This is a genomic window from uncultured Eudoraea sp., assembly GCF_947258525.1.
Classification (GTDB): Bacteria; Bacteroidota; Bacteroidia; order Flavobacteriales; family Flavobacteriaceae; genus Eudoraea.
The window spans coordinates 1-57,671 of record NZ_CAMYIP010000011.1 but is presented as its reverse complement, the minus strand read 5'-3'; the positions used below and the strand labels follow the sequence as shown (position 1 = coordinate 57,671).

The following is a 57,671-nucleotide window of genomic DNA, read 5'->3' as shown; positions in this document are numbered from 1 at the left end:
GGTATTTCACTGGAGATTACCCAACCCCCGGGGGAAATAAAGTTGTAAACAGGGCTTTTATAAACTTTTATGAGGGTAAAAACGTAAGGGCATATTAACATTTTTATCGATGAAATACACAAATATGTGCATTTCATCGATAATTTATGCTATTCATCGGCTTTTTAACCATAGCGAACGAAAGGCGGTTACTTTAGACTTGCCATAGCATAAGTAGGTTAAGTTCATGGTAAGATTTGGGGCAAAAAAGGTGGAGACTTCTCCACCTTTTTTATTTAACATCCCTTTTTTTTTAAATTTACTTCACATTTAATACGACTTTTCCTCACCTATTATAGTATAATAGCCAGACAAAGGTATTTCAACCAATTAAAAAGAAGTTTAGCCAAAATTTTAATCGACTCCGAAGCATTAGTATATATTTGAAGAACCATAGCATAAGTAGGTTAAGTTCATGGTAAGATTTGGGGAAAAAGGCAGGTGAAAACCTGCCTTTTTATTTTAGTATATTTTCCCCTAACAACAAATTTCTTTAATATTTCTTTTTCCCACATCTAACGATATCCTACCAGTACGCATTTCATCCAATTAAAAAGGAGTTTGTCCAAAACCTTTTTTCACAACTTCTTATTCACTTACATTTGGAAGACCATAGCATAAGTAGGTTAAGTTCATGGTAAGATTTGGGGAAAAAGGCAGGTGAAAACCTGCCTTTTTTATTTCTGATTATCAGTAAATTATACTTTTTATAGTGAAAACTTTTCTTCCCGATTCCGCTTTCAGCATAAGTACAAAGCCTAAAAATTTCCCTTTGTTATTTCTCACAATACCAGTAATTTAGTAATGCCATAGCATAAGTAGGTTAAGTTTATGGTAAGATTTGGGACGAAAAGGGTGGAGGCTTCTCCACCCTTTTCTATACAATAAAAAAAACCTCCCTAATTAATTAGGGAGGTTTTTTTCAAATCACTTCCGGACTAAAGTCTAATCGTAATTTACTTATTGGAACTGTATAATTCAGCAACTTTATCCCAGTTGATAATATTGAAAAAAGCTTTAACGTAATCCGGCCTTCTGTTTTGATAATTTAAATAATAAGCATGTTCCCAAACATCCAATCCTAATATTGGATGACCTCCGCATCCTGTGCCGGGCATTAATGAATTATCTTGATTTGGTGTAGAACAAACTTCTACCTTGCCCCCTTTATGCACACAAAGCCAGGCCCAGCCAGAACCAAATTGTGTCGCTGCCGCATTACTAAAAGTCTCCTTAAAGGCATCAAATGAACCATAGGCATCATTAATTGCCGACGCAAGTTCTCCTGTTGGTTCACCTCCACCATCCGGAGACATAATTTCCCAAAATAAGGCATGATTGTAATACCCTCCTCCATTATTTCGGACGGCGCCATTAGACATATCTAAGTTTTCTAATATCTCTTCTATAGATTTAGTTGCGAGATCTGTGTTTTCAATAGCTGCGTTAAGCTTCGTAGTATAACCATTGTGATGCTTTGTATGGTGTATCTCCATAGTTCTTGCGTCAATATGAGGTTCTAATGCATCATATGCATAGGGTAGTTTTGGTAATTCAAATGCCATTTCTAAACGTTTTAAGTTAATAATTAGAGTGAATCAAAGTTACTCTATTTAACATTTATATTGGCCTAATTATTTGTTAAGAACTCTTTAAGATTGTGTAATTTGCAATAAAAAATAAGTGCAGAACAGCTCATTTATTATCTACAACGCTTCAGCCGGATCGGGGAAAACCTTTAAGCTGGTACAAGAATATTTAAAAATTGCACTTTCCACAGAAAATTCAACTGTTTTTAATCAAATACTAGCCATAACCTTTACAAATAAGGCCGCTAATGAGATGAAAAGTCGCATTCTCGATAGCCTGTTTGAATTTAGTCACCCTAAAAAGCCTTCCACCTTATTTTTATTATTAGCCAAAGATCTGAATATTGAGCACCATCAATTACAAAAAAGGGCAAATATTACATTAAGGCAAATCCTTCATAATTACGCCTTTTTTGATATTTCAACCATTGACAAGTTCACGCACAGGCTAATTAGAACCTTTGCTAAAGACCTTAAAATTCCGCAGAATTTTGAAGTTGTATTGGACACAGACCTTTTATTGGGTGAAGGAATTGATCGGCTAATAAATAAAGCCGGGACGGATAAGGTCTTAACAAAAGTGCTGATTGATTTTGCTTTGGAAAAAATTCAGGACGATAAAAGCTGGGATATTGCTTTCGACCTTACAAAAATGGGTAAATTATCATTTGAAGAAAACCAATCTTACCACCTTGAACAGCTGAAAAACAAAAGCCCTAAGGATTTTTTAACGCTCAAAAAATTAATTCAACAAAAGATCCTTCTTATTGAGGGTGAAGTCAGAGACATTGCAAAACAAGCTCTGGATACTATTACGCATTCAGGTTTGGAATTAGAAGTATTTCCAAGGAAAACACTTCCAAACCATTTTGCAAAAATTTGTGATAGCGAATTTAATCCAACTAAGCTTTACAATAATCAGTTAGAAAATAATTTACGGGAAGGTAAAATTTTTAAATCCGGGATTGAGTCTCCCGGTCCGGAATTTGTCTCCGAATTGAACCGCTGTTTTTTAGAAATTAAAAAGAGAATTTATGACAGGGCTTTTTTAAGGAATTCCTATTTAAATATAGTGCCTCTAACGGTTTTAAACGCAATCCAGCAAGAAATTAAAACAATTGAATTAGAACGGGATCAGATTCCAATATCCTCATTCAATAAGATTATATCGAAAGAAATTCGGAACCAGCCTGCTCCGTATATTTATGAAAGGCTTGGAGAAAAATATCGTCATTATTTTATTGATGAATTTCAGGATACTTCACAAATGCAATGGAAGAATCTTATTCCTTTGATTAGTAATGCCCTGGAAAGTCAGGATGAGCAGGGTAATATGGGAACACTCCTATTGGTAGGAGATGTTAAACAAGCTATTTACAGGTGGCGCGGTGGGCGAGCCGAACAATTTTTAAATCTCATTAATAATGAAGCAAATCCTTTTGTGGTAGAACCCCAAATTAAATCACTTGAAACAAATTATAGAAGCAGGCAGGAACTAATAAAATTTAACAACGCCTTTTTTACCGCAACATGCCCATTCCTGGGTAGTCCAAAGTATAATTCACTTTTTATGGATGGCAACAAACAAAGTTTTAATGAAAAATTAGGCGGATCGGTAGATTTGAATTTTATCAAAATGCCCCAGGAAAATACAGATTTAGCATATTGTGAAGAGGTATTAAATGCAATAAAAAAAGCACGAACAGATAAATTTAATTATGCCGATATCTGTATTCTTACAAGAAAACGTAAACATGGTATTGTTTTGGCCGATTTTCTTGTAGAGCAAAATATTCCTATTATTTCTTCCGAAACACTTTTGTTAAAGAATAATCCAAAAGTCAACTTTCTTGTCAATTTATTAAAGCATATCAATGCACCGGAGGATTCAGAAATTTGCTATGAGATACTGTATTTTCTTGCTCCAAACAGAGAAAAGAAACATCAATTTATTCAAAAGTATTTGAACAATTTGCTTTCTGCTCTAGAAGACGTTTACAACTTTAATATTGACGAGCTAAAGTATAGTTCTCTGCCTGATGGCCTGGAATACGCCATAAAACAATTCAATTTAGTTGAACATTCAGATGCGTACATTACTTATTTTATGGATGAGGTCATTGATTTGGAACAAAGAGGGGATATCAGTATCGCCTCATTTATAGACCATTGGGAAAAGAAAAAGGAGAAACTTAGTATTGTAGCCCCCGAAAATTTAAATGCAGTGCAGATAATGACCATTCACAAAGCAAAGGGATTAGAGTTTCCAGTTGTTATTTACCCTTTTGCCAATACAGGAATCTATGATGAACTGGAACCTAAATTGTGGTTGCCTGTTGAGGATTTTGGAGAATTTAAAGAAGTACTCATAAATAAGAAATCTGAAGTAGTGCATTATGGGGAAGCAGCCAAAACAATTTATGAGGAAGAACAGCACAGGCTCGAATTGGATGCATTTAATATATTATATGTGGCACTTACAAGAGCGGTTGACAGGCTGGTTATAATCACTGAAATGCTTCTTAATTCTAAGAACGAATATAGATCTGATAATTACTCCGGATTATTTATCCATTTTTTAAAAACTCAGGGGATTTGGGATGAAACTAAAACCAGGTATTCCTTTGGATCAACCGAAGAAAAAGAGTCAGATCAGCCTATCCCTGAAGCACAACCCAATATTCCTTTTATAGGTACTCAAAAGAATAATGCCAATTTCAATATCGTTACCAAATCCGATAGTCTTTGGGACAGTAAAAGAGAGGAAGCAATTAAAAAAGGTAATGTAATACATTATATAATGGGACTTATTACAACCGAGAGCGATATTGAACCGGCAATTACACATATGATCAGAAAAGGAGATCTTAAAACTGAAGAAGGTCCTGAAATTAAAGAAATAGTGGCTCAAATAATTTCGCATCCTAAACTAAAGTCGTTTTATACAGCAGAGAATACAGTTAAGAATGAAAATGAAATTATAACCGAAAATGGCCTAATTTTACGCCCAGATCGTATGGTCTTTAACAAAAAGAGAGTAACAATAATTGATTATAAAACTGGTAAAAAAGCGCAAAAATATTACGAACAATTATACACCTACGCCGATGCGCTGAAAACTATGGGATATTTAGTTGAAAATAAGATAATAGTTTATATTGATAAAAAAATTACACCAGAATTCATTAACTAACTATGTACGGAAAAATTAAAGAATATTTACAAGAAGAACTAAGAAACATAAAAGAAGCCGGTCTCTACAAAGAAGAACGCATAATTACTTCAAAGCAGGACGCTGTGATTAAAGTCTCTGGGGGACAGGAGGTGATTAATTTTTGCGCAAACAATTATTTAGGCTTATCTGCTCATCCCGAAGTAATAAAAGCTGCTAAAGAAACCCTGGATACTCATGGCTTTGGCATGTCGTCTGTTCGCTTTATTTGCGGCACACAGGATATTCATAAAGAATTGGAACATAGAATTGCAAAATTTTATGGAACTGAAGATACCATATTATATGCGGCAGCTTTTGATGCCAATGGTGGAGTATTTGAACCTTTATTCTCAGCTGAAGATGCCATTATTTCTGATGCTCTAAATCACGCCTCTATAATTGATGGTGTAAGACTGTGCAAGGCCAGGCGATATAGATATGCCAATAGTGATATGGTTGATCTGGAGACAAAATTAATTGAAGCCAATAAAGACAATGCCCGTTTTAAAATAATTGTTACCGATGGCGTATTTTCTATGGACGGATTATTGGCCCCTTTGGATAAAATATGTGATCTGGCAGATAAATATGATGCAATGGTCATGATAGATGAATGCCATGCTACCGGGTTTATAGGTGAAACCGGAAGAGGCACTTTGGAAGAAAAGGGCGTCATGAACAGGATAGATATAATCACAGGGACATTAGGAAAGGCGTTAGGCGGGGCCATGGGTGGCTATACTACGGGTAAGAAAGAGATTATTGATATGTTAAGGCAACGTTCGAGACCTTATTTATTTTCCAATTCTCTTGCCCCTACCATAGTTGGCGCTTCTATAAAGGTATTTGAAATGCTTGAAGCAGACACTTCTTTGAGAGATAAGCTGGAAAAGAACACAAAATATTTTAAAAAAGGCATGCAAAAAGCTGGCTTTGATATTATTGATGGGGATTCGGCAATAGTGCCTGTAATGCTCTATGATGCTAAATTATCACAAAAAATGGCAAATATGTTGTTAGATAATGGCATCTATGTCATTGGATTCTTTTACCCTGTGGTCCCAAAAGATAAGGCAAGAATACGGGTGCAATTATCTGCTGCTCATGAAATTGAGCATTTGGACAAAGCCATTAATGCATTTATAAAGGTTGGTAAAGAGTTAAAGGAAATTGATTTTGTTAATAATTTTTAACAACTTACATTTGCAGCTAAATAAACACTTAAACTTAAAATTTTGAACATGAAACAGCTTAGCAGATTATTAGTTGTTGGCCTACTAGTATTGGCGTCTAACAACATACAAGCTCAAGATGAAGATAATCCTTGGCAAATTGGTTTTGGGGTTAACGCAGTTGACTTCTATCCAACGGGTGACGTAAGTTCCTTCGGAAATGAGTTTTTCAATGCCAATGATCATTGGAACATTCTTCCTTCGATCTCTTATGTTGGACTTAGCCGATATCTAGGTGATGGTATCTCCCTTGGCGTTAGAGGTTCTTTAAACCGTATCCAAAAAGTTGGAGACTTAGAAGTTGACGACTGGTCTTACTACGGACTTGATGGAACCGTCAAATACAATTTCTTAAAAAACACAACTATTGATCCTTTCGTTGAAATTGGCGGGGGTTATACTTGGGTTAGAGATATTGGAGCAGGTACCCTTAATGGGGGTATTGGTGCAAATGTTTGGTTTAATGACAATATTGGTTTGACTCTTCAAACACAATACAAGCATTCATTTGAGGATTATCTGCTAAAGCATTTCCAGCATATGTTAGGTCTTTCCATAAAATTTGGTGGATCTGATACTGACGGCGATGGTATTTATGACAAAGATGATGCTTGCCCGGAGGTACCAGGTTTAGAAGCTTTCAATGGTTGTCCTGATTCTGATGGCGATGGTATTGAAGACAGCAAAGATGCTTGTCCTAACGAAGCTGGTCCTAAAGAATTGAATGGTTGCCCAGATGCTGATGGCGATGGTATTGCTGATAAAGATGATGCTTGTCCAAACGAAGCCGGATTAGCTGCTCTAGCAGGATGTCCAGATGCTGATGGCGATGGTATTGCTGATAAAGATGATCAGTGTCCTAACGAAGCAGGTCCTGCTGAGAATAATGGATGCCCATGGCCAGACAAAGATGGAGACGGTGTATTAGACAAAGACGATTTATGTCCAGACATACCAGGCGTAGTAGCTAATAAAGGTTGTCCAGAAGTTACTGAAGCCGTACGTAAGACATTAAACGACTACGCTAAGACTATCTTATTTGATACTGGTAAAGCAACTATCAAAGAACGTTCAGAAGAAGTATTGAAAAATATTGTAGCTATCCTTGAAGAATACTCTTATGCAAGATTTAGCATCGATGGTCATACTGATAGCGTTGGTAGCGCAGCATTAAACCAAAAGCTTTCTGAAGAAAGAGCTTATTCCGTAATGAATTACTTAATTGAGAACGGTATTGCCTCTAACAGATTAGAAGCTACAGGTTATGGTGAAGACAGACCATTAGCAGATAATGGTACAGCTTCCGGTAGAAAAACAAATCGTCGAGTTGAAATTAACTTGATTAGAGAATAAGGTTTTAAACTTAATATAATAGAAAAAAGCTCCGCAAATGCGGGGCTTTTTTTATTTTTAGATATGCAGAGTTTTTTAAATCAGATTATTGAAGAATTGTGGAAAAAGAATGCTTCATTTGATAATCTTGTTTTTATACTCCCCGGTAAACGCGCCGGAACTTTTCTCAAAAATGGCATTTCCAAAATAGTAGGTAAAACTATTTTTGCGCCCGAAATCTACAGTATAGAATCATTTATTGAAATGATTTCCGGACTTTCCTATGCAACCAGCACCCAACAATTATTTGAACTATATAATGCTTATTTATATAATGGCAGTGACGAAAAAGAAAGCTTTAATTCCTTTTCCAAATGGGGGCAGGTTCTATTGCAGGATTTCAACGAAATTGACCGATATTTAGTCCCTCCCGATAAACTTTTTTCATACTTATCGGTAATACAGGAAATGAACCAATGGTATCTGAAACCCAACAAAACCAAATTAATAGAAGATTATCTCAGCTTTTGGAATAATCTTGAAGAATTACACGCTGTCTTTAACAATGGGCTTTTAGAAAATGGTTTGGGTCATCAGGGATTGGTTTATAGAGAAGCATGCAACAACTTATCCAATTACATTAATACTACTAAAAACAAAAAGCACATTTTCATTGGTTTTAATGCTTTGAACAAGGCAGAAGTTTACATAATTAAAGAATTCTTAAAAGAAAGTGAAGCAGATATTTATTGGGATATAGATACCTGTTTTCTTGAAGATAAAATACATGATGCGGGGTTTTTTATCCGTCAGTACATAAAGGAATGGAACTACTTTAAAATTCATCCAATAAAAGGCCTTAGTGCTAATTATGGCACACCAAAAAATATCCAAGTTACCGGAGTGCCTAAAAAAATGTCGCAAGCAAAGTATGTTGGGGATTTAATTACAAAACTATATAAGAAAGATCCGAATCAAATTAAGAATACTGCAGTTGTGCTTGGGGATGAAACACTACTAAACCCCATATTAAACTCCCTGCCTGTTGAAATTAATAAGGTAAATATCACTATGGGATATCCCTTAGGTAAAACATCTTTCGCCGGCATGTTCAATCAGCTCTTCGATCTTTATATTCAGCGAGATTCAAGGGGTTGGTTTTATAAGACACTTATGTCATTTTTGGCACATCCTCATGTTCAGAAAATACTTTCCTCTGATGAGCTAAATGTAGTTGCCGCAATAAAAATGGAAATAAATAAAGGCAACTGGATTTATATAACTCCTGCCAAATTGAAATCGATCTTCCCTGAACATTCTGATGGATTAACACTCCTTTTTTCAGAAGAAAATTATGACCCTTCACAATTCCTTGAGAAGGTAATTGCAATTATTGAACTGCTAAAAGTGAAATTTCAATTAGATGAAAACCATATAGAACTGGAGTATTTATATCACTTTTATTCGGTATTCAATGAGTTAAAATTGCATTCTATTCAATATTCATTTTTAAAGGATTTAAAAGATTTACAAAGTGTATTTAAGGATTTAATATCCACTGAAAAAGTAAACTTTAGGGGAGAACCTCTTGAAGGCCTTCAGATCATGGGGATGTTGGAAAGTAGAAACCTCGATTTTGAAACTGTAATAATTACATCTGTAAATGAAGGCATCCTTCCTGCCGGAAAGACCAATAATTCATTTATACCCTTCGATGTAAAAAGAGAATTTGGTTTGCCTGCCTTTAAAGAGAAAGATGCGGTCTATACATACCATTTTTACAGATTGCTACAACGCGCTAAAAATATCTATCTAATCTACAATACTGAGCCCGATGTAATCGAGGGGGGTGAGAAAAGCAGATTTATTTCACAATTACTTACAGATGAAAATCATCGGGAAAATATAAATTCGAAAATTGCGGTTCCTCAAATTAACGCTGTCCCCCATACCCCGGTTGTTATTGAAAAGGATGATGACGTAATGAATAAAATAAGTGCTGTTTTAACCAAAGGCCTTTCCCCCTCTTCACTTACTAATTATATTAAAAATCCAATTAATTTCTACAAACAAAAAATTTTAAAATTAAAAGAAGTATTAGAAGTGGAAGAGACCATTGCTTCCAACACCTTTGGGACAGTATTGCACAAAGCAATGGAACTTCTGTATAACCCATTCCTTGGTTCTTTTCTTACAGAAGCAAAGTTAAAAGAACAACTCCCTAAAATAAGAGCCGTTGTTAAAAGTGAACTTCTAAATATTTATGCGGAAGAGGATATTATGAGGGGTAAAAACCTCATAGCCTTTAATGTTATTGTAGCTTATATTAATAACTTCATTTCAAAGGAAATTCAGGATATCAAGCATCATAGTATCAAAATAATAGCATTGGAAAGTGATCTATCAATCAAAATTGATGTTCCGGGGATAGAGATTCCTGTAACTTTAAAAGGAACATTAGACAGAATTGATGAAAAGGACGGTATACTTAGAATACTCGATTATAAGACTGGAAACGTTATAAAATCTAATGTAGAAATAGTTTTGTGGGATGAAATCATTGAAAATTATGACCGCAGTAAAGCATTTCAGTTACTGTGCTATTCCTTTATCTATAATAGTATTAATCCAATTGATAAAATGAACGCCGGAATTATTTCCTTTAAGAATTTGAGTTCCGGGCCATTTTATTTTTCGACCAAAAATAGCCGAAATAGCTCAAAGAAGGATCTTACCATAACTAAAGAAACACTGGAACTTTTTCAGGAACAGCTGGTAAAACTGATTCAGGAAATTGCAGATCCGGCAATTCCGTTTGTTGCCAAAGAAGATTAATCATTATTTCTTATCCGGTCTGCTGGGCCTTACTTCTATTTTGCTGGGCAATGTTCTGGGATTCATTTTTAGCAGATCGGTTACCAGCTCACCTATATCCTCAGGTTGTATTTTCCAGGCATCTTTGAGGGTTGGTTCGTTATTATTAAAATGTGTAGCTACTGATCCAGGCATAATAGTAGATACCTTAATATCATATTTTCGAAGGTCCAGCATCGCTGCTTGTGTAAAACCAACAACACCAAACTTTGTAGCATTGTAACCCGCCGCTGTAGGAAAAAAATTGGTGCCGGCTAAACTTGCAATAGTTATATAATAACCTTTTGATTTTTTTAATGCTTCCACGGATGCTTTTAAAGTATGAAAAACACCGTTAAGATTAGTGTCAATCATTTGATACCAACTACTTTCAGATAATTCATCAACCGGAGCAAAATGTCCGAGCCCCGCATTGGCCACAACAACGTCGACCTTTCCCCATTTTTGAATAATTTGTGCAACAGCATTGTGCTCATCCTCAAGTTTTGTAACATCACTCACAAGGGCCAAAACGTTTGAGCCAGCTCCTAATTGCTTTGCAGCGGCCTCCAAACTTGATTTGTTTCTGCCGCTTATAGCAACTTTCATACCGGTGTCGAGTAAATTCTTCGCCACACCTAATCCTATCCCTTTGGAGCCACCTGTGATATAGGCAACCTTGCCTGCTAAATCTGCCATACTAGTTGAATTTCAATAATTAATTTCACAATTGCCTTACTATTTAAAAGTGTCAGTTACTATAACAAAAAACCCTCTTACAATACTTTGAAGGAGGGTTTTGTGGAGAATACCGGAGTCGAACCGGTGACCTCTTGCATGCCATGCAAGCGCTCTAGCCAGCTGAGCTAATCCCCCGTCTTTTAAGGAGGGTCAAAGGAACTACTTTTTGAATAAGTTTCAAAATTCCTCTGAATAAAATTTATCCTCTAATCCTTTTTTACACTTAAGACCAGAACAGGTATACGTACAGAGAATTCAGATTTGAGAATCGCATTTTTCTCCCATAAATTTTTAAAAAATCCGCGTTTCCTTCTAAATACACAAAGTAAATCGGGATTTGTGGACTGAAAATGTTCTAAAACTCCTAAATAGGTAGTGGCATTCTCTGTAACCGTTAAACTGGAACACAAATCCATAAGCGACGTGTTTATTTTGAGATCTTCATCTGAATAACCCGGAGTCTTTACAAGAAGTAAATTTACTTTTGATTTAAATTTTTTCTTTATCAGTTTTAATGGCTCAAGGATCCTCCTTTGACTTAAAATCCCGGATTTAAATGCTGTTAGAATATTTTTGATTGGCTTAAAATTTGTGCCTCTGGGTACAATTAAAGCTGGAATGTCGGTTCTTTTAACAATTCTCCCGGTTGTATGCCCTAGATATAATTCTTCTTTAATATCATTGCACCTTGGGGCAATAATAATAAGATCTAAACCAAGTTCTTTGTCAATTTCCTTAAGTCCGTCTATTAGATCACCATTATATGTAACAATCTTCAAATCTATGTTCTTGGCATTTACTTTTTCAATAACTTCCTTAACATGCTTCTTACTGCTTTCCGCCACTTTCTCGGATATATTTATCAAATCTCCTGCACCTGCCTTGGCTGTAAATACTCCCATGACATATACCCTTGAAGAGAATTCCGACGCAAAGTCAACAGCATATTGTAATGTTTCATGTGCATTTGGGGAAGTTCCAATTGGTACCAATATGTTATTCATAAGGTTTGGTATTATTAAATTAAATTTACAACTTATTCAACAAAGTATTGATGATTAGATGTGCAAAGATACTGGAAATCCCTGACATTCTTGAGCTCACCAAAGCGTGCGCTAAACATATGGAAAAAACGGGAATATTTCAATGGAATGAGGTATACCCTTCTAGGCTAGCTTTTGAAAAAGATGTTTCCAGAAAAGAACTATTTGTCCTTGAATCAGAAAATAATATTATAGGCTGCATAACCATTACACCATTTATGGATGAGGAATATATTCCTGTAAAATGGCTCACACCCAACGAAAATAACATCTATATTCACAGGCTTGCCATAAAACCGGAATATCAGGGGAAGGGCCATGCACAACAGTTAATGCATTTTGCTGAAAATTATGCTCGTGATAAGGGGTATATCTCCATACGATTGGATACATTTAGTCAAAATAAAAGGAATCAAAAATTTTATCAACAACGAGGCTATCAAAAACTTGAAAATATCTATTTCCCCAAACAAAGTGATTATCCGTTCTACTGCTATGAACTTGTTTTGTAATCCATTCCATTTTTGAAAACAGTTGTAAGCCTCAAAACAATTAATAGTCTCGCTATTCCTGCAACAATCGCCGGGATAGCCGAACCCGTATTGTCCATAACTGATACTGCTATTGTTGGTAATATACAAACATACGGTCTGGAGTCACTTGCAGCAGTTGGGATTGTTGGTTCTTTTTTATCCATGCTGATTTGGATACTTGGTCAAACCAGAAGTGCAATATCAGCAATAATCTCTCAATATTTAGGAGCAGGAAAACTGGATGATGTTAAGAATTTACCTGCACAGGCAATATTTTTTAATGTTGCACTCAGTGTTTTAGTTTTGCTTTCTACAATATTCATTGTAGAGGAAATTTTTGAATTGTTGAATGCCTCCGGGAAGATATTAGAATTTTGTGTTACGTACTATTCTATCCGCGTTTGGGGGTTTCCTTTAACTCTTTTCGTTTTTGCTGTTATGGGAATATTCAGAGGCTTACAGAATACATTTTGGCCTATGCTTATAGCAATTACAGGGGCATTGTTAAACATTGTATTAGACTTTATTCTGGTTTATGGAATATCTGATATAATTCCCGCATTTAACCTGGAGGGCGCCGCATGGGCAAGCCTTATTTCACAAGGAGTTATGGCAATAATGGCTTTTGTTCTCCTACAGTTAAAAACCAGCATCAGTCTTATCCCCAGATTTCCGATAAACAAGGAAATGGGGCGCCTGGCGATAATGAGTTTTAATCTTTTCATCCGTGCGATCGCACTTAATATTGCGCTTATTCTTGCTGTCCGAGAAGCTGCAGCGTTGGGAGACAGATATATTGGAGCTCACACTATAGCTGTAAATCTGTGGCTATTTGCTGCCTTTTTTATAGATGGTTATGGTGCTGCCGGCAATATAATGGGTGGAAAATTACTTGGAGCTAAAGATTATAATACCTTATGGAAATTAGCCAAAAAAATAGCTCTTTATGGTGGAATTGTAAGTTTATTTTTAATGATTAATGGTTTTTTATTCTACAGACCATTGGGACGACTTTTTTCGAACGATGCTGCTGTTCTGGAGTCTTTTTATTCAATTTTCTTTATTCTTATCCTTGGATTACCCATGAATTCTATTGCCTTTGTTTTTGATGGTTTATTCAAGGGTTTGGGTGAGATGAAATTTCTCAGGAATGTTCTCCTGATAGCTACTTTTTTAGGTTTTATACCCTTCTTATACATGGGTAAAGTATTCGATTCCGGTCTGCTAGGAATTTGGATTGCACTAAGTATGTGGATGATTGTAAGAGGTGGTGCCCTTGTATGGAAGTTCCGTAGAAAATTTCGCCCACTATTACAAAAGGTTTAATTTTACAGAAAACAATTCAAATGGGCACGAACAGACCCACGGGGAGTCTTTATACCAAAATTGAAAACAGAACCGCTACAATAGAATTTGGCCATCCCGCCAGTAATTCGTTCGTTACAGAACTTTTAGTGAGATTAACTAATGAACTCAGAAAGGTTTCCTCCAATAAGGATGTCTCAATAGTGGTATTAAAATCTGAAGGAGAAAGGGCTTTTTGCGCAGGGGCCTCTTTTGATGAATTGCTTGCCATATCCAACCCGGACGAAGGAACAAATTTTTTTAGTGGTTTTGCTAATGTTATCAATGCCATGCGAGAATGTACACAACCAATAATTGGTAGAATTCAGGGGAAAGCAGTGGGAGGCGGAGTCGGCCTTATCGCTGCATGCGACTATGTATTTGCTTCCGAAGCGGCCGCTGTAAGGCTTTCCGAACTATCTATAGGGATAGCACCTCTGGTTATCGCACCTGCTGTTCAACGTAAAATTGGAATAGCCGGCTTTACAGAATTGGCAATGTCTCCTAAGGAATGGAAAAATGCATATTGGGCTAAGGAAAAAGGACTTTATTCTAAGGTTTTTAATTCCATAAAAGAAATGGACAAAGAGTTAGATTATTTTATTGCGGCTATGGCATCTTATAATCCGGAGGCCTTAAGAGCTATTAAAAAGATTCTTTGGGAAGGTACCACCTCCTGGAATGAATTATTAGTGAACAGAGCTGAGGTTTCCGGTAGATTAGCTCTTATGCCAGCCAGTAAGTCAATATTAAACAGCATAAAAAAGTAATATGATGAAATTTTTAGATTTGCTTAATAGTGACCTGCTTTTTCCGATGCTAGCCTTTTTGGTGGTAGTCATATATCTTTATAATAGAATTAGAAACAGGAGAAAATTTAAAAAATAAGCTCACGTACTGTACATTAATTACAATTAACCATTACCCCTCTTTAAAGATTTAATACATATTAAGCTGATAATGAAAGGCAAACATAGAATAAGAATCACCAAACAGTTTACTTTTGAAACCGGGCATGCATTATATGGTTACGATGGCAAATGCAGAAATGTTCATGGTCATAGTTACAAACTTTCAGTGACTGTAATTGGCGTACCTATTATTGATACCTCCAATGTGAAACTTGGAATGGTTATAGATTTTGGTGACTTAAAAAAAATAGTCAAAGAAGAAATCGTGGAACCTTTTGATCATGCTACGGTTTTTAATAAAAATACACCTCATTTGGAATTAGCTCATGAGTTAAAAGATCGCGGGCATAAAGTAATTTTGGCAGATTATCAGCCAACGAGTGAAAATATGGTCATAGATTTCGCTGCTAAAATCAAAGCTCGCTTGTCTGAGGAAATACAGTTACATTCAATAAAACTTCGCGAAACAGAAACTGCCTATGCCGAATGGCACGCAAGTGATAACTAGGTTCCTTTATGTATATTTACACTAAATGAAAAGCATCTCAGTCCCAAAAGGTAAAAAGGTATATTTTGCCAGCGATAACCATTTAGGTGCTCCAACACAGGAATTAAGTCTTCCCAGGGAAAAGAAATTTGTAGCGTGGCTGGATGCCGTAAAGAGTAATGCTGCGGCTATTTTCCTGCTGGGTGATTTATTCGATTTCTGGTTTGAGTATAAAACTGTTGTTCCCAAAGGATTTACACGGACTTTGGGTAAACTTGCGGAAATTTCAGACTCAGGTGTTCCTATATACTACTTTGTTGGCAATCATGATCTCTGGATGAATGGGTATTTTGAAAAAGAACTCAACATCCCGGTTTACCATAAACCTCAACAATTCAAAATCAATAATACTACCTTTTTTATAGGTCACGGAGACGGATTAGGCCCTGGTGATAAAGGATATAAGAGAATGAAAAAGCTTTTTACTAATCGGCTGGCTCAATGGTGCTTCCGTTGGTTACATCCCGATCTTGGAGTCAGGCTGGCGCAATATTTCTCCATTAATAACAAACTAATTTCTGGAGAAGAAGACATTCACTTTTTGGGTGAAGATAAAGAATGGCTGGTACAATATTCCAAGAGAAAATTAAAAGAAAAACATTGCGATTACTTCATATTTGGTCACAGGCATTTACCTCTTGAAATCTCATTGAGTGAATCATCTTCCTACATAAATCTCGGTGACTGGATTTCTTATTATACCTATGGTGAATTCGATGGTACAAACTTCTCCCTGGAAACTTTTGGGAAGTAAATTGCGTTATCTTAAATCCTTGATTTTTAACTGTAAGCTTACCATTCCATTCCAATGATTTTCTTCCAGAGAGAAAACAGCGCTAAAAAAGTTTCCATTTTGAACAACTGAAAGCTTACTTCCTAAATTAAATCCTATAGCGCCTACCTTGCCAGTATTATTTTGAGACACTGAAAGTTTAAGATGTTTATTACCCTCTCCAACTCCTTTGGCATATCCGGTATCCCTGAGATTTTCGGACATAAATACAGGTCTCATATTACCGGGCCCAAAAGGCGCAAATTGTTGTATTATACGCAAGAGTTTCGGACTTATCTGATCTAAATCGAGTTTTGCATCAATGAGAATCTCCGGCGTTAAGAGATTTGGATCTATTGTTTTCGCAACTACGCTTTCAAATTGTGCTTTAAATATTTCGTATTGGTCTTCAACCATCGTAAGCCCAGCCGCATATTTATGCCCGCCAAACTGCTCGATAGAATCTGCGCATTGTTCTAAGGCATTGTAAACATCAAAACCCTTGACAGACCTTGCTGAGGCTGCAAGTTTCTCGCCGCTTTTGGTGAAAACTAATGTAGGCCTGTGATACGTTTCAGTAAGTCTGGAAGCAACTATTCCAATAACCCCTTTATGCCAGGTATCTTTATAAACAACAGAAGTAAATCTATTTTCCTCCTTATTTCGGAGGATCATATCAAGTGCCTCATCCGTAATCTCCTTATCCAATCCCTTTCTGTCAGTATTGAATTCTTCAATGTCTAAAGCATATTTAAGTGCCTGCTCCATATTTTGTTCTGTTAATAAATTAACCGCATATTGGCCATGCCTCATTCGGCCTGCAGCATTTATTCTTGGAGCAATTATAAAAACAACATCGGTTATAGTGAGTTTTTTCTTCTGGAGGTTATTAATTATGGCTTTAAATCCAATTCTTGGTGCTGAATTAATTACCTCGAGCCCAAAATAAGCCAATACCCTGTTCTCTCCTGTAATTGGCACAATATCCGCCCCAATAGCAGTAGCTACAAGATCAAGATATGGAATGAGATTATCAAAGCTATCCTCTCTATTAAAGTTTAGAGCTTGTATCAGTTTAAAACCAATTCCACATCCGCATAATTCATCATAAGGATAGGAACAATCTTCTCTTTTCGGGTCCAGGACTGCCACTGCATCTGGAATTTTTTCTCCCGGCCTGTGGTGGTCACAGATAATGAAATCAATTCCCTTTTCACTAGCATAGGCTACCTTTTCAATCGCTTTTATGCCGCAATCTAATGCAATAATTAGTGTAAAACCATTATCATCCGCAAAGTCAATCCCTGCATATGAAATGCCATAACCTTCTTTGTATCTGTCCGGAATGTAAGTTGCTACATTTGGGTATAGCGTCAGTAAATATGATGATAGTAAGGCTACTGCCGTAGTTACATCCACATCATACTCTCCATAAACAAGTATGTTTTCATTTGTTTGTATCGCATTTTCTATGCGCTTCACGGCAAGTTCCATATCCTTCATTAGAAATGGGTCATGGAGATCGGAGAGTTGTGGTCTAAAGAATTTTTTTGCTTCTTCGTAAGAAGTAATACCGCGTTGCAATAATAATTGTGCTATTAACCTGTTTACATTAAGTATTTTGGCCAAAGCCATTATTTGATCATCATCATGTTTTGGTTTTAATGTCCAGCGCATTATTCTAACTAATCAGTCAACTGTAAGATAAGATGAATTCATGCATTTTAAATGCAGGAATTGTTATTTTAATTTTATTATGATCAGAATAAGATCCCCATAGAACGGGCATCAATTATTATGGAATAATGTTTCAATTTTTAACGTTGCAAATTTCCTGAACATTTCCATTACTCCACAGTACTTTTCAACCGAAAGATCCACAGCTCGCTGTAATTTTTTTTCGTCGAGGTTATTTCCCCTAAAATGATACTCAATAGTAACAGCGTCATAATATTTAGGATGTTCGTCTGTAAGGTTGGCAGAAGTGTCTATACTGAATTCATCCACATCGAGCTTCATTTTTTTAATTAGCATCGCAACATCAAGACCAGAACACCCGGCCAAAGCCGATAGCATAAGTGCTTTAGGCCTTAGGCCTTTTCCTTCTCCACCTGCATCAGGACCTGCATCTATTGTTAAATTTAATCCGGAAGGATTACTACTCTCAAAGGCCATATTACCCAACCATTTCGTTGTAATTAGATTTGTTGTGCTCATAATTTTTCGTTTCTTGTGGAATACAAAAATACTATCGCTATGCCACTTGTACAACCTCTGGACCCCAATCATGATCCGCAGACCAAAAAATTGGCAGAATTTTTCAACGAAACCCTTGGTTTTTGCCCAAATTCTGTACTCACAATGCAACACAGACCGGCAATTTCTAAGGCCTTCATCAACCTAAACAAGGCGGTTATGGCCAATGAAGGAGGGGTAACTTCTGCTCTTAAACGAATGATTGCGTGGGTTAGCAGCAATGCCACAGGTTGTCGGTATTGCCAGGCCCATGCCATACGTGCCGCGGAACGCTACGGTGCAGAACAGGAACAACTGGATAATATTTGGGAGTACAGAACCCATGCTGCTTTTTCGGAAGCTGAACGCGCTGCTCTGGATTTTTCCCTGGCCGCTTCACAGGTACCCAACGCTGTTGATGAAAAAATCAAAGAACAATTATACAAATTTTGGAATGAAGGTGAAATCGTTGAAATGTTAGGGGTAATTTCCCTTTTTGGTTATCTAAACCGCTGGAACGATTCTATGGGAACAACCATAGAGGATGGAGCTGTAGAAAGTGGTGAACTCTATTTAGGTAAGTATGGATGGGAAAAGGGAAAACATAAATAAGCTTTCATGCGAAAATCAAATTTGATTTTATCCTGAGGATTTCCCAGAAGGTTTTGGTTATTTTTTTCCTGCCACGACAATTACAAATTCTCCTTTAGGAGGAATGCTTTCAAAATGCGCTAAGACTTCCGATGTTGTACCTCTAACAGTTTCTTCATACATCTTGGTAAGTTCTCTGGAAACAGATATTGGTCTTTGTGGGCCAAAATAGGTAACAAATTGTGATATGGTTTTTAGAAGCTTATGGGGTGACTCATAGAATACCATAGTTCGGGATTCTTCTGCCAAAGTTGCCAGTCTGGTTTGTCTGCCTTTTTTCAGTGGCAGGAAGCCTTCAAAGACAAAACGGTCATTGGGAAGTCCACTTATTACTAGTGCAGGAACAAAAGCAGTAGCTCCCGGAAGACATTCAATTTCGATATTCTGTTCAACACAAGCCCGGCTTAGTAAAAACCCAGGATCGGAAATAGCGGGAGTACCGGCATCAGAAATCAGTGCAATTTGATCTCCGCTTTTAAGTTTTTGCAAAATGCCATCTATCGTTTTATGCTCATTGTGCATATGATGACTCTGCATTGGAGTATTAATGTTGTAGTGCTGTAAAAGTTTTTTGCTAGTGCGGGTGTCTTCAGCCAGTATCAGGTTTACTTCCTTTAGAACTTTTATCGCCCTAAAGGTAATATCTTCCAAATTTCCAATAGGTGTTGGAACAATAAATAACTTGCCTGTCAGCACTAATTTAAGATCTTAGCATATTTTGTTGAATATGAGTAACATGAATTTCTCATAATCGAACTTAACCCAGTATTTAAAATTATGAGAACCTACGTTCTATAAGAGCAAGAAACCTGGTTTCATATTCTTCTTTTCCTGACCATTTATTGTAATCTGGTTTAACCATATTTTCAATAAAGGCTATAGAACGCTCATGAGAATCAATGGTGTTCAACTGGGAGATTACTCTGTTAAAATCTTCTGTGCTATCATTAAAAAGATGTTTAACAAAAGCTAGCCTGTCGTTCAAGCCCACAGTTATTTCCTTGTTAGAAAGTTTCTCATTTAACGATTTGGGCGTAGAAACTTCTTTTATTTCCTGAGATATATGTGCTGAGGTTTTATTATTATCAGCTTTGGTAGTCTGAGGTTTTGCCACAAATTCCGCGAATAGCCTGTCGTTATCCTCATCATTCGGCATTTCAGATACCATCCCTTTAATAGTATCAATTCCCTGAGTAATAATATCTTCTTCGTGCGGGTTATTTTCAGGAACGTGTTTATTCTCATTCATTACGGCATTGGCCATTTTTTCAAACCGGGACGCCAGAACATTTTTTGATACGTCAATTTCAATATCGTTTAGCTTTTCATCAATAAACTTAAGAACGGCCAATTTCTCATAAAGATTTCTGGCAGCTTCATACAACTCCGGTATCTCCATCTCCTCAAGACTCTTTGATGTAATAATATCTGTAGACATCTTGATTAATTCCTCTTTCAGTTTTCGCTTCATTTCTTTTTATTTAGACTAAACAGTAAAGGTCTATCTTTTTTAATACTTTTATATTTCGTTAACATAAATAAGGGAATAAATCCCTTACTATGCAATAAAATTACAAAATGTTTCTCGAAAACACTGTTAATCATAAGGAACAATTCGGTTGGATAGAGGTTATCTGTGGCTCAATGTTTTCCGGGAAAACGGAAGAATTGATTCGTAGACTTAAACGGGCCCAGTTTGCGAAACAAAAAGTAGAAATTTTTAAGCCAATTGTAGACACCAGATATCATATAGAAAAGGTAATCTCTCATGATGAAAATGAAATTCGTTCCACGCCGGTACCCGCGGCGGCAAATATCCGGCTACTGGCAGACGACTGCGATGTAGTTGGGATAGATGAAGCGCAGTTCTTTGATGATGAAATTGTGACAGTTTGCAATGATTTGGCGAATATGGGTATACGTGTTGTTGTTGCAGGCCTGGATATGGATTTTAAAGGAAATCCCTTCGGTCCAATGCCGGCTTTGATGGCCACAGCGGAATACGTAACCAAAGTTCATGCTATTTGCACACGCACGGGAAATCTTGCCAATTATAGTTTTAGAAAATCCAACAATGATAAATTGGTATTGCTCGGTGAAACAGAAGAGTATGAACCCTTAAGCAGGGCGGCATTTTACAAGGCTATGCTTAAAGAAAAAATAAATAACATGACCGTAGAAGCGGAGGAAATAAAACGAGCCAAAAAGGATGCCAATGCCAAAAGCTAAGGAAACTACATTGGAATTGGATCTGGTTGCTTTAGAACACAATTACAATTATATAAGAACCAAACTACATCCTTCCACAATGTTCCTGGCTGTTGTAAAGGCTTTTGCCTACGGAAGTGATTCTGTCATCATTGCAAAAAAACTGGAGAAACTCGGTGTAGATTATTTAGCTGTAGCTTATGCCCGTGAAGGAATGGTTTTGAGGGAGGCCGGGATTAAAACCCCTATTCTTGTATTGCATGCACAGCCTTCCAATTATTCGATGATCATAAAATATTGCCTGGAACCCAGTATATATTCCCCCAGAGTACTTCGCGAATTCCTTAAGGCCTCTAAGGTCGAGAAACAAAAAGCCTATCCGGTACATTTAAAATTCAATACAGGCCTCAACAGGCTTGGATTTTGGGAAAATGATATTGACTATATCGCGGATATGCTTACGAATAGAGAAGAATTGAAAATAAAATCAATATTTTCTCATTTGGCTGCCTCTGAAGATAAATCAGAAGAAACATTTAGTAATCATCAGATAAATTCCTTTAAAAAGATTGCCAGGGAATTTAATTCCAAATTAAGAATCAATCCATTTATGCATATTTTAAATACCTCCGGGATATTCAATTATCCTGAAGCGCAATTTCAAATGGTGCGGAGTGGAATAGGCCTTTATGGATACGGAAATGAAGCGAAGTACGACGCTGAATTGCTTCCTGTAGCGACATTAAAAACTGTAATCTCCCAGATACACACTATAGAACCAGATGAGAGCGTAGGTTACAACAGGGCTTTTAAGGCTGAGGGACACAAAAAAACAGCGACTCTACCTCTCGGTCACGCAGATGGAATAGGCAGACAATACGGCAATGGAAAAGCTTCGGTTCTGGTCAACGGTGTGGAGGCGCCAATTATTGGTAATGTTTGCATGGATATGATCATGATTGATATATCAGATATTGAATGCAACGAAGGTGATGAAGTTATAGTATTTGGTAAAGGGCATTCCGCAGAGACTTTTGCAGCCGGAGCAAATACGATTTCGTATGAAGTTTTAACTGGTATTTCTCAAAGGGTTAAAAGGGTAATTATAGGAGCTTGACGGTCTGTTTGGCATATTGTTAAGCATAGTTATTTTGAGTATCTTACCAGTGCATTTATTATCTAACCATTTAAAAACTAATAACATGTTAAAAGAATTTAAGAATTTTATTATGACCGGCAATGTAATTGATTTTGCAGTTGCGGTAATCATGGCCGGAGCCATAGGCCTCGTTATTAATGGCTTCGTAGCGGACATTATTATGCCAATAGTAGGAGAATTTGCTGGAGGAGTAGATTTTGCCAATTTAAAGTATGTCCTCACAGAGGCTTCAGGGGTTGAAGGAGAAGCGGGCTATGTAGCAGAAAATGCAGTTCGATGGGGTGCGTGGGTAAACACCATTGTTAATCTCCTTATTGTTGGATTTGTAATGTTTATTATCGTTAAGGCTTATAACAAAACAAAAACGCCACCACCACCGCCAGCTCCTTCAGGACCAAGTCAGGAAGAGCTATTAACACAAATCAGAGATTTACTGAAAAAATAATTAGATATAAAGCTTCCACTTCGGGAGTTACCGCTACATTACTAAATTAACCTAAAGGCCACCATTTAGCTTTCGCAAACTGAATTGGTGGCCATTTTTTTAATGTTGTTAATTATATAACATTTTGTTATATTTTTATATTTTTAATAAAAAGTCTTGTTCTTCAACATTGGTTGCAATACCTTTGAGCACTAAATTGTAAAGACATGAAGGTAGCTGTGGTAGGCGCCACCGGTATGGTTGGTGAGGTAATGCTTAAAGTGCTCAAGGAACGAGATTTTCCAATAACTGAATTGTTATTGGTAGCATCAGAGCGATCTGTTGGCAAAAAGATGTCCTATAATGGACAATCCATTAGCGTAATAGGCCTTGAGGATGCCGTTGCTGCGCGTCCGGATCTGGCTATTTTTTCTGCCGGAGGAGAAACATCATTAACATGGGCGCCAAAATTTGCAGCAATGGGTACAACTGTAATTGATAACTCTTCTGCCTGGCGCATGGATCCTGAAAAAAAGTTGGTAGTTCCGGAAATTAATGCAAATACGCTTACGAAAGAAGATAAAATAATTGCCAATCCCAATTGTTCAACTATACAGCTTGTTATGGTACTGGCACCCTTGCACTCCAGATATAAAATGAAGCGGGTTGTGGTTTCCACATATCAATCCGTTTCAGGTACAGGGGTAAAAGCCGTAAAACAGTTGGAGAATGAAATGGCCGGAATACAAGGTGAAATGGCATATCCATATCCTATCAACAGAAATGCTTTACCTCATTGCGACACTTTTATGGACAATGGGTATACGAAGGAAGAAATGAAATTGGCGAGGGAACCCCAAAAGATACTGGACGACCGTACATTTTCAATATCAGCAACCGCTGTGCGTATTCCTACAGCAGGAGGTCATTCTGAATCGGTTAATGTTGAATTTGAATCTGACTTTGAACTAAATGAGGTGAGAAAAATTCTAAATAATACTCCGGGTGTTGTTGTGCAGGACAATCCGGATACCAACACATACCCTATGCCAGTTTATGCGCATGATAAAGACGATGTTTTTGTGGGGCGAATTCGAAGAGATGAAACCCAACGAAACACTTTAAATATGTGGATAGTTGCTGATAATCTCAGAAAAGGTGCGGCAACCAATGCAGTTCAAATTGCCGAATATCTGGTGCATAAAGAACTCATCTGATAGTAGTATCATAAAATCTGTTAAAACCTTTAACTGCATGGGCACTTAAAGGTTTTTTTATGGTATTTTTGGTCTTCATAAATTTTAACTACCATGAAAAATATAGGGATATTATTACTTCTTATTTTAACAAATATTTCTTGCCAGAAATCAGATAAAAAAGATGCCATTGCCGTGAACTATCCAATGACTAAAAAAACAGATTCTGTTGATACTTATTTTGGGACGACAGTTGAGGATCCTTACCGTTGGTTAGAAGACGACCGAAGCGAGGAAACAGAAAAATGGATAAAAGAAGAAAACACAGTTACTTTTGGGTATTTGGAAAAAATACCATTTAGGAAAGATCTGAAAAACAGATTGGAACAACTATGGAACTACGAAAAACTTAGTTCCCCTTTTAACGAAGGTGATTACACCTATTTTTATAAAAATGACGGGCTCCAAAACCAATATGTGCTTTACCGTCAAAAAGAGAACCAGGAAGCTGAAGTTTTTTTAGACCCAAATAGTTTTTCGGAAGACGGAACTACTTCCCTTATGGGTCTGAGTTTCACTAAAGATGGCTCAATGGCTGCCTATGCCATTTCGGAGGGTGGAAGTGACTGGAGAAAGGTAATTGTAATGGAGACTGAAAATAAAACTATTGTTGAGGATACCCTTATTGATATAAAATTTAGTGGCTTATCCTGGTACAAGAATGAAGGTTTATATTATTCTAGTTATGATAAACCTAAAGGAAGTGAACTCTCTGCCAAGACAGACCAGCACAAACTTTATTACCATAAGCTGGGAAGCCCGCAAAGCACAGATAAATTAATTTTTGGAGGTACTCCTGATCAAAAACACAGGTATGTAGGTGCAAGTGTGACAGAGGATAATAAGTACCTCCTTATTTCAGCCGCAAATTCTACGGCTGGGAATAAGCTTTATTTAAAAGATTTAAGTAAGCCGGATAGTAAGCTTATAACCATATTAGACCATGAGGATTCAGATACCGACTTCATTGAAAATGTTGGCTCAAAGCTATACTTTGTTACCAATTTAGATGCACCAAATAAGAAGATCATTGCTGTAGATGCTTCAGACCCTAGTCCGGCAAATTGGGAAGATATTATACCTGAAACAGAGCATGTTCTTAGTCCGAATACCGGTGGGGGTTACTTTTTTGCAGAATATATGGTTGATGCTATCTCTAAAGTTTTGCAATATGATTACAACGGTAAGCTAATCCGGGAAATAAAACTGCCTGGTATAGGTAGCGCGAATGGCTTTGGTGGAAAAAAAGAAGAAAAGGAATTTTACTTTTCCTTTACCAATTATAATACCCCGGGTTCATCTTATAAATACAATGTGGAAACGGGCGAATATGTCCCTTACTGGAAACCACAAATTGATTTTAATCCGGATGACTATGAGTCTAAACAGGTTTTCTATACATCTAAAGATGGAACAAAAGTCCCTATGATTATAACTTATAAAAAAGGACTGGAACTTAATTCTAAAAACCCGACCATTCTTTATGGCTATGGTGGATTTAATATAAGCCTTACCCCTTCTTTCAGCACTATCAATGCCGTTTGGATGGAGCAGGGTGGTGTTTATGCTGTGCCAAACTTGAGAGGTGGTGGAGAATATGGGAAAAAATGGCATAATGCCGGTATAAAAACAAAAAAACAAAATGTGTTCGACGATTTTATAGCTGCCGCAGAGTATCTTATTGAAAACAAATATACCTCATCGGAGAATTTAGCAATTAGAGGTGGTTCTAATGGTGGTCTTTTAGTAGGAGCTACAATGACCCAAAGACCTGAACTAATGAAAGTAGCACTACCGGCTGTAGGTGTTTTGGATATGCTACGGTATCATACTTTCACTTCAGGTGCAGGTTGGCATTATGATTATGGCACTTCAGAAGATAGCGAAGAAATGTTTGAATACTTAAAAGGTTACTCTCCTTTACATAATGTTAAAGAAGGAGTTGAATACCCCGCTACCCTGATTACAACTGGAGATCATGATGACCGTGTTGTACCTGCACATAGTTTTAAATTTGCGGCTGAACTTCAGGAGAAACAATCTGGTCCTAATCCTACTCTTATTCGCATTGAAACTAATGCCGGTCACGGAGCAGGAACCCCAGTCAGTAAAACAATTGAACAATATGCCGATATATTTGCATTCACCTTATATAATATGAACTATAAGGAATTACCCAACAGAGCGGTCATCAAGGAATTTAAAGAATAACTATCAATAATACAGAACAAAATCCGTTTCTGTAGAAACGGATTTTTTTTTGAAAGTCAATAAGCTATTATCATGTTAAAAATAACCGGTCTATCTTTTGCCTATGATAAGGATTCGGTATTGGATGATATTGGGTTTTCTGTTGAAAGAGGTGAGCATCTTGCCATAATGGGCGAAAGCGGTTGCGGTAAAAGCACTCTTTTACAGCTAATTTACGGTTCTCTGCAACCGGTATCAGGAGAAATATATTGGGGGAAGAAAAAGGTAAAGGGGCCTCTTTATAAACTCGTCCCGGGAGAGTCTTACGTAAAATATATGTCACAGGGGTTCGACCTGATGGGGGTAACTACCGTTTCAGAAAATATTGCTGAGTTTCTCTCAGTAATTTATCCAAAAGAACTAAAAGAACGTACTCAAGAATTGCTTGAGGTTATTGAAATGAAGCAGTTTGCAAATACCAAGGTAAAGCATCTGAGTATTGGACAGCAACAGCGCGTTGCTTTAGCCAGGGCTTTAGCTCAAAAGCCCGAGTTGCTGCTGCTGGATGAACCGTTCAGTCATATCGACAATTTTAGAAAAAACAGCCTGAGAAGAAATTTGTTTAACTATCTGAAAGAGGAGCAGATTACTTGCTTAACTGCTACTCATGACCATAATGATATATTGCCCTTCGCAGACAGGGTACTTGTGCTTAAGGATAGCCAAATATTGGCTGACGAACCTATATTGGAATTGTATAAAAATCCCGGAAACCTCTATATTGCTTCACTCTTTGGGGAAGCCAATTTAGTGCCTATAAACGTTATAAAATCATATGCGGATACCAAACGTAAAATTATTGTCTACGCCCATGAGTTTAAGGTATCTAGAAATTCTGGGCTTCCTGTAGTTATAAAAAAATCATACCCTATGGGAAGTCATTATCTGATTGAAGGAATTACCGAAGAACAGATAATCTATTTCCATTCAGAAAGGGACATTAAGCCAGATACAGAAGTCTTCCTTAATATCGCTCTTGAAACAATTAACGAAAGACTAAAGCTCCAATCGATCGCAGGAGGATGAATAAAGAATTGATTTTGCAGGAATTAAAGTTCAGGGCTGTCCGAAGTAGCGGTGCAGGTGGCCAACATGTTAACAAAGTATCTACAAAAGTAGAACTGACTTTGAACATTCCTATTTCCATGGCTTTTAATGAATCTGAAAAAGAACGCTTATACAAAAATCTGAAGAGACGGCTTACATCGGAAAACAATCTCCTGGTACAATGTGATGATTCCCGTAGCCAACATAAGAATAGGGAAATTGCAGAGGACCGATTGCTAAACCTAATTGAAGAGGCGTTAAAAGTTCCAAAAAAACGCAAAAAAACTTCCCCCTCCAGGGCTTCAGTGGAAAAACGATTGAAATCTAAGAAAGCAATAGCGAAAAAGAAAGCCAGCCGAAAAAAACCGGAAGATGAATAATTAGATTATTGGTCAACCGTATTTACTAAAGTCCCAATTCCGTCAATTTCAATTTTGATTTCATCCCCTTTTTGTAAAGTAAATCCTGAAGGCGGCACTATTCCTGTTCCGGTCATTAATAAGCTTCCGTTTGGAAAAGTGTTTTCGGTATACAGGTAACTTACCAAATCTTCAAACTTTCTTTTAATTTGATCTATCCCTATCTCACCGGTAAATACCTGTTTACTCCCTCTGCTTATTTCGAGCCTTATTTTTGTTGTTCTTGGAAGAGGTCCTTCAATAACCAAAATACAGGGGCCAATGGCTGCAGAACCATCATAAGTCTTTGCCTGGGGCAAATACAAAGGATTTTCTCCTTCAATGCTTCTGGAACTCATATCATTCCCAATGGTGTATCCCACAATTTTACCAGATGAGCTAATTACCAATGTCAACTCCGGTTCCGGAACGTCCCAGTCAGAGTCTTTTCGTATTCTGACTTTACCTCCGGAACCTATTGCTTTGTGCCCCAACGCCTTAAAAAACAATTCGGGTCTTTCTGCGACATATACCCTTGCATAAAAATTACTTCCTCCTTTTTCTCGCGATTCTTCTTCACGTCCTAGTTTGCTATTGAAATATGTCACACCACTTGCCCAGATTTCCTGGCTTCCTACCGGGGCAATTAGTTCTTTTTTTAAGTAAACTTCTGGATCTCGAAGAGGCTTCAGCTCTGATATCAGTTGTGTTATTTTTGTAAAAAGGTTATTATCATTAATAAATGAATCCCAATCTTTATTTTCCAATAGATAAAATGTTCCTTTATTCTCTATCAGAATTCCTTTAAATACCTTATAAACTTTCATTTGAATATGGATTGCGCAATCAATTAAAGATGGCAGATGACCTGGAACAATTTATTGAAAAATATGCGATTCTGAGTATTTTTTAAGTATTCATTTTACTAATGGTATCAAAGAATCTTTTCAATACAAATCGTTTTTTGATTAAAATCAAAGCAATGTCCTTCAGATTTCCCCAAGAGAATTTTCCCTATAGGGCTTAATGCAGAAACACAATATATTTGTGTAGAACCCTTTTTAAAAGCTCCTGCCGAAATTGAAATGTAATACGCACTATCGGCAGTGACTACAAGACTGCCCTGAACAACTTTAGCAGGGTTGTTCGAAGTACTAATGCCGGCCAATACTTGTCTCATCTTTTCTGCTTCATATAGTTGATGTCCAAGCTTCTCCCTTTCAAGTTGAATCATAGCCCTTCCCGTTTCATGTTTGTCCCCGGCGCTACTTTTTGTCTCAGATTTCAGTGAATCGTTAATGCTCTCAATGGTATTTCTTATGCGGAATATTCTCTCCTCTGCAAATGATTCACAAAATCTGCGTAATTCATCCTTGATCGCCAATGAAATTTCCATGTCAGGTTAAATCCGCTAAATTTTTTCCTACCAAACTTCCTATAGCGATCCCCATGCCTCCCAGCCTTACCCCACAAATTAAATTATCGGAAAGTTGCTTTACAATCGGTCTCTTTTTATTCCCTATCCCCATAATACCGCTCCATCTATGCTCAATCTCAAAATCAGTATTGGGTAAAATGATTTCGTGCAACATGGCATCCAGTCTATTCTGAATTAATTGTGTTTGTCCAAATTCTGATGTTTCTTCCGTTTTAAAATCCAGATTTCGGCCCCCACCTAAAAGAATACGATTCTCTATATTTCTGAAGTAATAAAAACCCTCATCCAGGTGAAAAGTCCCCTTAATCTGCAGATTATTAATTGGTTTTGTAATCAATACCTGTGCCCTGGCAGGTTTCACTTCCTGATCTAAAAGCTGATTGGCAAATCCATTTGTTGCGATAATAAGCTTTCCTGTCTCAAACTCAAATTGATTAGTACAAACTTTTACAGTACCCTGACCATCATCAAAAGAAGTAACCTCAACGGAATTTAAAATGTTAATCCCGGAACGACGAACCAACGACAACAAAGCGTTCATCATAGTCCCTGTATTAATTTGAGCTTCAAACCGACTAGAGATGTAATGATCGTGGATATTACCAAAAGCAAAAGTGTTGGATTGCAAATAATATGGCCCTTGCTCGTAAACTGATTCGAGCAAATTATTTACGCTCCCCAGAGCTTCATAACACTCATTAAATAATTTAGTGTCTTCCTTTAAAAAAAGTTCATGCCCTCCAAGTTGTTGAAAATCCATTTTGGAGTCCCCCAGGGTATTTCGTAATAGTTGAATACCTTCCCATCTGCTTCTCACAAGTTGCAGCGCTTCCTCTTCGGTATGGCTTTTAAGGTCGCTAACAATTTCTGAGATGCTGCCAAAACAGGCAAATCCGGCATTTTTTGTGCTTGCACCCTGCGGCAATACCCCTTTTTCAAGAATAAGAATTTTAGCTTTTGGGTATTTTTTGCTCAAATAATATGCACAATTTAGGCCAACAATCCCGCTTCCAACTATTGTAAAATCAATGTTGGACAACCATGTTTTATATTCCCAATAACTAAGATTCATAGTGTTATAAAAAACTCCGACATTGGCCGGAGTTTAATTCTATTCTTTTGGTTTAGGATCCATCTTAAAATCTTCCATGAATTTTGTAGTATAATTCCCTGCCAGATAATCCGGATGATCCATTAATTGCCTATGAAAAGGTATCGTGGTCGCTATGCCTTCAATCACAAATTCGTCCAAGGCCCTTTTCATTTTATTAATTGCTTCTTCCCTTGTCTGGGCCGATGTAATAAGTTTAGCAATCATTGAATCATAATTTGGTGGAATTGTATATCCGCTGTAAACATGAGTGTCCAACCGTACTCCGTGACCTCCCGGAGTATGCAAAGTTGTTATTCTTCCCGGTGAAGGTCTGAAGTCGTTATAGGGATCTTCTGCATTAATTCGGCATTCAATGGCGTGAAGTTTGGGAAAATAGTTTTTGCCTATAATAGGCACTCCTCCTGCTACCAATATTTGTTCCCTAATCAGGTCATAATCCACTACTTGTTCTGTAATAGGATGTTCTACCTGTATACGAGTATTCATTTCCATGAAGTAAAATTCCCGATGTTTATCTACCAAAAATTCTATGGTCCCTGCACCTTCATATTTTATATATTCCGCAGCCTTAACCGCAGCATTTCCCATTTCTTCCCTCAGATTATCGGTCATAAAGGGAGAAGGGGTTTCTTCGGTAAGTTTCTGATGTCTTCTTTGGATTGAGCAATCTCGTTCTGAAAGGTGGCATGCCTTGCCGTACTGATCTCCGATGACCTGAATCTCAATATGCCTTGGTTCTTCAATAAGTTTTTCCATATACATCGCGCCATTGCCAAAGGCGGCTGTTGCCTCCTGAACGGCACTTTCATAAGCCGCTTCAATATTCTCTTCTTTCCAGACTGCTCTCATTCCTTTTCCCCCACCACCCGCTGTAGCCTTTAGCATTACGGGGTACCCCATTTTCTTTGCTTCTTTTTTTGCATGGCCAACATCTTTCAGCAAACCTTCAGAACCGGGAATAGTGGGCACACCTGCCTTTTTCATGGTCGCTTTGGCAGTAGCTTTATCTCCCATTTTATCTATATGCTCTCCGGAAGCACCAATAAATTTAATTTTGTGTTCCGCACAAATTTTGGAAAATTTTGAATTTTCAGATAAAAATCCATAGCCGGGATGTATTGCATCCGCATTAGTAATTTCTGCTGCAGCAATAATATTGGGTATTTTCAGATAGGATTCGTGGCTGGGTGCCGGGCCAATACAAACCGCCTCATCGGCGAATCGCACATGCAGGCTCTCTTCATCTGCTTTTGAGTACACGGCCACCGTCTTTATACCCATCTCCTTACAGGTCCTTATAATACGCAAGGCTATTTCACCTCGGTTCGCAATTAGTATTTTTTTAAACATAGTTTTTACTAAAAGATTCTTAAGACACCAAAATCAAACATTTAAATGTGTTTTGATAACAAGTCCTTGTAAATAATTTTTAAGAGGGATCTACCAGGAATAAAGGCTGGTCAAACTCCACCGGAGAAGAATCCTCAACTAACACTTTTATTATTTTACCTGAAACTTCAGATTCTATATCATTGAATAATTTCATTGCCTCAATTACACACAATACATCACCCTGTGATATATTAGCACCAACCTCAACAAATGGCGGTTTGTCCGGAGATGGTTTTCTATAAAAAGTGCCAATAATGGGCGATTTAATAGTAATATATTTAGAGTCTTCATCTGTGCCCGAAGTATCTGCACTTGCTTCAGGAGTAGCTTCCGCGCCGGATACTGGTGCAGGTGCTAAAGATGGAGCAGCAGGTGCAGCACTAACCGGTATTTGCTGCACATAGGTAGTAGATTCCGGTTGTGTGTTAAATGCTCCTGTCCTAATGGTTATTTTAATTTCATCGGTTTCAAGTTTCACTTCACTAGCGCCCGATTTGGCTACAAATTTTATTAAACTTTGAATTTCTTTTATATCCATGGAATTCTATTTTATTCGTTATTGTTATTATATGCCCATTTTAAATATATGGATCCCCAGGTAAATCCTCCTCCAAAAGCTGCAAATACCAGGTTATCTCCCTTTTTCAGTTTCGATTCGTAATCAGACAGTAATAAAGGTAGTGTTGCTGAGGTTGTATTCCCATATCTTTCAATATTCATCATCACCTTAGACTCTTCCAATTCCATCCTCTTTGCCGTCGCATCAATAATTCTTTTATTTGCCTGATGTGGTATTAACCAATCTACATCATCATGTGTAAGATTGTTACGTTCCATTATTTTCGCCGCCACATCTGCCATGTTTGAAACAGCAAATTTAAAAACCGATTTTCCATCCTGAAAAACATAATGTAATTTGTTTTTGACAGTTTCTTCGGTCGAAGGCATTAGAGAACCTCCTGCTTCAATCCTCAAAAATTCTCTTCCGGAACCATCAGATCTCAAATATTCATCTTGTAAGCCCAATCCTTCATGATTTGGTTCAAAGAGAACCGCTCCGGCTCCATCACCAAAAATTATACAGGTGGTTCTATCTGTATAATCAAGGATAGACGACATTTTATCAGCACCGATCAGCAGGACCTTTTTATACTTCCCGGATTCAATATAGCGCGCTGCAGTAGACATTCCATATAAAAAGTTAGAACAAGCAGCCTGCATATCAAATGAAAATGCGTTTATAGCCCCAATCTTTGTGGCTACATAAGCTGCTGTTGAAGCAACCGGCAAATCAGGTGTTGCAGTTCCAACAATTACGAGATCAATTTCTGTCGGATCCAAATTAGACTTGCTTATTAAATTTTCTGCCGCCTTAATGGCCAGATAAGAAGTGCCCTTATCTTTATCTTTTAAAATTCTTCTTTCTTTGATTCCTGTTCTGGTGGTTATCCACTCATCCGTAGTATCCACCATAGTTTCCAAAATTTTATTGGTTAACCTGAAGTCTGGTAAGTATGCCCCTACAGCTGTAATCGCTGCTGTTATTCTGCCCATAATAAGTGCGGTTATTATCAAGAAACCTTAAAAAATGGTCGAAAATCCGTGAAAAATAGTCAATTTTTAGGACTTTTTAACCAAAAAGATAATATTTAAAGATTTTGGTCTACGCCATAAAAAAACTCCCATTCATTTATAAGTGGGAGTTTAAAATTATAGCACGGTATACTATACTGTTTCTTCTTCTGTCTTATCAATTAGAACCTGCCCGCGGTAATACAACTTACCTTCGTGCCAATGCGCTCTGTGATATAAGTGCAATTCTCCTGTCGTTGGATCCTTTGCAAGAGTAGGGGCAACTGCCTTATAATGAGTTCTTCTCTTATCCCTTCTTGTTCTGGATATTTTCCTTTTAGGATGTGCCATTTTATAATCTATTTATCCGTTAGTAATTTTTTTAATGCCTCCCACCTGGGATCTATTTTATTCTTGTCTTTCTTATTCTCTTTTGGCTGCAATTCTTCAAGCCTTTTGAGTGCATCTGAATTTAATGTCCCGTCTAATACCCCGGGATGTATGCGCTTGGAAGGCACCGACAATACAATCATTTCATAAATGTATTGTGCAATATTAACCTGATGTTCTCCATGTGGAATAATGAGTATTTCATCATCCTCGTCATTAAAGGCTTCACCGAACTTCACTAAAAGTTTCAACGAAGCTTCTATATTCTGATCAAAAGGTTCATTAGTAAGATCACAATGGAGATTTACTATACCTTTCGACTTCATTTCAAGCTCGAGAACCGTAGACAATTTGTCCAATGCAATGTGCAGGCTAATAGCCGCATCATTAAATTCAAGGTAATCAAAAGATTCAAAGAACGTATTGTCTATATGATATTCAAACTTGTGTTTCCCTTGTTTTAATCCTGCAAAAGGAATACTGTATTCCTTATTCTTCATGGCGCTATACACTAGTTTAAGGCGTGCAAAGATACCTTTTTTTTCTAAAAACCCAATTAAAAAGAAAATATATTTCCCAAGGAATATACCCGAAACAAATGGGTTATATTCAAATTATCAACGTTTCATTTTCTGTTTTTGCAAAGGGTTCTTCATTAGCTTTTGAAACTCTTTCCTTTTCCTGAAGATACTTATTGCCATAAAGACAGCTTCTTTAAAAGAAGCCGGATCGGCCTTTCCTTTGCCCGCTATTTCATAAGCTGTCCCGTGATCGGGAGAAGTGCGCACTTTTGACAAACCAGCAGTAAAATTCACTCCCTTGCCGAAGGAGAGCGTTTTAAACGGAATTAAACCCTGATCATGGTAGGCAGCTAGAATTGCATCAAAGCTCTTATACCCTTCAGATCCAAAAAAACTGTCAGCCGCATAAGGGCCATATACCAAATGTCCGTCATCTGATAATTCGCGAATAACCGGTTTTAGAACTTCATCATCCTCCTTGCCAATGACACCGTTGTCTCCACTATGAGGATTAATCCCTAAAAGAGCAATTTTTGGTTTTCGTATACCAAAATCCATCTTTAAGGTATTCTCCATAATCCGGATTTTATTGCGAATAAGTTCAGGTGTAATGGCTTCCGGTACATCCTTTACAGCCAAGTGATCTGTAAGTAAACCAATTCTAAGATTATCAGTAACCATGAACATCAAACTTTCCCCTTCCAATTCACTCGCCAGATAATCTGTATGTCCGGGAAAGTTAAAATCTTTAGTTTGTATATTTTTTTTATTGATTGGAGCTGTCACCAATAAATCTATTTCATTATTTTTTAAAGCATTTACAGCGGTCCGAAGCGACTTTAAAGCATATTTACCACTTTCTTCAGTAGCTTGTCCATAGTTAATGTTTGGAGTTTCGGTCCAGGCATTTACTACATTAATTTTACCTGCTATTGCCTTTTGAACTTCTTTAATCCCGTTGTAGCTAATATTAATTTTGAGATCGTTCTTGAATTTCGAAATGGTCTTGTTTGACGCAAAAATAATTGGGGTGCAAAAATCAGTCATTCTGGAATCCTCAAATGTTTTCAGGATTACTTCGCCTCCTATGCCATTTAAATCCCCTATGGAAATCCCAACCCTTATTTTTGCCAATTCCTCCATGTTATCAAACTCTTTATTTCTACTTTTACAGAGCAAAACTACTTATTTTAAACGATACATGTTTACAGGAATAATTGAAACTTTAGGCAAAATTCACAGATTACGAAAAGAAGGAGGTAATCTTCACATAACTGTCAGTTCTCTTATAACGGACGAATTAAAAATAGACCAAAGTGTATCGCACAACGGGGTATGCCTTACGGTCGTAGAAAAAGACACACCTTATTATACAGTTACAGCCATTGATGAAACATTGCAAAAAACAAACCTTTCGGAATTAAAGGAAGGACAGCTGGTTAACCTGGAAAGAGCCATGGTTATGGGTTCCAGATTAGACGGGCACCTGGTTCAGGGCCATGTAGATCAAACAGCTGTTTGCAGCAAAATAATCATGAATGACGGTAGTTGGCTGTTCACTTTTAAATACGATCCGAAACTTAATAATATTACAATTGAAAAAGGATCAATTACAGTAGACGGGGTTAGCTTAACAGTTGTTAATTCTGAAAAAAATGCTTTTAGTGTGGCAATTATCCCCTATACCTATGAGCATACGCGCTTTAAAGAATATGAAATCGGTAGTTTGGTGAATCTGGAATTTGACGTAATTGGTAAATACGTTGCCCGTTATCTGGAACTACAATCCTAACCGAAAAATAATATAGATACTGCTAAGAACATTTGGGTTAATACCAATAACTTAAACTTTAATAAATATTTTTCGTCTGTACATTACATATGCTAACAGTAAATAGAAGGAAACTACCGTCAATGCATACAGGAGTGAAGATAACTCAACCGGCATAATATCGTGAAGGTAAATATTCTGAAACAACCACTGATGTAGTGTTGTTTGCTCATCAATTTTTATTGAATAGAATATTTTGGAAACAAAGCTTGATAAAAAATAAACCGTGATTGCATTAGAGCCGGCGTATCGGAAAATACTGCCAAATTTAATCCCCCTAATATCCGTCAGATAATAAATTAAAGCCAGGAAAATATTAGCCCAACCCGCCGTAACTAATACAAAACTGCTACTCCAAATAGCCTTGTTAATAGGAAACACAAGGTCCCACAGATGACCTATAACAACTAAAACTGTCCCTATTCCAAATAACAGTAATTCCTTCTTGGTTCTTTTTGACAAAAGAATTAAACCTGTAAATATGCCCATCAAAGAAGTGGCTATGGCTGGCAGCGTGCTAAATAATCCTTCGGGATCATAATCCTCCTTGTACATATGGGTGCCAATTATATTAAGGTCTATATAGTTAGCCCAGTTGTTTGGTGCTCTGTCAAATGTTGGTTCCATCCCATTAATAGGAATAAATCCCATCCATATCCAATATCCAAGAACTATTGTTATGCAAATACCAAGAAGTACTTTCCAGTTAAAATTTATAAACAAAATTGCGGCAAAAAAGAAAACGACCCCTATACGCTGCAAGACACCGGGAAACCGGATACTTTCGAAATCTTTAATAAAAGGAAAATAAATTGTAAATGCTCCCAGGAAAAGTCCTAAACCTATTAATTTTAAGGTCCTTACTGTAATTTTTTTATAGGTAGCCGAGCTTGTTGTTTTATTTTTATATGCAAATGCTATGGAGGTACCTACTATAAAAAGAAAGAATGGAAAAACCAGATCTGTAGGGGTGTAACCATGCCATTCAGCATGTAAAAAAGGTGCATAAACATTGGACCAGGTTCCCGGTGTGTTTACCAAAATCATAAGGACTATGGTAAGACCCCTAAAAATATCGACGGAAATAATTCGTTCTTTCACAATTCTATAAAATATTTTCTTTCATACGGTTCCAGATACGAGCTAATAAAATTCCGGAAACAATTGCAATTACCGTTAATATGGAAGCCAGTTTAATTTCCCCGTAAATCCAATAACCTGTGGCAAACATACAAGTATAAATAAGTACACAACCCAAAAGCATTGCAGAAATACCCTGGGGGACACTCCACTTTTCTTTAGGATCTGCAATTACAACCCCATCCGAGTTTGCATCGTTAATGACTTTCTTCCAGCCGGGGCCTCCTGGTTGAATTTTTTTATAGAACTCTCTCAGCACTAATTTGGATTCGGGCTGAGTCATAAAAGTGGCAGCCAACCATATGAATGTGGTCACTAAAACAACAAAAATATACTCAGACCAATCGGGGAACACCCCTGTATCTGCAGCAAATAAAAATGGTCCTACTGCTGTTAGTTTAAGAACAATGGATATTATACCGGAAGCAAACATTGCAGTAATCTCGCTCCAGGCATTTATTCGCCACCAGAACCACCTCAAAATAAAAATTAAACCGGTCCCTGCGCCAAATACCAATAAAACTTCAAATAATTGAAGTGCATTCTGTAATAACAAGGCAAGAAGAGCGCTAAATACCATTAGGACCACAGTGGACAATCTGCCCACCGCAACCAATCGTTTTTCTGAAGCATCGGGGTTTATCTGTTGTTTATAAAAATCATAGACAATATAAGAAGAGCCCCAGTTTAGCTGAGTAGAAATTGTACTCATGTAGGCAGCAACTAAAGAAGCAAGAACCAAGCCCAGAAGCCCGCTGGGTAACTTGGTAAGCATGGCGGAATATGCCAGATCATGTCCTAATTTATCTTCCGTCATGTTTGGGAATGCTTCGTGAATACTGGCAATATCCGGATAAACCACTAATGAGGCCAAAGCCACGAGGATCCAGGGCCATGGCCGTAAAGCGTAATGCATAATGTTGAAGAAAAATGTGGCGCCTATGGCATGGTTTTCATTTTTGGCAGCCAGCATTCTTTGTGCGATATATCCACCGCCACCCGGTTCCGCTCCCGGATACCATGAACTCCACCATTGTACTGCAAGGGGTATAATAAAAAGAGTTATAAGTGCCTGCTTATTGCTAAAGTCTGGCAGTATATTCAGTTTATCCCGGACATTTTCGTTGGCCATAATTGCTTCAATACCTCCTACCTCAGGTAGATTTACCAAATAATATGCGGCACCGATTGCACCTCCCATTGCAACAAAAAATAGCAAAAAATCCGTATATACAACACCTTTAAAGCCCCCTAAGGCACTAAAAGTCACCGTAATTAATCCGGCACTTATTACGGTCTGCCAAGGCTCCAGCCCAAGCATTATTCCACCAATCTTAATAGCTGCCAGGGTAACTGCAGACATTGTGATTACGTTAAAAATAACCCCAAGGTAAACAGCGCGAAACTTTCTTAAAAATCTTGCCGGAGCTCCACCATAACGGATCTCATAAAATTCGAGATCTGTATTTACATTAGATTTTCTCCAAAGCTTGGCATAAACAAATACGGTTAACAGGCCGGTTATTAGAAAGGCCCACCAGACCCAATTCCCTGAAACGCCATTCGTCCTTACAATATCTGTAACCAGATTTGGTGTATCTGTCGAAAATGTGGTTGCCACCATGGAAAGTCCCAATAGCCACCAGGGCATAGTTCGGCCGGATAAGAAAAATTCTGATGTATTTTTTCCGGATTTCTTTGAAACAAGAATCCCGATACTAAGAACAATTGAAAAAAATACAATTATAAATGAATAGTCTAGCGTGCTTAGTTCCATAGTTTGGTTTTGGTCGTGGCATAAAGATATTATTTTTTAGGATACTTTTGTTTTTTGTTCCACAGACCAACTAAATACTAAACAAACTGTTTTGGAAATCACGACTACTTCCTGGATTTTGGCCTTTACTGCTTCTGTAATCCTCGGGATTTCTAAGGCAGGACTTAAAGGTATCGCCATTATTATTGTCACCCTTATGGCACTCGCCTTCGGAGCCAAAGAATCTACCGGTCTTATTGTCCCTTTACTTTTGGTAGGTGATGTCTTTGCGGTGATCTATTACAACAGGCACGCACAATGGAATTATATTTTACGCTTCCTGCCATGGATGGTTTTTGGTATATTAATAGGTGTCTTGGTTGGAAAAGACCTTCCGGAAAAAACATTTAAAATTGGAATGTCTGGTATCATTCTGGTAAGTGTATTATTAATGTACTGGTGGGATCTGAGAAAATCAAAATCGGTCCCTTCACACTGGGCTTTTGGAGGTTTTATGGGCGTAATGGCGGGTATTACCACAATGATAGGAAATTTAGCCGGTGCTTTTTCAAATATCTATTTTTTGGCGATGCGACTCCCTAAAAATGCATTTATCGGTACCGCGGCGTGGCTGTTCCTGATTGTAAATGCCATTAAACTACCTTTTCACATTTTTGTTTGGAAAACAATAAGTTGGGAAACTTTAGTGATAGACCTAAAGCTAATCCCTGGTATCATTTTAGGGTTATTTATTGGGGTGCGGTTGGTTAAAATAATCCGTGAAAAGTTTTACAGGAAAATGATCCTTATTTTAACCGCCATAGGGGCTATCCTCATTCTTTTTCGGTAATGGACAATTTTGTAAGAACAGGGAAATGATCTGAAGGATACCTCAAATCTTTAGAATCACTCAATATAGCATATTTAATAAGCTGAAATCCTGTTTTAGAGAGGAATATATAATCTATCCTCCTTGTTATGGGTTCGGAGAAATTAAACCCGTTAAATGTTCCTTCAGGACCAAAAGCCTTTTCTCCGGCGAGGAGATGGCTATCCTGCATAACACTGGAGAGTAATAAAATACTCGGATGATTTGGTTCCAGGTTAAGATCACCAGTTAGTATAACAGGTAAATTCTGCATATTTAATTCTTGTATTCTTTCCATGATCAATAATGCACTTTCTTTTCTGGCTTCTTCCCCTCTATGGTCAAAATGCGTGTTAAACACCCAGAATTTTTGAGCTCCACCTTTAACTTTAAATAATCCGTAGGTACAGACTCTCTTTATGGCAGCATCCCATCCTTTAGAAGGTACTTGGGGTGTTTCAGAAAGCCAAAAAGTATTTTCTTCAAGTAGTTCCAACTCCTCTGTATTATAGAAAATTGCTGAAAACTCGCCTTTTTTGAGTCCATCCTCCCGCCCTTTTCCAAGATATTTATACCCGGGCATTCCCTGCTTTATTTCTTCCAGCTGATGTAATAATCCTTCCTGGATACCAAAAACATCAGGGCCGTGAAAGTTGAGCTGACCGATTAAAAAGTCCTTTCTGTTGTCCCATCGATTCAGGCTATCAGAAGCAACATCCAATCTAATGTTATAAGAAACAACGGTTATATCCTGGGCATTTAAATTCAGTTCCATGAACATAAATAACATCAGAATTATAAGGTTTCTTTGTATCATAGATTGAATATTTATTGCAAATAAGGACTAGTGAAATTCAATTTTCTCAAGCCGTTTTGCACGTCTTCATTATTCATGAATAAACTCCATAACAGACCAGATCTGTAGTTCTCTATCATTACCGGAATGGGTCCCTGATCTATGGCCAGATATCTGGGCAGATACCAATTATACTCATTACTATATGCATCATACGGTCCGTATATCCCTATAAGCGAGTCCTGTTTCGTATACAATTGTCTTAAAAAATCGATGCTTTCTTCCGGAGTATATGGCATAGAAGATAAGGCTGCCGTTGGTGAAATAACCCCAAGATCATTGCTCGGTTGGTGTCCTGCATAACCTGCCATTGAATAGCTGGAAGTTAGCCCCCATTGATTTTTACCATATCCTTCAAAATCCATTGGGTTGTCTACACAATAAGAATAATGGATCAATGCATGATTAGTGTTTAATTTCCAATAATCCGCAAATTGGTCCTGCAGGCCTTTAGGATCTAATCCTAAGTAAGAATAATGCGCCCAAAACAAAGGCCCTACCGGGTCATTACTGAACTCATAATGGTCTAATTCCGTATCCAAACCATAAAAGATGGTATCATTAAGAATAGCACCCGCCCTGGCCCATCCGTTATCATATACTTTTTTTTCAATTCCATGAGTTGGTGACGCTGCTGCCAGCACATAGAGTACAAGACATTCATTGTAACCACCAATTGCAAAGTTCATTTCCCATCCATATTGCGGGCTCCAATGCCAGTAAAGTACTTCCTCTCCGCCTCTGGTATACCAATCCCATTCAACTTCTTCCCATAGTTTAGTTATCCTCGCTGCCAGCTCTTTTTCTTCAGGTTCGGATTCACTCAGATACTCCTTAACGGTTAGCAAACCCTGCACTAAAAAGGCCGTTTCTACAAGGTCACCTCCATTATCAGCAGGACTAAAAGGATAAACCGTACCATCGGGATTTAACCAATGTGGCCAGGCGCCATGAAAACGATCGGCATTTTCAAGGAAATCAATGATCTTTGTATACCGTTCAATAGCTTCTTCCCTGCTAATATAGCCTCGCTCAACACCAACAAGGATGGCCATTAACCCAAAACCCGATCCCCCAGAAGTTATAATATCTTTGGAATGGTTAGGATAGTTATTGTCTGCATGAAAACGTTCCCTGGCCAGACCCGAAACAGGTTCCGCCCCTTCCCAGAAATAATTAAATGTCTGTTGCTGAACCAGATCTAACAATTCTGAATCTGTAAAAGATGATTCAGTCTCCATGGCAGACTCATTTTCCTTTACTTCAATTGATTTCTGATTGTCGCAGCTTAGAAGTAATAATATGCAAAGCATAGTTACGGCCCAAGGGATGAAAAATTTATGTAACATGCTATGCTGTGTTGAATTTTTATTTGATAAGTTACAAAAACTTTGTCTATTGTTCTTCTTGTAGGAATGCCGTTAAAAAGGATGTAAGAATGACTTTTTTTGATTACCTTGTATATCATAATTTATTCGAAAAAAATAATCATATCAATTATAGAAAGAGAAATAATGAAATTTAATTTAGCTGAAAAACTAGCCATAGTAAAAGCCATTGATGAGGTTATTCTGGTGGATGGAAAAGTTAGTCAAAGTGAAATTGACTTTCTGACCCAATTGATGGATATACTAAAATTTGACCGAATTCTGATAGAAGAAGCCAGGAAAATAACAGCCAAAGAGTGCATGCAAGTGCTGAAAGCCATGCCAGAGAATAAAAAACATGCATTAGGAGTAATGTTAAGTGAGATGGCTAATGCCGACGGGGAATTTAGCGAAGATGAATACCGTCTTGTTTTTAATATTCTCCTGGAAGCCGGTATAGATATTGAATCAGCGCTTGATTAGGTAAGCGGGGTATTATAGTTTATTACAAAGGATAAAATTAAAAATCCGACTTTTCGAAAAAAGTCGGATTTTATATTATAAACCTATTCCTGGCAAATAATGTCAAGAAATATGCCCAGCAAACATCCCTAAAATTCTTTAGTCAGATCAGCTGTGTCATACCATTCTGCAGAATGTATAATTTTGCCGTCATCATTAAAAAAGTAGACTGCATAATATTTTAATCTGGAGTCTTTTCCGGTTTCCGCATTTACCGATTCCCAAAGTCCGTAAACTCGGACATCTCCATTGGGTTTTTGATCCTCTCCCAAGCCCGCAAAATACTGTGCATTGGTTAGTTTTTTGTTATTATACCCTTTCATAAAACCTTTCATAGCTTCTTCCCAGGTAGCTCTGGGCAAGGAGTCGCTTCCTACACTGGGCGGTGACCAGATAAAATCATCGGTGACATATTGCCCAAAGTTAAGGGAGTCATTGTTGGAAAATGCCTCCAAAAAAGCCTTTGTGGTTTCTACATTCTTATGAAATTTTTCCATATTCGGATCCGGCATTGGCGCCTTTGGTTCCTGTACTTTTTCCTGGCAACTTGCCAGAATTACGATAGCAGTAAATAAGAGAATAACTTTTTTCATGTGTTTCAATAATTAGTTAATAGATATAAGTATGTCTTCCTGTGAAGAAATTGGGTACAAACATATAATTTTTGCATACTCAATCATAACCAAGGTGGATGAAGACCCTTTATTATTGTCCGAACGCAGTACTTTTTTTACCGTAGCAAAATAGTCGGTTATATAATTTCATCATTCTCCATTTTGTCATGACCATCATTAAAATGAATGCATCCAACAAAACTTTGGTTCTCAAAAATACTTTAGTAATTTCATACAGTTTCGCATTTTTTATATCAACTTAATATAAAAATACTCCATGAAATTATTCGGAGGTTTCAGGCAGCAATTAATTATGGTATTTACCTTGGAATTTATTTAGTCCGGGTGCGTTTAATTATATTCCTCTCGAATTTTTTATCATCCTCAAGAATTTTATAAAAAGACGTAATAAAATCTTCAGCCGTAGATAGCTGAGCCGCGTCCCGGAAATGGATTTTTAAACCATCAACTACGGCAAAAATTCGTTCTTTGTGAGCAAGGTAGGTCTGTCGTACTTTTTGGAATACTTCTTCATCCCTCATATACCCCTTGTATGCGCGTTGTGTAACCTGATCTATTTGTACAGGTATGTTCTGGATATTAGACACTGTTGCGTAATGTGTATTCACCAACCCTGACATATCAAAATCGTAAGGAACCGAAATAATCTTATCATCAATAAACAAAAGCCGTTGATTGTGTTGAACCCTTGAAGAATAGTCCGTATTTCCTATCATGTATTCAAAAAATGCATTTTCCACCGCGTAAACGGCATCATGCTGCAAGGGATGTATAATCCTTTTTATCTGCTTTCCATTTACACGTTCGGCAACATTATCAATATCCTCAATGAGAAAGCCCTGGATCCTGTGCTCTTTTATTCGTTGTCCTTTCTCTTCAAGAAATTCGAGATCCACCAATCTGGTTTTGAAATGATATGGCGAAATATCTTCATATAGCTTATAGGCCAAATACTCCTTTAGAACATAGTCATTACCATTTCTGCCCTCCAGACACGGAAGAACAACTTTGAGTTTTTTGTTTCCTTCAAAGATTGTCCCTTTTGCTTTAGATTTTTTTATCTTGATTCGCAATGGAACGTAATAACAGTTATTACGCCTGAAATTACCACGGGCTCTGAGCTTAATATCAATGGAATCCCATAGATCTCTCGCATCCTTGTACCAAAGTGTAGACGCTATATAGGTACTATCATTGGTGTTCGCCCTAAGGTTTTTGGTAGAGAATTTTAGTCTTATAGACAATTCTTCCTGATCTTTAAATAGCTCCGTCGTCTCATTAAAACCTGTACTAGCAGCTTGCTGGGATAACATAAAATGACCCAACGACAAATTAAGAAGAAGAAAAATAAATGTTGTTTGGCTTTTCATAATTCCATTTTCAGCCTTCTTAAATATAATCAATTAAATTTCAACATACCATGGCTTCGGGATACCTCAGCAGCTTACTTGCAATCCTTATTTGAGTATAATTCCAATCACCGGATGTTTAGAGTCTAACTTCCTGAAAAGAAAATTTAATCGCTAACTTTCCGGACTAAACCAACCTAAAACCTTTCCAATAAATGAAAAACTTCCCAAATGCCCTTGTCATCATGATCGGGTTTATTCTATTTGCTGCAATCTTAACCTATATCATTCCACAGGGCGAATACCAAAGGGTAATTAATCCGGAAACCAATCAGCTCAGTGTTGTAGACAATTCCTATCAGCAGATAGATGCGCCATCTGTTTCTGTATGGGATACTTTCATGTCCATTCCGGAAGGGTTTATCAATAGAGCCGATTTAATTGCACTTATATTATTAATTGGAGGTAGTTTTTATGTCATAGAAAGAACCGGAGCTTTAAAAGACGGCATTGAATTTCTAACGATGCTCTTGCAGGGAAAGGAAGAAATAGCTCTGATTGTAGTCTCCCTGGCCTTTCTTGCAGGGGGGGCATTAAGTGGGTTACAGGAAGAAATTATTGCCATGACTCCTGTGCTTTTGTATCTATCATCCAGACTGGGTTATAATTCGTTTGTGGCAGTGGCAATAAGTTATGGTTCCGCAATATTGGGAGCCTCATTTAGCCCTATTAATCCTTTTGCCGTGGTTATCGCCCAAAAAGAGACAGGCCTGGAGTTTTTATCGGGTAGTGGTTTCCGTTTAGTGGTTATGGCGATAGCATTTTGCATATGGATGTTTATGGTAATCAGATATGCCAATAAAAATAAGGTTGTTAGTGAAGAAGAGCACATTTTTGAAAAAAAGAACCTGAATACGCGAAGTGCAATAATCCTGGGGTTGGTAGCAATAGCATTTATTATTTTAATTATAGGTATCCTGGAATACAATTGGGGTTTTAATGAAATGTCTGCAGAGTTTTTTATACTGGCCCTGGTGGTAGGCTTGATAGGAAAACTGGGGATAAATGGCACAAGTCTGGCCTATATTGACGGTTTTAAAGCCATGATTTTTGCCTCAATGATCGTTGGCTTATCAAGCAGTATTTCCATAATCCTTGAGCGGGGGTTGATTATTGACAGCATTATATACGGTCTCTTTACCCCTATGCAATATCTTCCGAAAAGCTTGTCGGCTATTTCCATGATGGTATCACAATCGCTTCTACATTTTGTAGTGCCCAGCTATTCCGGTCAGGCCGTTTTAACTATGCCCATATTGGCTCCTTTATCTGATCTTATAGGAATTTCCAGGCAGGTATGTGTTTTGGCCTATCAATATGGTGCCGTAATGACGGATCTGATTATCCCTACCAACGGAGGTTTAATGGCCGTTCTTGCCATTGCAGGGATCTCCTTTGACAAATGGTTTAAATTTGCCCTTAAACTCGTCCTTGTTATTTTGGGCATAAGTGCAATAGCGCTGGTGACTGGCATCTCTATAGGTCTGTAACTTCTTAAAAGCCAATTCACTTTTAGCAGATAATTATAAGAACCTGTTTTATATTATGGAACTGAATTAAGGCCAAAATCAATATGCCCGGGTTCAGGAACAAAATTTTTCCGCAAAGGATTATACTATTTAATATAATGTAAATCTGGTTAGTTCCCGTGTAACCCGTATTTTTGCTCATTCATCAAAAACGAAATCCAAACAAAATCATGAGAAAAACATATTTAGCTTTAATATTTGCATTACTCATTTATGGATCTGCAAGCGCTCAAATTAGCGGTAGTTTAATGCAACATCCTGATGTGTCTGATACACATATTACTTTCATTTATGGGGATGATGTATGGATTTCTCCAAAATCCGGGGGTAAGGCCAGTAAATTAAGTTCGCCAGAAGGGTCTGAAAGTTATCCAAGATTTTCTCCGGATGGTACTATGATTGCCTATACCGCCAACTATCATGGAAATAGCGATATTTATATTATTAATACAAATGGTGGTATTCCCAAACGGCTCACCTATCATGGCATGTTTGACAGGGTCCTGGGGTGGACCCCGGACGGGAAGCATGTGTTGTTTTCATCTTCACGGGAAAGTGGGCGGCAAAGCTTTAGTCAATTTTATACCATTTCAATAGCCGGAGGATCTCCTGAAAAACTACCAATCCCCTATGGTGAATTTGCTTCATTTTCGCCGGATGGAAATAAAATAGCATACACGGACAAATCACGTGTAAACAGAAATTGGAAAAGGTACCGCGGTGGCCGTGCAGCAGATATTATGGTATTTGATCTAAACACATTTGCGACAGAAAATATAACCAATAACAGTGCAAATGATGAATTGCCGATGTGGAATGGAGAAGCAATTTATTACATGTCGGATAACGGGCCGAATGAACGAAATAACTTGTGGAAATATGATCTGGCCAGCAGAACTCATAGCCAGTTAACCAATTTTAAAGATTTTGACATTACTTTCCCGGAAAGCAGTTCCGCTGATATTATTTTTGAAGCAGGTGGAAAATTATATTTATACAATTTAACTTCGGCCACAGAAACCGAGTTAAACATTGAGATAATATCAGATCAAAGGGGGCTCATTCCCGAACAAAAGAATGTTGCTTCTTTTTTACAAAATTCAACCTTATCACCTGATGGTAACAGACTTGTAGTTCAGGCCAGGGGTGAATTATTTAGTTTACCTGCAACAGAAGGTTTTGTAGCAAATATTTCTGCTACCTCGGGCAGTGCCGAACGCAAACCGGCCTGGTCACCTGATGGGAATTCTGTGGCTTGCTGGAGTGACGCATCCGGTGAATATCAATTGATGATTTATGATATGACCGGCAACAAACCGCCAAAAACAATCACGAATTTTACCAGTGGCTTTAATTATTCCATCTATTGGTCTCCCGACAGTAAGAAAATTGTCTATGTAGATCAATCTATGACCATAAATTATATTGATATCAATACCGCCGAGGCAACTAAAGTGGATAAAGGTAAAAGAATGTTCGAAGGTGTTTTACGCGATTTTAGCGTAACATGGTCCCCGGATAGCAAATGGGTTGCTTATGCCAGAAGAAATGATAATATGGCCACTACTGCCATATTTTTATATGACACAGAGAACAAGAAAGTATCTCAGCTTACCTCGGGTTATTATACGGATTTTTCTCCGGCTTTTAGCGCAGATGGCAAACACCTTTTCTTTGCTACCAATAGAACATTCCAGCCGGTATATTCAGATCTGGATAATACTTTTATCTATCCAAACACCAGCAAAATAGCAGTAGGAACCTTAAGCAAATCGGAAAAATCTTTGCTGGCAGTAAAAAATGACGAGGTAGAAACACCTGAAAAGGATGAGGAGAAAGAAGACGATAAGAAGAGTAGTAAAAAAGATAAAGAAACTAAAAAAGAAATTGAACCTACCATCATTGATATTGATGGATTTGAAAGTAGGGTAGAAATGTTAGATGTTGCCCCGGGTAATTTAGGCGATCTAAAGGCCGTGGAAGATAAGCTTTTATTTATGCGTTACCCCAACTCAGGATCTCCCGAGGGCGTTGAACAGTCGCTTGATTATTATGATCTTAAAGAAAGAGAAGTTAAAACCATTATTCCTGATGTTGCAAATTTTGAGGTGTCTGCAGATGGGAAAAAAGTATTGGTTACGCAAGATCAAAAACTGGCAGTAATTGATATTAAAGCAGATCAGAAAATTGAGAAAACGGTCCCTACGGAAAATATGATTATGAATGTGGTTCCTAAAGAAGAGTGGAAACAGCTATTTAATGATGTATGGCGCTTTGAACGCGACTATTTCTACGATCCAAATATGCATGGGGTTGACTGGAATAAAATGAAAACCCGATATGGGCAGTTAGTAGATCAGGCTAGTTCGCGAAGCGATATAAATATTATTATTGGCGATCTTATTGCAGAGTTAAATGCCTCTCATACCTATAATCGTGGTGGTGATTTAGCACAGCGCAAAAGAATGAATATTGGTTATTTGGGTGCTGATTTTAGCCTGGAAAATGGACATTACAGAATAAAAAAAATAATCTCGGGTGCCCCCTGGGATATTGAAGTGCGTTCACCATTAGAAAAACCGGGTGTAGACGTAAAAGAAGGTGATTACATTCTGGCGGTAAATGGCCAGTTAATAGATCCTACAAAACCAATTTTTGCTTCATTTCAGGGATTGGCTGATGTAGCCGTACAAATCACAGTAAACAGCAGTCCGTCACTTATTGGTTCAAAAAAAGTTGTTGTAAAACCAATCCCCTCCGAAACCAGGTTACGACATTTATCCTGGATAGAAGGTAATCGCCAACGGGTAGACAGGGAAACCAATGGTAAAATTGGATACGTCTATGTACGAAGTACCGGGCGAGATGGTCAAAATGAACTGGTTAGGCAATTTTATGCCCAGATGAATAAAGAAGGTATGATTATAGATGAACGTTTCAATAGTGGCGGTCAAATCCCTGACAGGTTCATTGAATTATTAGATCGCAAACCTTTGGCCTTTTGGGCCGTTAGAGATGGTAGCGATTGGTCATGGCCCCCTGCCGGTAATTTTGGTCCAAAAGTCATGCTTATCAATGGCTTTAGCGGCTCCGGAGGAGATGCTTTTCCGGATTATTTTAAAAAGAGGGGACTTGGGCCACTGATCGGCACACGCACATGGGGTGGTTTGATTGGAATTTCCGGAGCGCCTGGTCTAATAGACAATGGTATTATTACTGTGCCAACCTTTAGAATGTACGACCCGGATGGAACCTGGTTCAAAGAAGGACACGGCGTAGATGCAGATATTGAAGTTGTGGAAGATTTTCAGAAATTGGCAAATGGCACAGATGCACAACTTGAGGCTGGTATTAAAGAAGTTATGAAATTGCTAAACAGTAATAGCAGCTTTAAGCAGCCTGCCAGACCAGCTTATGAAAACCGCAATTAGACCAATGTTCTATTATGCCAACTAGCATTCTAAAAGGACTGTGGCATTTGTTGTTGCCAGAGTTTGTAGTAGACACCTTTGCTATTGTATAGCTCACTATGCGAGCCTTGCTCCATTACTTTGCCTCTGGTTAATACAACTATCTTGTGGGCCCTGAAAACTGTACTCAATCTGTGGGCTATGATCACGACAGTTTTGTTGGTCTCATTAAAGCTGTCAACCGCTTTCTGGACATAGCTTTCCGAACTGCTGTCCAAAGCCGACGTTGCCTCATCCAAAACCAACACTTCCGGATTTTTGTATAATGCCCTGGCAATAGCAATTCGCTGTTTTTGACCACCTGAAAGGGTAGCGCCATTTTCTCCCAGATAAGTATTAAAGCCATTTGGGAGGTTTTCGATAAAATCTAAAATTCCAATCCTTTTACAGATTTGAATAACCCTTTCCATTTCAGGGGCAAATTCGCCTACTGCAATATTTTCTATGACATCTCCTGCGAACAGGTCAATTTTCTGTGGAACCACGGAAACTAAATTCCTCAGACTTGTTTTATCTGCGTATTTCAAATCAATTTCCCCTATGGAAATAGTTCCTTTTTGAATTGGATAGAGATTTTGTAATAAAGATATAAGCGTAGATTTTCCAGAGCCACTTTCTCCCACTATAGCGGTAATCTTACCTTTGGGGATAAGTAAATTTAACCTTTTAAAGACCTCAACCCTGGTGCCATATCTGAAGGTGACATCTTTGAAATGTATGTCGCCAAGATTTTCCCTTTTTATAATAATCCTGTTTTCATCTTCCTCCCTTTGCAGATCCATTATCTCAAATAAACGCTCTGCAGCAATCAGAGCATTCTGTATTTGCCGGTTAGACCCTATAAGACTTGCTGCCGGCCCTGTAAAATAGCCTACAATAGCATAAAAAGACATTAGTTCTCCGGGCGTGATATCCCGATTTATGACAAAGTAAGTACCGCTCCACAAAAGGATGATTGTAAACAGTTTGGATATAGAATCACTGCCGGTAGCGGAGAATACTGAGTTTAATGCTGAGTTATACGCTGTCTTTAATAAGCTTATAAATTTAGTTTCCGTCTTTATATTAGCAAAGCTTTCCAGCCCAAATCGTTTTATGGTACCAACAGCATTTAGGGATTCTACCAACTGACTTTCCAATTCTGCTGATTTTTCCATGATCTTTCGTTCCGTTTTTCTGTTTAGAGCATTAACAATAAAATAAACGGCCGCATAAACCGGAATAACGGTTAACATGATAAGTGCCAATTTCCAGTAGAACGAAAACATAATGCCAAAAGAGAAGAAAATTATTAGCACGTTTACAGTAAGGTTTAAGGAAACTCCGTTAATAAATGTTCTGATCTTTACCGCATCATTAATTCGGGAAATGATTTCGCCAACGCGCATTGTGTCGAAGAATTGCTGGGGTAATTTTAAAAGATGTTTGTAATAGCCAAGGATAAGACGAACATCAATCTGCTGACCAGATTTTATCAAAAAAACATCCTTAAATACGCCAATCAGCAATTGTAAAATCAGTAAAAGCAACATAATGATGCTTAATAAATTTAATAACCTGGTATTCCCGCCAATAAAAACAAAGTCGGTTAATTTTTGAATATAAATAGACGTTGAAAAACCCAAAAGTGTATACACTACAGCTCCGGCAAATGCTTGCAGGAGCACCCATTTATGAGGTTTTAAAAGAAACCAGAAGCGTTTATAAACCGAGACTTTTTCATTGCCTTTACTAAAATTCTCTTTAGGTGATAGGAGTACCAAAACCCCTGTCCATTCTTTTTGAAACTCTTCATGAGTCTTTTTTTGGAGTTTGCCAAAGGCAGGGTCCATGATAGAAATATGCCGTTTATTCACTTCATAGATTACAGTATAATGATGCAATACTTCTTTCACAATAACATGTGCTATTGCGGGCTTAGGTATTTTAAAAAGGCTATCAAAATCTCCCCTTACCCCTTTGGCATTAAATCCTAATTTTTGTGCAGCTTCCAAAAGACCCAAAACATTGGTGCCTTTTTTATCAGTACCTGCATATTGCCTAATCCTGGCTATTGGAATATGAAGTTCATAATGGGATGCTATGGATGCCAAACAGGCTGCACCACAATCTGTGATATCGTGCTGTTTAATGGTAATTCTTGCCATAAGGTTCCGCTTTAGTCAACAATATATAGGGGTGGGCTGCAGCCAGACTGCAAATTGAACTGAATTAATACGAAGAAACCACCTCTGCTATGAAGTGGTTTTCTTTCTTATTATTTATGCCAGGCGGATAAAACTACACTGGGAATAATAAAAATAGGGGATAACTTTGTAAAATTTCCCTGATTTCCGCGCCTATATTGCGCCCATTATTATAATCCGTTTTTGTGCCTCCATTAATAGTTTGAAGATCAATTGGTCTTAGCTCTTTTATCGTCATAATTTTTATTTATTTAATTAAACATATACTTCTAACGCCCATTGCGCACCTGGATGTCATTATCAGCTAAGATCTTTGTATTCACTGCATAAACTCCTCATAGTACATGATAATATTATAAGTTTGATAGACCAGGCAAAATATTATTCATCCCATGAAACAGGCAAGCATATATAAACCCGTATTTAATCCTGATATAACCGCTCATAACAGCGAATAATACCTGAGGAAATGTAAGTAATGGAAAAAACAAAAATTTGCCAAGAGTTAATTCTGCAAAATCTAAATGGAGCAATGCAAAAACTATTATTGAAAAATAATAGATCCATCTGAAATTTGCATCCCAAAAGCTTGAAAAATTTCTCGAATACTTTTTAGATATTAAATAAGTGAATACGGCTATTAGAATTGAAGATATTATTCTAACCCATAAATGTTCTTCGATGTCCAAATTTCCTACTCCGTAACCCAATCTGGAGATAAGGATATAGGAAAGAAGTAAAATAGAAATTGATAAATATATTGGTTTAAAGACAAGTGACAATCTTAATGTGGTCTCTTCAAGAATAGGCCCTATAATCAGGGCATACAACATAAAATTCAGTGGTGACATCATTTCCCTGATTTTAGCTGCAGGAGGACTGCCTAAATCAATTGATATGATAAATATTATTGTAACCCATAGTATGAGAAAAAACAAATGGATCAAATAAAATGTAAGAGTAGCACTGAGATTCTTTTTTACATCGTAATATTTGGTCAGATTGTTATCCGGGTCTTTTACGAAATTGATTATTATAATTATTTTCCGTAGTACAATTTCTTTGAAAGAGAATTTTTCTTGATTATCCATAGTCTGAGGTTGATACTAGTATTTTGATTAAACAACAGTATATGAAATTAAAAGGGTAAGTTTTGTTAGCCCTGCTAAATTTAAGAATTCGGTGATTTTCATATAGTTAATATTTACAAAGGCGAATAGGATTGAATTGTAAAAAGTCACTCCAATGAAAGAAGTGACTTTTAGAGTCTGTAGATCTTGTTAACCGCGAACAAGACCAAACGCCCAATCTACAATATCACCAAAGGTCTGGACACCATGTCTGATATGATCGCCCACTGCATGTCCAAAACCATAGTCCCTTTTAGTACCACCATTGATTGCCGTTACTTCGTTTATATTTAAATGTTTAAATTCCATATTTTTTAGATTTAAATAGTTATTTAATTCAACTTTTCAGTGCTTTTCTACACCATTAATTCCATCCCAAAAACCGTGGGCAAAATCGAGGCCTCTCCCCGCCATATCGCCTGCCATAAAAGCCAATATTTCATACCAGGCCGGCTTATAACCGCCAGCTGTATTTTTCAATTCATTTTTATCTAAATTTCTCATACTTATTGTCATTTCATTTAATTAGAATAATTCTGTTCCATTTTTAAAACCCTTCCACCAGGCAGATACCGTTCTTCCGACAACCACCGCCGTGTCTGTAATAAACCTTGGTGGCGCCCCGGCAAAGCCCCCCTGAATATTATTTATTTCATATAAACTCAATTCTTTTAAATTTTCCATCTTATTTATTTTTAATTACACATTATGTTTATAACCCTCCATTGCGCACCTGGATGATCTGTTACCGGCTAATATCAAGACTTTCACCGCAAACCACCTGCATACAGTTTCAAAATTATTGGTGTGCAAGAGAATTACTGGCAGGATCTAACCAATTGTTCATTTTATCATAAAGTAGTTCGAAAAGCGTACGCCTGCTCAACCTAAAATTAGCGTTAAGGGTCATCCCTTTTTTTAGATTTCCCCTAAATCCGTTTTTTAGCAAGAGGTATTTCTGATCCAAACTACAACGTACTTTAAACACAGATTGGTCTTCAAGGAATTCAATATCTTTTCCTATCTCAACTACTTTCCCGGATGCAAGTCCCCATTGGCTGTAGTCATATGCATCTATCTGATATTTGGCAGTATCCTGCTCTTTAATAAGGCCAATATCTGCGGGGCTTACATAACATTCTACCAGCAGTTCTGTATTTGGGGAAATTTGAGCCAGTACCGTACCTGCTATTACGAAACTTCCTGTTTCCTGCTGCTTTATATTTAGTAAAGTTCCGCTCACGGGGGCAGTAATAACAAACCTGCTTTTGCTCTCCACAAGTTGATCATACTTTGCCTGCAACTCTTTAAGGGTGATGTTGTACTGCGATAGTTCTGCCTGCCATTCATTTTGTTGCCGATTTCTGTGTTGGAATATTTCAGATTTCGCCAGGTCGTATTCAAATTTATGATTGTCGTATTCTGCCCTTGCAATTACCCCTTTTTCATATAAGGGTTTATACCGTTCAAAATCGCGTTTTCTTTTTTGCAATCGAATCTGAAGCTCGTCCAGTTTTTGATGATATTGAAGGTAACTCTTCTGATACCTGGCAGAATTAATGTCTGAAAGTCTCACTTTTTTTTGCCTTAAAAGCAGGCTTAGATCTTGAATATAGGCAAGTTTTTCCCTGGTTTGAAAATCAGAAAAGGCAAGCTTCTGGTCTATCCCCTGATCATTCAGGATTAGGAGTGTGTCTCCTTTAGCTACTTTTTTATTGTTGAAAAGACCGTTGTAAATTACCTGTCCGGAATTAATTAGGCTTATGTGCACACGTTCAATATCAGGCTTAATAATGCCCCTGGCCTGGGAAATGACATCTATTTTTATAAAAGGCAGCGCTATAAATGCCCCTATTAGTATGAGCAGAATGAGTAGGTATATAACCTTGCTTCCGGTACTGTGCTTAAACTTGTGTACTTCGGCGGTGTTTTCGAGGATCTCCCTGGGAAAAACCTTTTTCATAATTCCATTATGCTAAAAATTGAACCTAATTATGGGAATGGTTTTGGGAAAACAATATATACCCCTCAACTGCAAAGGAGGTGCAACATGTCCGGGAGTTTCAATGAAACTTGCGGTGCCCTATGAAACCATGGAAAGTCTATGGTTTTCGTACAAAGTTATTTTTGGAATAGTCCATATATTTAGGTAGCTGTTGGTTTGGGATAAAATGTTGGCAGAAATCTGCTTATACGGACGGACTGTCCGGATGTTTGAACCGGTAGGCCACATAAAGCAAGTTGGCAACAATAATAGCAGGCAACTCGGCATACAGAATTTAAAATCATATGAAAACAATAAGATTAATTGCAATTCTCACTTTGATTTTTGGAAATCTGTCCTCGCAAGAGGACTATAAACGACCGGATTATGAACTTATAAAAACGGAGATAACCAATTCTGATTCCAGGTTTAGCTATCCTGATTTGTATAATAGGTTTGTTCAAAACGATACTACCTTAGATAAGGATGATTATATTCATTTATATTATGGATTTATTTACAATGATAAATATGTAAATTATGAGGATTCAGTTGATATAATTAATATAATTAGAAAAATTGATACCTACGCCCAGATACCTGAAAATCAATTAACATCCAGCGATAATGATTCGCTATTTAAATACACCAACTTGATCCTTGAAAAAAGCCCTTACAATATCGGAGATTTAAGTCAATTGACTTACTATTATCATAAAAAGGGAGATCTAGATAATGAAAAAAGATATTTGTATAAAGTAAAAATGATTATTGAGACGATTCTTTCAAGTGGAGATGGGAAAAGTGAATCTTCAGCATTTCATGTTATATCAACTCAACACGAGTATGATATTTTACGTATAAAGAGGTTTCAACCAGTGATGCAAAAACTTGTAGGTGATGATTACCATTATAATAAAGGTGAGTTATACCACTATATTAAAGTGAGAAAAAATAAAGAAAAGATTAAAGGGATTTACTTTGATGTTACCAAGATTTTTGAACCTCTAATAACAGGTAACTAAGAAATTACAATTGCCAACAATGTGTAAAGTGCATGCGGGTTTCGGCAGTTTTCGAGGGCTAGTGGCTCGTAAGAAAAGTTAGTGTAACTTGACAGGAAATCGCTTCGTAGTCTCGCACGACACCATACACTCAACGTTGTACTCAATGTTGAAAAAACTTTTAGAAAGTCATAAATAAGTGAACAAATTTGAAGGAACTTGGTTAATGATTAAGGGTGCAGATACTTACTGGTATCCAGAATTTATTGAGTTCAAAAATGACCAAATTATCTATTACAAACTTTCGAAAAAAGCTGAAAACGGACTATTGGAGAAAAAACAAAATCATGTTGAAAAATTATCCCAAACAAAACATGAATTTGTCGCGGATAATCGGATTCGGATATATCGAATGGGGGAAAAGCAAATTGTAATAAGCGAAACTGAGTCGATTACGGAAGACACCAAGTTCGCAACAGATTATGAAAGAATTGAGCCAACAAAAACAAAATTGACCCGTAAAGAAATTCAACAGATAGATTTAAAAGCGGAATGGAATGAAGAAATAATCCCGATAGTCTTTAACAAAAATTTGGACAGCCCGGCTATTCAGGAAGTCAACAAAAGACTAAAAAAAGAAGGGCAAAAATTGCTGTTAGAAAGTCTGCAAGGGACGTATTTCGCATCAATTTACGATAATGGGGAAAGAAGAACGCTTATTGGGATTAAGGAAATGGACAAAGAAAAAGCAGTTCTTTTCGGTTTTCCCGAGAAACCTTATGAAATTATTGCAACATCAGTAAAAAAAAACACTGGCTACAACAATGTATAACCGCAATTTATTGCACTGTTCGCTTAGCTCGGAACGGCTTATTCGACTACCCTTCAACTGCGCTCAGGGCGGGCTCTAGCTAATCCAATCAGTAATTACTAAAGTATATGTCAAACTGAAAATTAACCCATATAAACACCTAACTGACGGTTATACTAGACCGTTATAGAACAAATTTAAATTTGAACCAATGAAACAAATGACCAAAATTATTATTCCTGTTATATTATTAATCAATTTTCATAACGTATTCGGGCAAAACGATGTGACTCAAATTCCTGCTACCAATATATACCAGGCGATAGCAAATTCGGAGTTCGATGTTGTAATACGAATAGACAAGGATATGAATGATGAGGAAATTAATTCCCGAATTGGTGTTTTACGCAATTTTGTTGAAGGCATTGAAATCTTATACTCACGGGATGAATCAGGAAATATTAAAACACTTTCAAGCTCTGGCGGTAAATCTAGTGGCTCCTGTAAATCCGATGATTTCGATTTTCTAATAATTTCATTAAAAGATAATAAGTGGAATGGGTGTATGATTTCCGATAAAAAATAAAACTCTTTGTTGTATTTTAAAGAAATACGTTCTGCAATAACTGCAATAATTAAGCGCAACGCTAAAGAATATTAGCATCTTGAAAGAAACTAATGAAATTGAAATATTATTTAATAATAGCACTGATATTTAGTTTTGGATGCAATAAAACACCAGATGAGCCAATTATTGCCGATGCAACCTCAATATCGGGAAAATGGAAAGAAACCGAAGCTTTTATCAGTGCCGGTGGTCCACAATACTGGGTAAATGTTAAAAATGGAGAGGAAATTGAGTTTCTTATAAACGGAACTTTTACATCAGACAGATTTGCCGAATGTATTGGTGGAAATTATTCAATTGCAGATAATGAATTACAACTAAATTATAACTGTGATGGATT

Annotated in this window: 54 protein-coding genes, 1 tRNA gene and 1 pseudogene (1 of these 56 running past the window's edge); 27 read left to right on the top strand and 29 right to left on the bottom strand. The window is 37.3% G+C overall.

Annotation, left to right across the window (positions count from 1 at the left end; translation table 11 throughout):
- Window positions 1-98, top strand: a pseudogene (locus tag Q0X89_RS00645) (amidophosphoribosyltransferase); it begins 1,683 nt to the left of the window's first position.
- A gap of 897 nt (window positions 99-995) precedes the next feature.
- On the opposite strand, the gene Q0X89_RS00640 reads toward Q0X89_RS00645, so the two are convergent.
- Complete coding sequence (locus Q0X89_RS00640; RefSeq protein WP_297690677.1) at window positions 996-1,604, bottom strand: superoxide dismutase; 609 nt, start codon at window positions 1,602-1,604, stop codon at window positions 996-998.
- 118 nt (window positions 1,605-1,722) lie between these two features.
- Between Q0X89_RS00640 and Q0X89_RS00635 the strand changes: the two genes are divergently transcribed.
- From Q0X89_RS00635 to Q0X89_RS00620, 4 genes are all read left to right on the top strand, one after another.
- On the top strand, window positions 1,723-4,821 hold the full coding sequence (locus Q0X89_RS00635; RefSeq protein ID WP_297690676.1) for an exodeoxyribonuclease V subunit beta: 3,099 nt from the start codon (window positions 1,723-1,725) through the stop codon (window positions 4,819-4,821).
- A gap of 2 nt (window positions 4,822-4,823) precedes the next feature.
- Window positions 4,824-6,035, top strand: coding sequence for a glycine C-acetyltransferase (kbl, locus tag Q0X89_RS00630; protein WP_297690675.1), 1,212 nt, complete (start codon window positions 4,824-4,826; stop codon window positions 6,033-6,035).
- 48 nt (window positions 6,036-6,083) lie between these two features.
- Window positions 6,084-7,427 (top strand): OmpA family protein, encoded by a 1,344-nt coding sequence (locus Q0X89_RS00625; protein WP_297690674.1) that lies wholly within the window; start codon window positions 6,084-6,086, stop codon window positions 7,425-7,427.
- 63 nt (window positions 7,428-7,490) lie between these two features.
- Complete coding sequence (locus Q0X89_RS00620) at window positions 7,491-10,241, top strand: PD-(D/E)XK nuclease family protein (RefSeq protein WP_297690673.1); 2,751 nt, start codon at window positions 7,491-7,493, stop codon at window positions 10,239-10,241.
- Window positions 10,242-10,244: 3 nt separating this feature from the next.
- On the opposite strand, the gene Q0X89_RS00615 is transcribed toward Q0X89_RS00620, so the two are convergent.
- The 3 genes from Q0X89_RS00615 to Q0X89_RS00605 all read right to left on the bottom strand — a co-directional run bounded on the left by Q0X89_RS00615 (window position 10,245) and on the right by Q0X89_RS00605 (window position 12,004).
- Entirely contained in the window at window positions 10,245-10,958 is a 714-nt protein-coding gene (locus Q0X89_RS00615) for an SDR family oxidoreductase (RefSeq protein ID WP_297690672.1), read from the bottom strand.
- Window positions 10,959-11,061: 103 nt separating this feature from the next.
- A tRNA-Ala gene (locus tag Q0X89_RS00610) sits at window positions 11,062-11,135 on the bottom strand.
- A 71-nt stretch (window positions 11,136-11,206) separates the two neighbouring features.
- Window positions 11,207-12,004: a universal stress protein gene (locus tag Q0X89_RS00605; RefSeq protein WP_297690671.1), complete on the bottom strand. Its 798-nt coding sequence runs from the start codon at window positions 12,002-12,004 to the stop codon at window positions 11,207-11,209.
- Between the two features lie 50 nt (window positions 12,005-12,054).
- On the opposite strand from Q0X89_RS00605, the gene Q0X89_RS00600 reads away from it, so the two are divergent.
- The 5 genes from Q0X89_RS00600 (at window position 12,055) to Q0X89_RS00580 (ending at window position 16,132) form a co-directional block, all read left to right on the top strand.
- Window positions 12,055-12,555 carry a GNAT family N-acetyltransferase gene (locus Q0X89_RS00600; protein ID WP_297690670.1) on the top strand — a complete coding sequence of 167 codons (501 nt, stop codon included), beginning with the start codon at window positions 12,055-12,057 and terminating at the stop codon, window positions 12,553-12,555.
- A 12-nt stretch (window positions 12,556-12,567) separates the two neighbouring features.
- Window positions 12,568-13,902, top strand: a complete 1,335-nt coding sequence (locus Q0X89_RS00595) for an MATE family efflux transporter (protein WP_297690669.1) — start codon at window positions 12,568-12,570, stop codon at window positions 13,900-13,902.
- A gap of 20 nt (window positions 13,903-13,922) precedes the next feature.
- Window positions 13,923-14,690: an enoyl-CoA hydratase/isomerase family protein gene (locus Q0X89_RS00590; RefSeq protein WP_297690668.1), complete on the top strand. Its 768-nt coding sequence runs from the start codon at window positions 13,923-13,925 to the stop codon at window positions 14,688-14,690.
- A gap of 190 nt (window positions 14,691-14,880) precedes the next feature.
- A complete protein-coding gene (locus Q0X89_RS00585) occupies window positions 14,881-15,339 on the top strand; it encodes a 6-carboxytetrahydropterin synthase (protein ID WP_297690667.1) in 459 nt (152 codons plus the stop codon).
- 25 nt (window positions 15,340-15,364) lie between these two features.
- Complete coding sequence (locus Q0X89_RS00580; protein ID WP_297690666.1) at window positions 15,365-16,132, top strand: UDP-2,3-diacylglucosamine diphosphatase; 768 nt, start codon at window positions 15,365-15,367, stop codon at window positions 16,130-16,132.
- A gap of 6 nt (window positions 16,133-16,138) precedes the next feature.
- On the opposite strand, the gene recJ is transcribed toward Q0X89_RS00580, so the two are convergent.
- Together recJ and Q0X89_RS00570 are read right to left on the bottom strand one after the other, a co-directional pair.
- Complete coding sequence (gene recJ, locus Q0X89_RS00575) at window positions 16,139-17,827, bottom strand: single-stranded-DNA-specific exonuclease RecJ (protein WP_297690665.1); 1,689 nt, start codon at window positions 17,825-17,827, stop codon at window positions 16,139-16,141.
- Between the two features lie 111 nt (window positions 17,828-17,938).
- Window positions 17,939-18,367, bottom strand: coding sequence for an OsmC family protein (locus tag Q0X89_RS00570; RefSeq protein ID WP_297690664.1), 429 nt, complete (start codon window positions 18,365-18,367; stop codon window positions 17,939-17,941).
- A gap of 39 nt (window positions 18,368-18,406) precedes the next feature.
- Here Q0X89_RS00570 and Q0X89_RS00565 point away from each other — a divergent pair, with 39 nt between their 5' ends.
- Window positions 18,407-18,997, top strand: coding sequence for a carboxymuconolactone decarboxylase family protein (locus Q0X89_RS00565; RefSeq protein WP_297690663.1), 591 nt, complete (start codon window positions 18,407-18,409; stop codon window positions 18,995-18,997).
- A gap of 57 nt (window positions 18,998-19,054) precedes the next feature.
- On the opposite strand, the gene rsmI is transcribed toward Q0X89_RS00565, so the two are convergent.
- Both rsmI and Q0X89_RS00555 read right to left on the bottom strand, forming a co-directional pair.
- Complete coding sequence (rsmI, locus tag Q0X89_RS00560; RefSeq protein WP_297690662.1) at window positions 19,055-19,732, bottom strand: 16S rRNA (cytidine(1402)-2'-O)-methyltransferase; 678 nt, start codon at window positions 19,730-19,732, stop codon at window positions 19,055-19,057.
- Between the two features lie 79 nt (window positions 19,733-19,811).
- Entirely contained in the window at window positions 19,812-20,507 is a 696-nt protein-coding gene (locus Q0X89_RS00555; RefSeq protein WP_297690661.1) for a hypothetical protein, read from the bottom strand.
- A 107-nt stretch (window positions 20,508-20,614) separates the two neighbouring features.
- Between Q0X89_RS00555 and Q0X89_RS00550 the strand changes: the two genes are divergently transcribed.
- The 7 genes from Q0X89_RS00550 (at window position 20,615) to arfB (ending at window position 27,760) form a co-directional block, all read left to right on the top strand.
- Window positions 20,615-21,265: a thymidine kinase gene (locus Q0X89_RS00550; RefSeq protein ID WP_297690660.1), complete on the top strand. Its 651-nt coding sequence runs from the start codon at window positions 20,615-20,617 to the stop codon at window positions 21,263-21,265.
- Entirely contained in the window at window positions 21,252-22,361 is a 1,110-nt protein-coding gene (gene alr, locus Q0X89_RS00545; protein ID WP_297690659.1) for an alanine racemase, read from the top strand. Before Q0X89_RS00550 ends, alr begins: the two co-directional genes overlap by 14 nt.
- Before the next feature lie 85 nt (window positions 22,362-22,446).
- Window positions 22,447-22,848 (top strand): large conductance mechanosensitive channel protein MscL, encoded by a 402-nt coding sequence (gene mscL / locus Q0X89_RS00540; RefSeq protein ID WP_297690658.1) that lies wholly within the window; start codon window positions 22,447-22,449, stop codon window positions 22,846-22,848.
- Window positions 22,849-23,054: 206 nt separating this feature from the next.
- Window positions 23,055-24,044, top strand: coding sequence for an aspartate-semialdehyde dehydrogenase (locus tag Q0X89_RS00535; RefSeq protein WP_297690657.1), 990 nt, complete (start codon window positions 23,055-23,057; stop codon window positions 24,042-24,044).
- Between the two features lie 93 nt (window positions 24,045-24,137).
- Window positions 24,138-26,294 (top strand): prolyl oligopeptidase family serine peptidase, encoded by a 2,157-nt coding sequence (locus Q0X89_RS00530; RefSeq protein WP_297690656.1) that lies wholly within the window; start codon window positions 24,138-24,140, stop codon window positions 26,292-26,294.
- A 72-nt stretch (window positions 26,295-26,366) separates the two neighbouring features.
- Complete coding sequence (locus tag Q0X89_RS00525; protein WP_297690655.1) at window positions 26,367-27,359, top strand: ABC transporter ATP-binding protein; 993 nt, start codon at window positions 26,367-26,369, stop codon at window positions 27,357-27,359.
- Complete coding sequence (gene arfB / locus Q0X89_RS00520) at window positions 27,356-27,760, top strand: alternative ribosome rescue aminoacyl-tRNA hydrolase ArfB (RefSeq protein ID WP_297690654.1); 405 nt, start codon at window positions 27,356-27,358, stop codon at window positions 27,758-27,760. Before Q0X89_RS00525 ends, arfB begins: the two co-directional genes overlap by 4 nt.
- A gap of 5 nt (window positions 27,761-27,765) precedes the next feature.
- On the opposite strand, the gene Q0X89_RS00515 is transcribed toward arfB, so the two are convergent.
- From Q0X89_RS00515 to pdxA, 9 genes are all read right to left on the bottom strand, one after another.
- Entirely contained in the window at window positions 27,766-28,605 is an 840-nt protein-coding gene (locus Q0X89_RS00515; RefSeq protein ID WP_297690653.1) for a fumarylacetoacetate hydrolase family protein, read from the bottom strand.
- A 107-nt stretch (window positions 28,606-28,712) separates the two neighbouring features.
- Window positions 28,713-29,174, bottom strand: coding sequence for a 3-oxoacyl-ACP synthase (locus Q0X89_RS00510; protein WP_297690652.1), 462 nt, complete (start codon window positions 29,172-29,174; stop codon window positions 28,713-28,715).
- A gap of 1 nt (window position 29,175) precedes the next feature.
- Window positions 29,176-30,288, bottom strand: a complete 1,113-nt coding sequence (locus Q0X89_RS00505) for an FAD-binding oxidoreductase (protein WP_297690651.1) — start codon at window positions 30,286-30,288, stop codon at window positions 29,176-29,178.
- 39 nt (window positions 30,289-30,327) lie between these two features.
- The gene (gene accC / locus Q0X89_RS00500) at window positions 30,328-31,680 is read right to left on the bottom strand and encodes an acetyl-CoA carboxylase biotin carboxylase subunit (protein WP_297690650.1); all 1,353 of its coding nucleotides are present in this window, start codon (window positions 31,678-31,680) and stop codon (window positions 30,328-30,330) included.
- Window positions 31,681-31,759: 79 nt separating this feature from the next.
- Window positions 31,760-32,260: an acetyl-CoA carboxylase biotin carboxyl carrier protein gene (accB, locus tag Q0X89_RS00495; RefSeq protein ID WP_297690649.1), complete on the bottom strand. Its 501-nt coding sequence runs from the start codon at window positions 32,258-32,260 to the stop codon at window positions 31,760-31,762.
- 11 nt (window positions 32,261-32,271) lie between these two features.
- Window positions 32,272-33,276: a beta-ketoacyl-ACP synthase III gene (locus tag Q0X89_RS00490; RefSeq protein ID WP_297690648.1), complete on the bottom strand. Its 1,005-nt coding sequence runs from the start codon at window positions 33,274-33,276 to the stop codon at window positions 32,272-32,274.
- Window positions 33,277-33,447: 171 nt separating this feature from the next.
- Window positions 33,448-33,645 (bottom strand): 50S ribosomal protein L32, encoded by a 198-nt coding sequence (gene rpmF, locus Q0X89_RS00485; RefSeq protein ID WP_297690647.1) that lies wholly within the window; start codon window positions 33,643-33,645, stop codon window positions 33,448-33,450.
- A gap of 8 nt (window positions 33,646-33,653) precedes the next feature.
- A complete protein-coding gene (locus tag Q0X89_RS00480; RefSeq protein ID WP_297690646.1) occupies window positions 33,654-34,184 on the bottom strand; it encodes a DUF177 domain-containing protein in 531 nt (176 codons plus the stop codon).
- Window positions 34,185-34,301: 117 nt separating this feature from the next.
- Window positions 34,302-35,348 carry a 4-hydroxythreonine-4-phosphate dehydrogenase PdxA gene (gene pdxA, locus Q0X89_RS00475; RefSeq protein ID WP_297690691.1) on the bottom strand — a complete coding sequence of 349 codons (1,047 nt, stop codon included), beginning with the start codon at window positions 35,346-35,348 and terminating at the stop codon, window positions 34,302-34,304.
- Between the two features lie 58 nt (window positions 35,349-35,406).
- Here pdxA and Q0X89_RS00470 point away from each other — a divergent pair, with 58 nt between their 5' ends.
- Window positions 35,407-35,997: a riboflavin synthase gene (locus Q0X89_RS00470; RefSeq protein ID WP_297690645.1), complete on the top strand. Its 591-nt coding sequence runs from the start codon at window positions 35,407-35,409 to the stop codon at window positions 35,995-35,997.
- 51 nt (window positions 35,998-36,048) lie between these two features.
- Here the strand turns inward: Q0X89_RS00470 and Q0X89_RS00465 are convergent, their stop codons facing one another.
- Both Q0X89_RS00465 and Q0X89_RS00460 read right to left on the bottom strand, forming a co-directional pair.
- Window positions 36,049-37,137, bottom strand: coding sequence for a heparan-alpha-glucosaminide N-acetyltransferase domain-containing protein (locus Q0X89_RS00465; protein WP_297690644.1), 1,089 nt, complete (start codon window positions 37,135-37,137; stop codon window positions 36,049-36,051).
- Window positions 37,138-37,141: 4 nt separating this feature from the next.
- Entirely contained in the window at window positions 37,142-38,953 is a 1,812-nt protein-coding gene (locus Q0X89_RS00460) for a sodium:solute symporter family protein (RefSeq protein WP_297690643.1), read from the bottom strand.
- Between the two features lie 91 nt (window positions 38,954-39,044).
- On the opposite strand from Q0X89_RS00460, the gene Q0X89_RS00455 reads away from it, so the two are divergent.
- Window positions 39,045-39,782, top strand: coding sequence for a sulfite exporter TauE/SafE family protein (locus Q0X89_RS00455; RefSeq protein ID WP_297690642.1), 738 nt, complete (start codon window positions 39,045-39,047; stop codon window positions 39,780-39,782).
- Here the strand turns inward: Q0X89_RS00455 and Q0X89_RS00450 are convergent.
- Window positions 39,766-40,617 (bottom strand): endonuclease/exonuclease/phosphatase family protein, encoded by an 852-nt coding sequence (locus Q0X89_RS00450; RefSeq protein ID WP_297690641.1) that lies wholly within the window; start codon window positions 40,615-40,617, stop codon window positions 39,766-39,768. The two genes, Q0X89_RS00455 and Q0X89_RS00450, sit on opposite strands and share 17 nt — an antisense overlap.
- Before the next feature lie 11 nt (window positions 40,618-40,628).
- Window positions 40,629-42,005 (bottom strand): glucoamylase family protein, encoded by a 1,377-nt coding sequence (locus tag Q0X89_RS00445; protein WP_297690640.1) that lies wholly within the window; start codon window positions 42,003-42,005, stop codon window positions 40,629-40,631.
- Window positions 42,006-42,170: 165 nt separating this feature from the next.
- On the opposite strand from Q0X89_RS00445, the gene Q0X89_RS00440 reads away from it, so the two are divergent.
- Window positions 42,171-42,506, top strand: coding sequence for a TerB family tellurite resistance protein (locus Q0X89_RS00440; RefSeq protein WP_297690639.1), 336 nt, complete (start codon window positions 42,171-42,173; stop codon window positions 42,504-42,506).
- A gap of 128 nt (window positions 42,507-42,634) precedes the next feature.
- On the opposite strand, the gene Q0X89_RS00435 is transcribed toward Q0X89_RS00440, so the two are convergent.
- Together Q0X89_RS00435 and Q0X89_RS00430 are read right to left on the bottom strand one after the other, a co-directional pair.
- Window positions 42,635-43,138 (bottom strand): membrane lipoprotein lipid attachment site-containing protein, encoded by a 504-nt coding sequence (locus Q0X89_RS00435; RefSeq protein WP_297690638.1) that lies wholly within the window; start codon window positions 43,136-43,138, stop codon window positions 42,635-42,637.
- 353 nt (window positions 43,139-43,491) lie between these two features.
- Window positions 43,492-44,550, bottom strand: coding sequence for a hypothetical protein (locus tag Q0X89_RS00430; RefSeq protein WP_297690637.1), 1,059 nt, complete (start codon window positions 44,548-44,550; stop codon window positions 43,492-43,494).
- A gap of 194 nt (window positions 44,551-44,744) precedes the next feature.
- On the opposite strand from Q0X89_RS00430, the gene Q0X89_RS00425 reads away from it, so the two are divergent.
- On the top strand, window positions 44,745-46,079 hold the full coding sequence (locus tag Q0X89_RS00425) for a Na+/H+ antiporter NhaC family protein (RefSeq protein ID WP_297690636.1): 1,335 nt from the start codon (window positions 44,745-44,747) through the stop codon (window positions 46,077-46,079).
- 209 nt (window positions 46,080-46,288) lie between these two features.
- Entirely contained in the window at window positions 46,289-49,549 is a 3,261-nt protein-coding gene (locus Q0X89_RS00420; RefSeq protein WP_297690635.1) for a S41 family peptidase, read from the top strand.
- A gap of 29 nt (window positions 49,550-49,578) precedes the next feature.
- Here the strand turns inward: Q0X89_RS00420 and Q0X89_RS00415 are convergent, their stop codons facing one another.
- The 6 genes from Q0X89_RS00415 to Q0X89_RS00390 all read right to left on the bottom strand — a co-directional run bounded on the left by Q0X89_RS00415 (window position 49,579) and on the right by Q0X89_RS00390 (window position 54,867).
- On the bottom strand, window positions 49,579-51,735 hold the full coding sequence (locus tag Q0X89_RS00415; RefSeq protein WP_297690634.1) for a peptidase domain-containing ABC transporter: 2,157 nt from the start codon (window positions 51,733-51,735) through the stop codon (window positions 49,579-49,581).
- A 392-nt stretch (window positions 51,736-52,127) separates the two neighbouring features.
- Entirely contained in the window at window positions 52,128-52,865 is a 738-nt protein-coding gene (locus Q0X89_RS00410; RefSeq protein ID WP_297690633.1) for a CPBP family glutamic-type intramembrane protease, read from the bottom strand.
- A 189-nt stretch (window positions 52,866-53,054) separates the two neighbouring features.
- Entirely contained in the window at window positions 53,055-53,213 is a 159-nt protein-coding gene (locus Q0X89_RS00405; protein ID WP_297690632.1) for a hypothetical protein, read from the bottom strand.
- 36 nt (window positions 53,214-53,249) lie between these two features.
- Window positions 53,250-53,408, bottom strand: a complete 159-nt coding sequence (locus Q0X89_RS00400; protein ID WP_297690631.1) for a hypothetical protein — start codon at window positions 53,406-53,408, stop codon at window positions 53,250-53,252.
- 21 nt (window positions 53,409-53,429) lie between these two features.
- On the bottom strand, window positions 53,430-53,588 hold the full coding sequence (locus Q0X89_RS00395; protein ID WP_297690630.1) for a hypothetical protein: 159 nt from the start codon (window positions 53,586-53,588) through the stop codon (window positions 53,430-53,432).
- Between the two features lie 115 nt (window positions 53,589-53,703).
- A complete protein-coding gene (locus Q0X89_RS00390; protein WP_297690629.1) occupies window positions 53,704-54,867 on the bottom strand; it encodes an HlyD family efflux transporter periplasmic adaptor subunit in 1,164 nt (387 codons plus the stop codon).
- Window positions 54,868-55,193: 326 nt separating this feature from the next.
- On the opposite strand from Q0X89_RS00390, the gene Q0X89_RS00385 reads away from it, so the two are divergent.
- The 4 genes from Q0X89_RS00385 to Q0X89_RS00370 all read left to right on the top strand — a co-directional run.
- Window positions 55,194-55,913, top strand: coding sequence for a DUF4919 domain-containing protein (locus tag Q0X89_RS00385; RefSeq protein WP_297690628.1), 720 nt, complete (start codon window positions 55,194-55,196; stop codon window positions 55,911-55,913).
- Window positions 55,914-56,091: 178 nt separating this feature from the next.
- On the top strand, window positions 56,092-56,724 hold the full coding sequence (locus Q0X89_RS00380; RefSeq protein WP_297690627.1) for a hypothetical protein: 633 nt from the start codon (window positions 56,092-56,094) through the stop codon (window positions 56,722-56,724).
- A 199-nt stretch (window positions 56,725-56,923) separates the two neighbouring features.
- Window positions 56,924-57,289 (top strand): hypothetical protein, encoded by a 366-nt coding sequence (locus tag Q0X89_RS00375; RefSeq protein WP_297690626.1) that lies wholly within the window; start codon window positions 56,924-56,926, stop codon window positions 57,287-57,289.
- 92 nt (window positions 57,290-57,381) lie between these two features.
- On the top strand, window positions 57,382-57,671 hold a 290-nt coding region (locus Q0X89_RS00370), incomplete at its 3' end, for a hypothetical protein (protein ID WP_297690625.1).

Coding starts and splice junctions, on each gene's coding strand:
- Q0X89_RS00640 (WP_297690677.1), bottom strand. CDS start 1,604: ATGGCATTTGAATTACCAAAACTACCCTATGCATATGATGCATTAGAA.
- kbl (WP_297690675.1), top strand. CDS start 4,824: ATGTACGGAAAAATTAAAGAATATTTACAAGAAGAACTAAGAAACATA.
- Q0X89_RS00625 (WP_297690674.1), top strand. CDS start 6,084: ATGAAACAGCTTAGCAGATTATTAGTTGTTGGCCTACTAGTATTGGCG.
- Q0X89_RS00620 (WP_297690673.1), top strand. CDS start 7,491: ATGCAGAGTTTTTTAAATCAGATTATTGAAGAATTGTGGAAAAAGAAT.
- Q0X89_RS00615 (WP_297690672.1), bottom strand. CDS start 10,958: ATGGCAGATTTAGCAGGCAAGGTTGCCTATATCACAGGTGGCTCCAAA.
- Q0X89_RS00605 (WP_297690671.1), bottom strand. CDS start 12,004: ATGAATAACATATTGGTACCAATTGGAACTTCCCCAAATGCACATGAA.
- Q0X89_RS00600 (WP_297690670.1), top strand. CDS start 12,055: ATGATTAGATGTGCAAAGATACTGGAAATCCCTGACATTCTTGAGCTC.
- Q0X89_RS00590 (WP_297690668.1), top strand. CDS start 13,923: ATGGGCACGAACAGACCCACGGGGAGTCTTTATACCAAAATTGAAAAC.
- Q0X89_RS00585 (WP_297690667.1), top strand. CDS start 14,881: ATGAAAGGCAAACATAGAATAAGAATCACCAAACAGTTTACTTTTGAA.
- Q0X89_RS00580 (WP_297690666.1), top strand. CDS start 15,365: ATGAAAAGCATCTCAGTCCCAAAAGGTAAAAAGGTATATTTTGCCAGC.
- recJ (WP_297690665.1), bottom strand. CDS start 17,827: ATGCGCTGGACATTAAAACCAAAACATGATGATGATCAAATAATGGCT.
- Q0X89_RS00570 (WP_297690664.1), bottom strand. CDS start 18,367: ATGAGCACAACAAATCTAATTACAACGAAATGGTTGGGTAATATGGCC.
- Q0X89_RS00565 (WP_297690663.1), top strand. CDS start 18,407: ATGCCACTTGTACAACCTCTGGACCCCAATCATGATCCGCAGACCAAA.
- Q0X89_RS00555 (WP_297690661.1), bottom strand. CDS start 20,507: ATGAAGCGAAAACTGAAAGAGGAATTAATCAAGATGTCTACAGATATT.
- Q0X89_RS00550 (WP_297690660.1), top strand. CDS start 20,615: ATGTTTCTCGAAAACACTGTTAATCATAAGGAACAATTCGGTTGGATA.
- alr (WP_297690659.1), top strand. CDS start 21,252: ATGCCAAAAGCTAAGGAAACTACATTGGAATTGGATCTGGTTGCTTTA.
- mscL (WP_297690658.1), top strand. CDS start 22,447: ATGTTAAAAGAATTTAAGAATTTTATTATGACCGGCAATGTAATTGAT.
- Q0X89_RS00535 (WP_297690657.1), top strand. CDS start 23,055: ATGAAGGTAGCTGTGGTAGGCGCCACCGGTATGGTTGGTGAGGTAATG.
- Q0X89_RS00530 (WP_297690656.1), top strand. CDS start 24,138: ATGAAAAATATAGGGATATTATTACTTCTTATTTTAACAAATATTTCT.
- Q0X89_RS00525 (WP_297690655.1), top strand. CDS start 26,367: ATGTTAAAAATAACCGGTCTATCTTTTGCCTATGATAAGGATTCGGTA.
- arfB (WP_297690654.1), top strand. CDS start 27,356: ATGAATAAAGAATTGATTTTGCAGGAATTAAAGTTCAGGGCTGTCCGA.
- Q0X89_RS00515 (WP_297690653.1), bottom strand. CDS start 28,605: ATGAAAGTTTATAAGGTATTTAAAGGAATTCTGATAGAGAATAAAGGA.
- Q0X89_RS00510 (WP_297690652.1), bottom strand. CDS start 29,174: ATGGAAATTTCATTGGCGATCAAGGATGAATTACGCAGATTTTGTGAA.
- Q0X89_RS00505 (WP_297690651.1), bottom strand. CDS start 30,288: ATGAATCTTAGTTATTGGGAATATAAAACATGGTTGTCCAACATTGAT.
- accC (WP_297690650.1), bottom strand. CDS start 31,680: ATGTTTAAAAAAATACTAATTGCGAACCGAGGTGAAATAGCCTTGCGT.
- accB (WP_297690649.1), bottom strand. CDS start 32,260: ATGGATATAAAAGAAATTCAAAGTTTAATAAAATTTGTAGCCAAATCG.
- Q0X89_RS00490 (WP_297690648.1), bottom strand. CDS start 33,276: ATGGGCAGAATAACAGCAGCGATTACAGCTGTAGGGGCATACTTACCA.
- rpmF (WP_297690647.1), bottom strand. CDS start 33,645: ATGGCACATCCTAAAAGGAAAATATCCAGAACAAGAAGGGATAAGAGA.
- Q0X89_RS00480 (WP_297690646.1), bottom strand. CDS start 34,184: ATGAAGAATAAGGAATACAGTATTCCTTTTGCAGGATTAAAACAAGGG.
- pdxA (WP_297690691.1), bottom strand. CDS start 35,348: ATGGAGGAATTGGCAAAAATAAGGGTTGGGATTTCCATAGGGGATTTA.
- Q0X89_RS00470 (WP_297690645.1), top strand. CDS start 35,407: ATGTTTACAGGAATAATTGAAACTTTAGGCAAAATTCACAGATTACGA.
- Q0X89_RS00460 (WP_297690643.1), bottom strand. CDS start 38,953: ATGGAACTAAGCACGCTAGACTATTCATTTATAATTGTATTTTTTTCA.
- Q0X89_RS00450 (WP_297690641.1), bottom strand. CDS start 40,617: ATGATACAAAGAAACCTTATAATTCTGATGTTATTTATGTTCATGGAA.
- Q0X89_RS00445 (WP_297690640.1), bottom strand. CDS start 42,005: ATGTTACATAAATTTTTCATCCCTTGGGCCGTAACTATGCTTTGCATA.
- Q0X89_RS00440 (WP_297690639.1), top strand. CDS start 42,171: ATGAAATTTAATTTAGCTGAAAAACTAGCCATAGTAAAAGCCATTGAT.
- Q0X89_RS00435 (WP_297690638.1), bottom strand. CDS start 43,138: ATGAAAAAAGTTATTCTCTTATTTACTGCTATCGTAATTCTGGCAAGT.
- Q0X89_RS00430 (WP_297690637.1), bottom strand. CDS start 44,550: ATGAAAAGCCAAACAACATTTATTTTTCTTCTTCTTAATTTGTCGTTG.
- Q0X89_RS00425 (WP_297690636.1), top strand. CDS start 44,745: ATGAAAAACTTCCCAAATGCCCTTGTCATCATGATCGGGTTTATTCTA.
- Q0X89_RS00420 (WP_297690635.1), top strand. CDS start 46,289: ATGAGAAAAACATATTTAGCTTTAATATTTGCATTACTCATTTATGGA.
- Q0X89_RS00415 (WP_297690634.1), bottom strand. CDS start 51,735: ATGGCAAGAATTACCATTAAACAGCACGATATCACAGATTGTGGTGCA.
- Q0X89_RS00410 (WP_297690633.1), bottom strand. CDS start 52,865: ATGGATAATCAAGAAAAATTCTCTTTCAAAGAAATTGTACTACGGAAA.
- Q0X89_RS00405 (WP_297690632.1), bottom strand. CDS start 53,213: ATGGAATTTAAACATTTAAATATAAACGAAGTAACGGCAATCAATGGT.
- Q0X89_RS00400 (WP_297690631.1), bottom strand. CDS start 53,408: ATGAGAAATTTAGATAAAAATGAATTGAAAAATACAGCTGGCGGTTAT.
- Q0X89_RS00395 (WP_297690630.1), bottom strand. CDS start 53,588: ATGGAAAATTTAAAAGAATTGAGTTTATATGAAATAAATAATATTCAG.
- Q0X89_RS00390 (WP_297690629.1), bottom strand. CDS start 54,867: ATGAAAAAGGTTTTTCCCAGGGAGATCCTCGAAAACACCGCCGAAGTA.
- Q0X89_RS00385 (WP_297690628.1), top strand. CDS start 55,194: ATGAAAACAATAAGATTAATTGCAATTCTCACTTTGATTTTTGGAAAT.
- Q0X89_RS00375 (WP_297690626.1), top strand. CDS start 56,924: ATGACCAAAATTATTATTCCTGTTATATTATTAATCAATTTTCATAAC.